This window comes from Streptomyces sp. NPDC052036, from assembly GCF_040680495.1.
In the GTDB taxonomy this organism is placed as follows: domain Bacteria; phylum Actinomycetota; class Actinomycetes; order Streptomycetales; family Streptomycetaceae; genus Streptomyces.
Map to the genome: position 1 here is coordinate 1 of NZ_JBFAWW010000040.1, position 56818 is coordinate 56818.

General features: G+C 70.7%; 50 protein-coding genes, 2 pseudogenes and 1 riboswitch (1 of these 53 cut by a window edge). Of the genes and pseudogenes, 22 read left to right on the forward strand and 30 right to left on the reverse strand.

Translation table 11 applies throughout. The features are described from left to right. Nucleotides 1-192: 192 nt before the first annotated feature. From mnmA to AB0L95_RS34835, 4 genes are all read right to left on the reverse strand, one after another. Complete coding sequence (gene mnmA, locus AB0L95_RS34820; protein ID WP_365168924.1) at nucleotides 193-1317, reverse strand: tRNA 2-thiouridine(34) synthase MnmA; 1125 nt, start codon at nucleotides 1315-1317, stop codon at nucleotides 193-195. Between the two features lie 78 nt (nucleotides 1318-1395). Continuing rightward, a complete protein-coding gene (locus AB0L95_RS34825; RefSeq protein WP_365168927.1) occupies nucleotides 1396-2559 on the reverse strand; it encodes a cysteine desulfurase family protein in 1164 nt (387 codons plus the stop codon). A 111-nt stretch (nucleotides 2560-2670) separates the two neighbouring features. Next, on the reverse strand, nucleotides 2671-3006 hold the full coding sequence (locus tag AB0L95_RS34830; RefSeq protein ID WP_365168929.1) for a DUF4190 domain-containing protein: 336 nt from the start codon (nucleotides 3004-3006) through the stop codon (nucleotides 2671-2673). A gap of 39 nt (nucleotides 3007-3045) precedes the next feature. Next, nucleotides 3046-3213, reverse strand: a complete 168-nt coding sequence (locus AB0L95_RS34835) for a hypothetical protein (RefSeq protein ID WP_365168932.1) — start codon at nucleotides 3211-3213, stop codon at nucleotides 3046-3048. 130 nt (nucleotides 3214-3343) lie between these two features. On the opposite strand from AB0L95_RS34835, the gene AB0L95_RS34840 reads away from it, so the two are divergent. Then, nucleotides 3344-3970, forward strand: a complete 627-nt coding sequence (locus AB0L95_RS34840; RefSeq protein ID WP_365168934.1) for a TetR family transcriptional regulator — start codon at nucleotides 3344-3346, stop codon at nucleotides 3968-3970. A gap of 57 nt (nucleotides 3971-4027) precedes the next feature. Here the strand turns inward: AB0L95_RS34840 and AB0L95_RS34845 are convergent, their stop codons facing one another. Next, nucleotides 4028-4993 carry a YafY family protein gene (locus AB0L95_RS34845; RefSeq protein WP_365168936.1) on the reverse strand — a complete coding sequence of 322 codons (966 nt, stop codon included), beginning with the start codon at nucleotides 4991-4993 and terminating at the stop codon, nucleotides 4028-4030. A 101-nt stretch (nucleotides 4994-5094) separates the two neighbouring features. Between AB0L95_RS34845 and AB0L95_RS34850 the strand changes: the two genes are divergently transcribed. Then, the gene (locus tag AB0L95_RS34850; RefSeq protein ID WP_365168938.1) at nucleotides 5095-5679 is read left to right on the forward strand and encodes a TIGR03086 family metal-binding protein; all 585 of its coding nucleotides are present in this window, start codon (nucleotides 5095-5097) and stop codon (nucleotides 5677-5679) included. Nucleotides 5680-5749: 70 nt separating this feature from the next. Here AB0L95_RS34850 and AB0L95_RS34855 read toward each other — a convergent pair whose 3' ends face one another. Continuing rightward, nucleotides 5750-6610: a thioesterase family protein gene (locus tag AB0L95_RS34855; RefSeq protein ID WP_365168941.1), complete on the reverse strand. Its 861-nt coding sequence runs from the start codon at nucleotides 6608-6610 to the stop codon at nucleotides 5750-5752. Nucleotides 6611-6829: 219 nt separating this feature from the next. Between AB0L95_RS34855 and AB0L95_RS34860 the strand changes: the two genes are divergently transcribed. Then, complete coding sequence (locus AB0L95_RS34860; protein WP_365168943.1) at nucleotides 6830-8056, forward strand: alpha/beta hydrolase-fold protein; 1227 nt, start codon at nucleotides 6830-6832, stop codon at nucleotides 8054-8056. Here the strand turns inward: AB0L95_RS34860 and AB0L95_RS34865 are convergent. The 10 genes from AB0L95_RS34865 to AB0L95_RS34910 form a co-directional block, all read right to left on the reverse strand. After that, a complete protein-coding gene (locus tag AB0L95_RS34865; RefSeq protein WP_365169067.1) occupies nucleotides 7965-8621 on the reverse strand; it encodes a trimeric intracellular cation channel family protein in 657 nt (218 codons plus the stop codon). The two genes, AB0L95_RS34860 and AB0L95_RS34865, sit on opposite strands and share 92 nt — an antisense overlap. Before the next feature lie 68 nt (nucleotides 8622-8689). Further along, nucleotides 8690-10081, reverse strand: coding sequence for a M1 family metallopeptidase (locus AB0L95_RS34870; protein ID WP_365168946.1), 1392 nt, complete (start codon nucleotides 10079-10081; stop codon nucleotides 8690-8692). A 195-nt stretch (nucleotides 10082-10276) separates the two neighbouring features. Further along, on the reverse strand, nucleotides 10277-11800 hold the full coding sequence (locus AB0L95_RS34875; RefSeq protein WP_365168949.1) for a dipeptide ABC transporter ATP-binding protein: 1524 nt from the start codon (nucleotides 11798-11800) through the stop codon (nucleotides 10277-10279). A 23-nt stretch (nucleotides 11801-11823) separates the two neighbouring features. Continuing rightward, nucleotides 11824-12921, reverse strand: a complete 1098-nt coding sequence (locus AB0L95_RS34880; protein WP_365168952.1) for an ABC transporter ATP-binding protein — start codon at nucleotides 12919-12921, stop codon at nucleotides 11824-11826. Next, a complete protein-coding gene (locus AB0L95_RS34885; RefSeq protein WP_365168955.1) occupies nucleotides 12918-13916 on the reverse strand; it encodes an ABC transporter permease in 999 nt (332 codons plus the stop codon). Before AB0L95_RS34885 ends, AB0L95_RS34880 begins: the two co-directional genes overlap by 4 nt. A gap of 110 nt (nucleotides 13917-14026) precedes the next feature. Then, nucleotides 14027-15820, reverse strand: a complete 1794-nt coding sequence (locus AB0L95_RS34890) for an ABC transporter substrate-binding protein (protein WP_365168958.1) — start codon at nucleotides 15818-15820, stop codon at nucleotides 14027-14029. A gap of 68 nt (nucleotides 15821-15888) precedes the next feature. Further along, nucleotides 15889-16896 (reverse strand): ABC transporter permease, encoded by a 1008-nt coding sequence (locus AB0L95_RS34895; protein ID WP_365168961.1) that lies wholly within the window; start codon nucleotides 16894-16896, stop codon nucleotides 15889-15891. Nucleotides 16897-17237: 341 nt separating this feature from the next. Then, the gene (locus AB0L95_RS34900) at nucleotides 17238-18038 is read right to left on the reverse strand and encodes an enhanced serine sensitivity protein SseB C-terminal domain-containing protein (RefSeq protein WP_365168964.1); all 801 of its coding nucleotides are present in this window, start codon (nucleotides 18036-18038) and stop codon (nucleotides 17238-17240) included. 279 nt (nucleotides 18039-18317) lie between these two features. Beyond that, nucleotides 18318-19109 carry an enhanced serine sensitivity protein SseB gene (locus tag AB0L95_RS34905; protein WP_365168967.1) on the reverse strand — a complete coding sequence of 264 codons (792 nt, stop codon included), beginning with the start codon at nucleotides 19107-19109 and terminating at the stop codon, nucleotides 18318-18320. 300 nt (nucleotides 19110-19409) lie between these two features. Then, a complete protein-coding gene (locus tag AB0L95_RS34910) occupies nucleotides 19410-20090 on the reverse strand; it encodes an AAA family ATPase (RefSeq protein ID WP_365169069.1) in 681 nt (226 codons plus the stop codon). 171 nt (nucleotides 20091-20261) lie between these two features. Beyond that, a riboswitch (glycine riboswitch) is annotated at nucleotides 20262-20373 on the forward strand. 185 nt (nucleotides 20374-20558) lie between these two features. Between AB0L95_RS34910 and gcvT the strand changes: the two genes are divergently transcribed. From gcvT to AB0L95_RS34965, 11 genes are all read left to right on the forward strand, one after another. Further along, nucleotides 20559-21680 carry a glycine cleavage system aminomethyltransferase GcvT gene (gene gcvT, locus AB0L95_RS34915; protein WP_365168970.1) on the forward strand — a complete coding sequence of 374 codons (1122 nt, stop codon included), beginning with the start codon at nucleotides 20559-20561 and terminating at the stop codon, nucleotides 21678-21680. Nucleotides 21681-21788: 108 nt separating this feature from the next. Next, the gene (gene gcvH, locus AB0L95_RS34920) at nucleotides 21789-22166 is read left to right on the forward strand and encodes a glycine cleavage system protein GcvH (RefSeq protein WP_365168973.1); all 378 of its coding nucleotides are present in this window, start codon (nucleotides 21789-21791) and stop codon (nucleotides 22164-22166) included. 12 nt (nucleotides 22167-22178) lie between these two features. Further along, on the forward strand, nucleotides 22179-23441 hold the full coding sequence (glyA, locus tag AB0L95_RS34925) for a serine hydroxymethyltransferase (protein ID WP_365168976.1): 1263 nt from the start codon (nucleotides 22179-22181) through the stop codon (nucleotides 23439-23441). An 87-nt stretch (nucleotides 23442-23528) separates the two neighbouring features. After that, on the forward strand, nucleotides 23529-24896 hold the full coding sequence (locus tag AB0L95_RS34930) for an L-serine ammonia-lyase (protein ID WP_365168979.1): 1368 nt from the start codon (nucleotides 23529-23531) through the stop codon (nucleotides 24894-24896). Between the two features lie 380 nt (nucleotides 24897-25276). Continuing rightward, nucleotides 25277-26668 (forward strand): MFS transporter, encoded by a 1392-nt coding sequence (locus AB0L95_RS34935; protein ID WP_365168982.1) that lies wholly within the window; start codon nucleotides 25277-25279, stop codon nucleotides 26666-26668. Nucleotides 26669-27055: 387 nt separating this feature from the next. Continuing rightward, nucleotides 27056-27571, forward strand: a complete 516-nt coding sequence (locus tag AB0L95_RS34940; RefSeq protein ID WP_365168985.1) for a toxin-antitoxin system HicB family antitoxin — start codon at nucleotides 27056-27058, stop codon at nucleotides 27569-27571. 92 nt (nucleotides 27572-27663) lie between these two features. Then, nucleotides 27664-28506, forward strand: a complete 843-nt coding sequence (locus tag AB0L95_RS34945) for a DUF4097 family beta strand repeat-containing protein (protein ID WP_365168988.1) — start codon at nucleotides 27664-27666, stop codon at nucleotides 28504-28506. 87 nt (nucleotides 28507-28593) lie between these two features. After that, nucleotides 28594-29586 (forward strand): ATP-binding cassette domain-containing protein, encoded by a 993-nt coding sequence (locus tag AB0L95_RS34950; protein ID WP_365169071.1) that lies wholly within the window; start codon nucleotides 28594-28596, stop codon nucleotides 29584-29586. Further along, nucleotides 29583-30365 carry an ABC transporter permease gene (locus tag AB0L95_RS34955; RefSeq protein WP_365168991.1) on the forward strand — a complete coding sequence of 261 codons (783 nt, stop codon included), beginning with the start codon at nucleotides 29583-29585 and terminating at the stop codon, nucleotides 30363-30365. Before AB0L95_RS34950 ends, AB0L95_RS34955 begins: the two co-directional genes overlap by 4 nt. Before the next feature lie 361 nt (nucleotides 30366-30726). Continuing rightward, nucleotides 30727-31749, forward strand: a complete 1023-nt coding sequence (locus AB0L95_RS34960) for a phosphatidylinositol-specific phospholipase C domain-containing protein (RefSeq protein ID WP_365169073.1) — start codon at nucleotides 30727-30729, stop codon at nucleotides 31747-31749. Between the two features lie 85 nt (nucleotides 31750-31834). Continuing rightward, complete coding sequence (locus tag AB0L95_RS34965) at nucleotides 31835-32392, forward strand: glycoside hydrolase family 25 protein (protein ID WP_365168994.1); 558 nt, start codon at nucleotides 31835-31837, stop codon at nucleotides 32390-32392. A gap of 132 nt (nucleotides 32393-32524) precedes the next feature. On the opposite strand, the pseudogene AB0L95_RS34970 reads toward AB0L95_RS34965, so the two are convergent. The 9 genes and pseudogenes from AB0L95_RS34970 to AB0L95_RS35010 form a co-directional block, all read right to left on the reverse strand. Beyond that, nucleotides 32525-33208: pseudogene (locus AB0L95_RS34970) on the reverse strand (NAD(P)-binding domain-containing protein); the annotation flags it as partial. A gap of 172 nt (nucleotides 33209-33380) precedes the next feature. Continuing rightward, on the reverse strand, nucleotides 33381-33593 hold the full coding sequence (locus tag AB0L95_RS34975) for an EF-hand domain-containing protein (protein WP_365168996.1): 213 nt from the start codon (nucleotides 33591-33593) through the stop codon (nucleotides 33381-33383). A gap of 60 nt (nucleotides 33594-33653) precedes the next feature. Further along, on the reverse strand, nucleotides 33654-34565 hold the full coding sequence (locus AB0L95_RS34980) for a MerR family transcriptional regulator (protein WP_365168998.1): 912 nt from the start codon (nucleotides 34563-34565) through the stop codon (nucleotides 33654-33656). Between the two features lie 45 nt (nucleotides 34566-34610). Next, entirely contained in the window at nucleotides 34611-35783 is a 1173-nt protein-coding gene (locus tag AB0L95_RS34985) for a beta-propeller fold lactonase family protein (RefSeq protein WP_365169000.1), read from the reverse strand. Then, a complete protein-coding gene (locus tag AB0L95_RS34990; protein ID WP_365169002.1) occupies nucleotides 35783-36622 on the reverse strand; it encodes a polysaccharide deacetylase family protein in 840 nt (279 codons plus the stop codon). Before AB0L95_RS34990 ends, AB0L95_RS34985 begins: the two co-directional genes overlap by 1 nt. A 311-nt stretch (nucleotides 36623-36933) precedes the next feature. After that, on the reverse strand, nucleotides 36934-37506 hold the full coding sequence (locus AB0L95_RS34995; RefSeq protein ID WP_365169004.1) for an ATP-binding protein: 573 nt from the start codon (nucleotides 37504-37506) through the stop codon (nucleotides 36934-36936). Nucleotides 37507-37756: 250 nt separating this feature from the next. Then, entirely contained in the window at nucleotides 37757-38524 is a 768-nt protein-coding gene (locus AB0L95_RS35000) for an enoyl-CoA hydratase-related protein (RefSeq protein ID WP_365169006.1), read from the reverse strand. An 85-nt stretch (nucleotides 38525-38609) separates the two neighbouring features. Further along, nucleotides 38610-39779, reverse strand: coding sequence for an Ig-like domain-containing protein (locus AB0L95_RS35005; protein WP_365169008.1), 1170 nt, complete (start codon nucleotides 39777-39779; stop codon nucleotides 38610-38612). 512 nt (nucleotides 39780-40291) lie between these two features. Beyond that, nucleotides 40292-41500 carry an Ig-like domain-containing protein gene (locus tag AB0L95_RS35010; RefSeq protein WP_365169011.1) on the reverse strand — a complete coding sequence of 403 codons (1209 nt, stop codon included), beginning with the start codon at nucleotides 41498-41500 and terminating at the stop codon, nucleotides 40292-40294. Between the two features lie 271 nt (nucleotides 41501-41771). Between AB0L95_RS35010 and glgX the strand changes: the two genes are divergently transcribed. After that, nucleotides 41772-44042 carry a glycogen debranching protein GlgX gene (gene glgX / locus AB0L95_RS35015; protein WP_365169014.1) on the forward strand — a complete coding sequence of 757 codons (2271 nt, stop codon included), beginning with the start codon at nucleotides 41772-41774 and terminating at the stop codon, nucleotides 44040-44042. An 8-nt stretch (nucleotides 44043-44050) separates the two neighbouring features. Here the strand turns inward: glgX and AB0L95_RS35020 are convergent. The 3 genes and pseudogenes from AB0L95_RS35020 to AB0L95_RS35030 form a co-directional block, all read right to left on the reverse strand. After that, nucleotides 44051-44613: pseudogene (locus AB0L95_RS35020) on the reverse strand (response regulator transcription factor). Further along, the gene (locus AB0L95_RS35025; RefSeq protein ID WP_365169017.1) at nucleotides 44520-45257 is read right to left on the reverse strand and encodes an ABC transporter permease; all 738 of its coding nucleotides are present in this window, start codon (nucleotides 45255-45257) and stop codon (nucleotides 44520-44522) included. Before AB0L95_RS35025 ends, AB0L95_RS35020 begins: the two are co-directional and overlap by 94 nt. Continuing rightward, complete coding sequence (locus AB0L95_RS35030; RefSeq protein ID WP_365169076.1) at nucleotides 45254-46165, reverse strand: ABC transporter ATP-binding protein; 912 nt, start codon at nucleotides 46163-46165, stop codon at nucleotides 45254-45256. Before AB0L95_RS35030 ends, AB0L95_RS35025 begins: the two co-directional genes overlap by 4 nt. A 216-nt stretch (nucleotides 46166-46381) precedes the next feature. On the opposite strand from AB0L95_RS35030, the gene AB0L95_RS35035 reads away from it, so the two are divergent. The 5 genes from AB0L95_RS35035 to AB0L95_RS35055 all read left to right on the forward strand — a co-directional run bounded on the left by AB0L95_RS35035 (nucleotide 46382) and on the right by AB0L95_RS35055 (nucleotide 53128). Next, nucleotides 46382-48202 carry an ABC transporter ATP-binding protein gene (locus tag AB0L95_RS35035; RefSeq protein WP_365169019.1) on the forward strand — a complete coding sequence of 607 codons (1821 nt, stop codon included), beginning with the start codon at nucleotides 46382-46384 and terminating at the stop codon, nucleotides 48200-48202. After that, nucleotides 48199-50067 (forward strand): ABC transporter ATP-binding protein, encoded by a 1869-nt coding sequence (locus AB0L95_RS35040; protein ID WP_365169021.1) that lies wholly within the window; start codon nucleotides 48199-48201, stop codon nucleotides 50065-50067. Before AB0L95_RS35035 ends, AB0L95_RS35040 begins: the two co-directional genes overlap by 4 nt. 251 nt (nucleotides 50068-50318) lie before the next feature. Further along, the gene (locus AB0L95_RS35045; RefSeq protein ID WP_365169024.1) at nucleotides 50319-51068 is read left to right on the forward strand and encodes an alpha/beta fold hydrolase; all 750 of its coding nucleotides are present in this window, start codon (nucleotides 50319-50321) and stop codon (nucleotides 51066-51068) included. After that, nucleotides 51065-51823, forward strand: a complete 759-nt coding sequence (locus AB0L95_RS35050) for a 4'-phosphopantetheinyl transferase superfamily protein (RefSeq protein ID WP_365169026.1) — start codon at nucleotides 51065-51067, stop codon at nucleotides 51821-51823. Before AB0L95_RS35045 ends, AB0L95_RS35050 begins: the two co-directional genes overlap by 4 nt. Before the next feature lie 57 nt (nucleotides 51824-51880). Beyond that, nucleotides 51881-53128 (forward strand): ATP-grasp domain-containing protein, encoded by a 1248-nt coding sequence (locus AB0L95_RS35055; protein ID WP_365169029.1) that lies wholly within the window; start codon nucleotides 51881-51883, stop codon nucleotides 53126-53128. 75 nt (nucleotides 53129-53203) lie between these two features. Here the strand turns inward: AB0L95_RS35055 and AB0L95_RS35060 are convergent, their stop codons facing one another. Beyond that, entirely contained in the window at nucleotides 53204-54160 is a 957-nt protein-coding gene (locus tag AB0L95_RS35060) for an RsmB/NOP family class I SAM-dependent RNA methyltransferase (protein ID WP_365169032.1), read from the reverse strand. A 110-nt stretch (nucleotides 54161-54270) separates the two neighbouring features. Continuing rightward, nucleotides 54271-55596 (reverse strand): ATP-grasp domain-containing protein, encoded by a 1326-nt coding sequence (locus AB0L95_RS35065; RefSeq protein ID WP_365169035.1) that lies wholly within the window; start codon nucleotides 55594-55596, stop codon nucleotides 54271-54273. Nucleotides 55597-55787: 191 nt separating this feature from the next. Here AB0L95_RS35065 and AB0L95_RS35070 point away from each other — a divergent pair, with 191 nt between their 5' ends. Together AB0L95_RS35070 and AB0L95_RS35075 are read left to right on the forward strand one after the other, a co-directional pair. After that, nucleotides 55788-56738 carry an ATP-binding cassette domain-containing protein gene (locus AB0L95_RS35070; RefSeq protein WP_365169038.1) on the forward strand — a complete coding sequence of 317 codons (951 nt, stop codon included), beginning with the start codon at nucleotides 55788-55790 and terminating at the stop codon, nucleotides 56736-56738. Nucleotide 56739: 1 nt separating this feature from the next. Next, nucleotides 56740-56818, forward strand: the 5' end (the start) of a protein-coding gene (locus AB0L95_RS35075) for an ABC transporter permease (RefSeq protein ID WP_365169041.1). 758 nt of this gene lie beyond the right edge of the window; 79 of the gene's 837 nt are visible here — the first part of the coding sequence; the start codon lies at nucleotides 56740-56742; the stop codon falls past the right edge of the window.

Sequence of the window (56818 nt, forward strand, 5' to 3'; positions counted from 1 at the left end):
CCGGGGGGTGGGGGGGGGCGGCCGCGCCCCCGCAGCCGCCCCCCGCCCCTCCGCCTTGCGATGCACCGCACCAGACGCCGCGGCCCCCGCCCTTCGGGCGGACGACGCTACTTTCGAAACACGCCCTAGTGCTGCGACCGGGGCACATCGTGCTCCCGGGGCGTCAGGCCACCGCGACCGCGCTCCCGGACCTCACGCCACCGCGGGTGTCGCGCGGGTCGTCGACGCGATCGTCGCCGAGCCGACCACGCGCGTGCCGTCGTACAGGACGATCGCCTGGCCGGGGGCCACGCCGCGGACCGGCTCGGTGAAGCGCACCCGCAGTTCGCCGTCGACCAGCTCCGCCGTCACCTCCGTCTCGCCGCCGTGGGCGCGGAGCTGGGCCGTGTAGGTGTCGGGGCCGGCCGGGGCGGTGCCGCACCAGCGGGGCTTGACGGCGGTCAGCGCGCCGACGTCCAGGGAGGACGCCGGGCCCACCGTCACGGTGTTGGTGACCGGCGAGATGTCGAGGACGTAGCGCGGCTTGCCGTCGGCCGCCGGGGTGCCGATCCTGAGGCCCTTGCGCTGGCCGATCGTGAAGCCGTACGCGCCCTCGTGCGTGCCGATCGCGGTGCCGGACTCGTCGACGATGTCGCCCTCGGCCTTGCCGAGCCGCTGGGCCAGGAAGCCCTGGGTGTCGCCGTCCGCGATGAAGCAGATGTCGTGCGAGTCGGGCTTCTTGGCGACCGCGAGGCCCCGGCGCTCGGCCTCCGCGCGGATCTCGTCCTTGGTGGTGACCGTGTCGCCGAGCGGGAACATCGCGTGGGCCAGCTGCTTCTCGTCGAGCACACCGAGGACGTACGACTGGTCCTTGGCCATGTCGGAGGCGCGGTGCAGCTCGCGTGTGCCGTCGTCGAGCATGACGACCTTGGCGTAGTGGCCGGTGCAGACGGCGTCGAAACCGAGTGCGAGCGCCTTGTCGAGCAGCGCCGCGAACTTGATCTTCTCGTTGCAGCGTAGACACGGGTTGGGGGTGCGGCCCGCCTCGTACTCGGCGATGAAGTCCTCGACCACGTCCTCGCGGAACCGCTCGGCGAGGTCCCAGACGTAGAACGGGATGCCGATGACGTCCGCGGCACGGCGGGCGTCGCGCGAGTCCTCGATGGTGCAACAGCCGCGCGCGCCGGTGCGGAACGACTGCGGGTTCGCGGACAGCGCGAGATGGACGCCGGTCACGTCGTGGCCCGCTTCGGCGGCGCGGGCGGCGGCGACGGCGGAGTCGACTCCCCCGGACATGGCGGCGAGGACGCGGAGAGGACGCTGCGAGGTGTCAGTCATAGCCCTTCAAGAGTACGGGGCACCCGGCGCGCCCGGCTCGCGAGTATCCGCCGCCGTGCGCCGGGGCCGCAGGACGGCTCAGGTCAGCCCCGCGCTGCGCGCCCGCTCCACCGCGGGGCCGATCGCCTTCGCGACCGCCTCCACGTCCGCCTCCGTGGAGGTGTGGCCGAGGGAGAAGCGCAGCGTGCCGCGGGCGAGGTCCGGGTCGGCGCCGGTGGCGAGCAGCACATGGCTCGGCTGGGCCACCCCCGCGGTGCAGGCCGAGCCCGTGGAGCACTCGATGCCCTGTGCGTCCAGCAGCAGGAGCAGCGAGTCGCCCTCGCAGCCGGGGAAGCTGAAATGGGCGTTGGCCGGGAGCCGGTGCACCGGGTCCCCGCCGAGGAGGGCGTCCGGGACCGCCGTACGGACGGCGGTGATCAGGGAGTCGCGCAGCGCGCCGATCTCCCGGGCGAACCACTCGCGCTGCTCGGCGGCGAGCCGTCCGGCGACCGCGAAGGAGGCGATGGCGGGCACGTCGAGGGTGCCGGAGCGCACATGGCGTTCCTGGCCGCCGCCGTGCAGCACGGGCACGGGGCTGTACTCGCGTCCGAGGACCAGCGCGCCGATGCCGTACGGGCCGCCGACCTTGTGGGCGGACACCGTCATGGCGGCGAGGCCGGACGCCTCGAAGTCGACCGGGACCTGGCCGAAGGCCTGGACCGCGTCGGAGTGCAGCGGGACGCCGAACTCGGCGGCCACGTCGGCCAGTTCACGGACCGGCATGATGGTGCCGATCTCGTTGTTGGCCCACATGACCGTGACGAGGGCGACGTCGTCGGGGTTGCGGACGATGGCCTCGCGCAGGGTCTCGGGGCGCACCCGGCCGTAGGAGTCGACGGGCAGGTACTCGACGGTGGCGCCCTCGTGTTCGCCGAGCCAGTCGACCGCGTCGAGCACCGCGTGGTGTTCGACGGGGCTTGCCAGGACCCGGGTGCGGGCCGGGTCGGCGGCACGGCGGGCCCAGTACAGGCCCTTCACGGCGAGGTTGTCGGCCTCGGTGCCGCCGGAGGTGAAGACGACCTCGCTGGGGCGGGCGCCGAGCGCTTCCGCGAGGGTCTCGCGGGCCTCTTCGACGGTTCGCCTGGCACGGCGGCCGGATGCGTGCAGCGAGGAGGCGTTGCCGGTGACGGCCATCTGGGCGGTCAGTGCCTCTGCCGCCTCGGGGAGCATCGGAGTGGTCGCGGCGTGGTCGAGGTAAGCCATGGTGGGCCAAGTCTATGGCCGGTGGTTTTGCGGGCGGGGCGCGGCCCGTGCCCGCGCGGGATGCGGCCGAACCTTCCGGCCACCGGGCCACGTCGCGCCACGCCTGAATGCCTAGAAGCTCCAGGACACCGTGTGGTCCATCTGCATCAGGGCCACCAGGACCACCAGGTCCGCGATCCCGAGGCCGAGGCCGAGATAGGCACGCCCCCGGCGCTGTGTGCCGCGCCACAGGGCCACGGCGGCCAGGGCGATGGCGATGGGGCCGAGGAAGACATTGAGGACCAGCAGGCCGAGGAGGCCCAGGATGAAGGACGCCACGGCCATGCCCTCGGCGTCGCGGGTGCCGGTGCGGTTCTCCGGGGCCGTGGCGCTCCGGTCGGCCGGGGTCGTGGTGTTGTCGTGGACCGGGGTCGTGGTGCTCTCGTTGCGTGTCGCGGTGAGGTTCATGATGCGGTCATCTCCCGATGATGGGGCGGCGTACGGCGATCAGTGGGCCGACGGGTGCCGCCGGCGGCCGTGCCGCTCGCGGACCGCGAAGATCACGAGCCAGACGGCGATACCGGTCGCGGCCACGAGGGTGACAGGCAGCGGGGCATGGGCCACGGTGCCGAGGACGGTCCCCAGCAGGAGAAGTGCGGCGACGAGGAACAGCATGTGAGATCCCCTCCGAGAGGCCTCTCGTTACGGTTCGGTGAACGATTGTGGTTACAACCGTTCACTGACTTTCTAGTCTAACGCGTCCCACGGCTTTTCAATTCCAGCGAACAGTTGTTAACTGCATGGCATGAGTCACACCCTCGGCATCCGGCAGGCCCAGAAGCAGAAGACCCGGCAGGCCCTCCTGGACGCGGCGCTCGCTCTGCTGGAGGAACAGAGCCTGAGCAGTCTCGGACTGCGCGAGGTCACCCGTGCGGTGGGGGTCGCGCCCACCGCCTTCTACCGGCACTTCCGGTCGACGGCGGACCTCGGCGTGGAACTGGTCGAGGCGGCCCTCGGCAGCCTTCACCCGATGATCGACTCCACGGTCGCCGCGGCCGGTGACAGCGAGGAACGCATCGCGCGCGCCGTCGGCCTGATCGCCCACCATGTCGACGCGTATCCGGCGCACGTACGGTTCATCGCGCGGGAACGGCACGGCGGCGTGCAGCCGGTGCGGGAGGCGATCCGGCGCCAGCTGGCGCGCTTCGCCGAGGAGGTGCAGGTCGCGCTGGCCGGACACCCCGAGTCCGCGGGGTGGAGCGAGGAGGACCTGCTGATGCTCGCCGGCCTGTATGTCGACCAGATGCTAGCGACGGCCAATCAGTTCCTGGAGGCGATGGAGGGTCCCGCCGACGAGCGGGACCGGGTGGCCAAGATGGCGACCCAACGCCTGCGGCTGATCAGCCTCGGCCGCCGGCACTGGAAGTCGTAGCGGCGCGCCCCCGCGGCCGACGGGCTGTCCGCCATGGCGCCGCGGCCGCCGCGGCGCTCACCCGCCCTGCCGGTACAGCTCCGTCACGGAGGCCGCCGCCCGCGCCAGTTCGGCGCGCGCCTGCGGCGGTGCCAGCACCTCGACCCGGTCGGCGAACAGCAGGAGCCCGCGCACCTCGCGCAGGACGCCGTACGACAGCCGGGCGGTCACCCAGGCGCCGTCGCCCTCCTCCTCCGGCGGGGCCGTCAGCACGGAGGCGGCCAGGCGCCGGAACATGTCGAGGTGTTCGCGGCGCACCCGGACCGTCACCTCGATGCCGCCGGGCCGCTCCTCCACCTGCCGCCGCAGCACCTCCCAGGCGTCGGCGAGTTCGACCCCCGGGCGCCGCCGGACGGGATCCGCCAGCAGGGTCGCCGCACGCACCCGGTCCGCGCGGAAGAGCTGCGGGCTGCCGCGCCGGTCGGCGACCAGGTACCAGACGCCCGCCTTCGAGACGAGCCCGTAGGGATCGACGGTGTAGGTGTGCGCCTCGGTGTCCCCGCTGTGCCGGTAGCGCAGCAGCAGCCGGCGGTCGCTGAACACCGCGTCCTGCAGGGTGTCCAGGTCGACGGTGGCCTGCGGACCGCTCTTCCAGCGCGCCGCGTCGACGAGGACACGGCGGCTGGTGGCCTCGGCGGCGGGCCGGTGCGCCGCGGGCAGCGCCGCCATCACCTTGCGCAGCGCGGAGCCGAGGGCCGCGTCCAGACCGAGTGCGGCGTGCGCGCCCTGTGCGGCCAGGACGAACAGGGCCCGGGACTCGTCGGCGGTCAGCCCCGTGACGTCCGTACGGAATCCGGTGAGCAGTTCGATGCCGCCGTGCCGTCCCCGCTCGGCGTACACCGGCACCCCGGACGCGGACAGGGCCTCGACGTCGCGGTAGATGGTGCGCACCGACACCTCCAGCCGCTCGGCCAGTTCGCGGGCCGGGACGCGTCCGCGGGTCTGCAACAGCAGAAGGATCGACAGCAGGCGGTCCGACTTCACCGGCCCAGCATCGCGGCGGCGAAGGACCGTTCGCAAATGTTGACGGGAACTGTCAGGTTTTACGGGGAACCTCGGGGCACCGACCCACCGAGAGGACCGTCATGAACACCGATCCCCGTCCTGTGTACGCCCGTGCCGCCGAGCAGGTCGCCGCGCTGGTCAGGACCGTACGGCCGGAGCAGCTCTCCGGTGCCACGCCGTGCGCCGAGTTCGATGTGCGAACGCTGCTGTCGCACATCGTCGGCGGCACGCGCCGGATCGCCGTGGTCGGCGCGGGCGGCGACGGCCTGGCCGTGCGCCCGTTCGTGGACGGCGTCGCGGACGACGGCTGGCCGGACGCCTACGACGCGGCCGGCGGCGAGGTCCGGCGAGCCTGGGCGGACGACGCCCGGCTGGACGCGATGGTGCGGGTGCCGTGGGGCGAGACGCCGGGGCGCAACGCGCTGTCGGGGTACGTGATGGAGACGGTCACGCACACCTGGGACCTGTGGGAAGCCCTCGGCCGGCCGCTCGAACTCGATCCGGAGGTGGCCGAGTTCGCGCTCGCCGTCGCCCGGGTCGTCCTGCCGGAGCCGGAGCGCGGCGACGACGTCCCCTTCGGCTCGGCCCGTCCGGCTCCCGAGGGGGCCGACGCCTACGGGCGACTGGCGGCCTGGCTCGGCCGCCGGCCGGCAGCGGCCCGCTGACCGCGCGACCAGGCCGGGACACGTCCCGGACCGCGCCCCCGCCAGGGCGCGGTCCGTCGCGCGGGCGGGCTCAGCCCAGCCTGACCCGTGCCAGCTGACGGGACTGTGCGACCAGGCGGTCCTGGCTGTCCCAGACCTCGGCGTCCTCCTCCAGGAAGCCGCCGGCGAGATTGCGCGTGGTGATCGACACCCGCAGCGGGCCCGGCGCCGGACGGCAGCGCACATGCACGGTCAGCTCGACGGTGGGCACCCAGCCGGAGATGCCCATCTCGAAGGCGGTGGGGGGCAGCGCGTCCACCGCGAGGAGCAGCGACAGCGGGTCCGCGTCGCGGCCGTCGGCGAGCCCGAACCACGCACGCATCTCACCCTTCCCGGTGGGCGCGCCGAGGGCCCAGCCCAGGGTGGCCGGGTCCAGCTTGAGCATCAGCCGCTCGGTGATCGCCGAGCTGCCGGAGACGGGCGCCGGGCCGTCCTCGGAGCCGAAGCACCGGTCCATGGGCGGGAAGGCGGGCGGCTGCGCGCTCGTGCGCACATCGTCGGGCAGGGAGTCCAGGTCGCCGTACGAGGCGAGGACGCGGATGCGTTCGATCTCGCGGCCCTCGTCGTCGTACTGGAAGAGGGACGCCTGGCCGGTGGAGAGGGTGCGGCCGGTGCGTACCACGTCCGTGCGGATCACCGCGGGCCCCGGCTGGGAGGCGGTGAGGTAGTGGGCGGAGATCGTGAACGGGTCCGGATGCGGCAGGGTGTCCGCGAGGGCGCGGCCGAGGACGGCGAGCAGATAGCCGCCGTTGACGGCGCTGATGATCGTCCAGCCGGCGGAGAGGTCGATGGCGTAGACGCCGGGTTCCCGGAGGGTGACCGCGGTGTCGCGGTCGAACTCGCTGTCGCCGATCGTGGCCGTCACGGCCTGTGCGGTTGCTGCTTCTGGCATGCCGAAACCGTACAACGCGAAATTACTAAGCGGTAGCTTTGTTGTGTTTCAAATCCGTGACACCTTGGGGAACACCCATACGGATCCAGCCATTCTCAGGTGAGGTTTTGGCAATTTCTCGGTAAGTGTCAGCACTCGTCCGTGACCGAGCGGCTCCCGTTCCCCTCTCAGAAGACGTACAGCCAGACCCGCCCGTTCACAGGAAGAGCCGCCACGCCGATGAGCCTGACCGGGACGCCGTTCCTCCTCACGTCGATCGTCCTCGTGGCGATCGCCCTCATCCTGCCTCTGTTCCTGTGGTCCCGGATCCGCGGCCCCTTGCTGCTGCGCCAGGCCGCCCGGGTGGTGATGCTGCTGTTCACCCAGGTCACCGCGGTCACCCTGGTCTTCGTCCTGGTGAACAACGCGAACAGCCTCTACGACAACTGGTCCGACCTGCTCGGCACCGGCAACCATGTGCGCCAGGCCGCCGACCTCGGCAAGGACGGCACCGGCGGGATCCAGATCAAGGCCCTGCCCAAGATCCACCAGACGTTCACCCCGGCCGAGGGGCCGGGCATGCGCGCGGCCGGCGGTGTGAGCGTCACCCAGCTCAAGGGCCAAGTGTCGGGCGTCGAGGCCGAGGTCTACGTCTGGCTGCCGCCGCAGTACAACGACCCCGCGTACAAGAACAAGAAGTTCCCCGTCGTGGAGCTGCTCTCCGGCTACCCGGGCTCGGCGAAGGCCTGGTTCGGCTCCCTCAAGGCGCACGAGCAGCTGCTGCCGCTGATGCGCACCGGGCAGGTGGCGCCCTTCATCCTGGTGGCACCGCGCACCAACCTCATCGCCAAGGTCGACACGGGCTGCGCGAACATCCCCGGCGTCGTGAACGCCGACACCTGGCTCAGCATCGACGTGCCGAAGATGGTGACGGACAACTTCCGCGCCCAGTCCGCGCCGAACGGCTGGGCGGCGGCCGGCTACTCGGCGGGCGCGCACTGCGCCGCGAAGCTCGCGACCGCGCACCCCGACCGTTACCGGGCCGCGATCAGCCTGTCCGGCTACAACGACCCGATCGGCGAGCGCAAGTCACTGGCCGCGCGCACCACCGCGCTGCGCCACGCGAACAACCCCTACTTCCTGCTGAAGGGCCAGCGCACCCCGCCGCACATCTCCCTCTATCTGTCCGGCCAGCTCGGTGACGGCTATCAGGCGGCCGCCGCCCTGGAGCAGATCGCCAAGCCCCCGACCGTGGTCCGCGCGGTGCTGATCCCGCGCAGCGCGGGCGGGCACAGCATGGCCCTGTGGCGGCCGCAGATCCCGTACGTCTTCACCTGGCTCACCCAGCAGATGAGCGGGAAGGACGGCGGCGCGACTACTCCTCGGCAACCGTTGACCGACGGTTCCAAGCGCGCGGCGCTCGCCAGTGGAACCGCATCGCCAAAAGGCGTAGTACGAAAGCGGTGACGACCGCGAGCCCCGTCGTCAGCGGGGTCAGCGTGCCGTAGCGGATGCAGAGCACCACCATGGTGGAGCCGACGATCGCCGGGACCGCGTAGAGGTCGCGGTCCCAGCGCAGCAGTGAGGGCACCTCGTTGGCGAGGACGTCGCGCAGGACGCCGCCGCCCACCGCCGTCGCGAGACCGAGGGCCGCGCTCGCGGTGAGGCCCAGCCCGTAGTCGTAGGCCTTGGTCGTCCCCGAGACACAGAACAGTCCGAGGCCCGCCGCGTCGAAGACGTTGACGGCCGACTGGATCCGCTCCACCTGTGGGTGGAGGAAGAAGACCAGGAGGGCGGCGAGCAGGGGGGTCAGGAAGTACCCCAGGTCCGTGAACGCGGCCGGCGGTGTGGCACCGATGATCACATCGCGGAACAGCCCTCCGCCCAGCGCCGTGACCTCGGCGAGCACGGCGATGCCGAACACGTCGAAGTTCTTGCGGACGGCCAGGAGCGCACCGGAGATCGCGAAGACGAAGATGCCGACGAGATCCAGGGTGTGCTGGACGGAGGGGCTGAACAATTGCTGGAGCACCTTTACATTCTCACCCACCCGGGTGAATGCGCCTTGCAAAGCAAGGCAAGGGCTCCGGAACGCCGAGGTTACAAGACCGGACGCTCCGTGCTGTAGATCCACTTCTGGAACAGGTCGTCCAGCTGCTGCCCGGAGACCTTCTCCGCGAGCCGGATGAAGTCGGCGGTGTTCGCGTTGCCGTAGCGGTGGAGCTTCGTCCAGGCGGGCAGGAGCCTGAAGAACGCGGTGTCACCGATGCGCTCGCGCAGGGCCTGGAGGGCCATCGCTCCGCGCTGGTAGACCGCGGAGGCGAACATCGTGTCGCGCTGGGGGTCGGCCACCTCGATCTTCCAGAACGGGTTGTCGGCCGGGCGGCTGTTGTACGCCGCGAGGAACTGGTCGTGCGCGGTGCTGGTTCCCTTGTGCTCCGCCCACAGCCACTGGGCGTAGGTCGCGAAGCCCTCGTTGAGCCAGATGTCCTTCCAGCGCTCGACGGAGACCGAGTCGCCGAACCACTGGTGGGCCAGCTCGTGCACGATCGTCGACTCGGAGCGCACGGCCGAGTACGCGGGCTTGGACTGGACCTCCAGCGAGAAGCCGGCCTCGGGCATGTCGTCGACGATGGCGCCGGTCTCCTCGAAGGGGTACGGGCCGAAGATCTTGGACCAGTAGTCGGTCGCCGCGGCGGTGACGGCGTACACATCGACGGTGTTGCTGTTCGCGAGCGCGGGGTCGATGGCGACGTAGATCGGGATGCCCGACGGCGTCTTCCCGGTGCGCACATCGAACTTGCCGATGGTCGCCGTGGCCAGGTACGTGGCCATCGGCCGCGACTCCCGCCAGTGGGTGATCGTCTTGTCGCCCTTGTCGTACGTCGACACCAGCCGCCCGTTGGACACGGCGGTCAGGCCCTTGGGCGCCTTGATGCGGATGTCGTAGGTGGCCTTGTCGGAGGGGTGGTCGCTGGAGGGGAACCAGGTGGAGGCGGCGTTGGGCTCGCACGCGACGAAGACGCCGTCGGCCGTCTTCATCCAGCCGTACTGGGAGCCGAAGACGATGGGGCCGCTGAGCGGCTCCGGGACCCCGCCGTAGGTGACGGTGACCGTGAAGTCCCTGCCCCGGCGAAGGACGCCGCGCGGGGTGATCCGGATCTCGTCGCCGTCACGCGTGAACGCGGCCCGTCTGCCGTTCACCTCGATCCGCGTGACCTGGAGCTTCTGCAGGTCCAGATCGAAGGACGTGAGGCTCTGGGTGGCCCGCGCCGTGATCGTCGTACGGCCGTCCAGACGGCCGCCGGCCGGGTCGTACGCCACGTCGAGGGCGTAGTGGCGGGCGTCGAAACCGCCGTTGCCCAGCTGCGGGAAGTAGGAGTCGCCGATGCCGGGGGCTCCGGCCGAGGGCGCCGGGGAGGCCGCGATGACGAGGAAGGAGGCCGCCGAGGCGGCGAGGGCTCCCAAGCGTGCCGAACGGGAGAGTGCCATGAGTCGTCCCTTCGAGCGTGCTGTCGATCAGACGGACACGCCAGACTCTGCGCTCTCCCCTCCAGGCATGTACATGACTTTACCAATCCGTCATGCGCCATACGTCGCGTTGCCCCTGACGAAACGGGTAGGCCCCGGTGACCGAGTGACGGTCACCGGGGCCTGCCCGTGGATGCGACAGCGGCTGTCCGCCGGCTACTTCCCGCCGTCGGCCTTCTTCGACTGCTTCGGAGACTCCGACGACTCCGGGGTCTCGTCGGAGGCGGCTTCCGCGGGCTCCTCGGTGGCAGCCTCGGCCGGCTCGTCGGAAGCGGCTTCCGCCGACTCCTCGGAGGCAGCCTCGGCGGGCTCCTCGGCGGCAGCCTCAACCGGCTCCTCGGCGGCCGCGGGCTCGGTCTCCTCGGACTCGGCGGCTTCGGCCTCCGCCGACTCCTCGGAAGCGGCCGCGGTCGCGGTCTTCTCGGAAGCGGTCTCCTCGGAAGCGGCCTCCGCCGTCTCGGCCTCAGCGGCCTCCTCCGCAACGACCTCCGTCGCCTCCGCCTGCACCTCCGCGGCCACCGCCGCCGACGTCTCCGCCGACTCCTCCAGCACCGCGTCCGGCACCAGCTCCGCCGCCTCCTTGGCGTCGGACAGCAGCACGGTGTCCTGCGGGGCCTGGTCCTCGAAGTTCTCCGGGTGGTGGCAGGCCACACGCTGGCCGGGCTTCAGCTCCAGGAGCTGCGGCTCGGTGGTGCGGCAGATCTCCGTCGCCTTCCAGCACCGCGTGTGGAAGCGGCAACCGCTCGGCGGGGAGATCGGCGAGGGCACGTCACCCTTGAGCAGGATGCGCTCGCTCTTGACGTTCCTCCGCTTCGGGTCCGGGATCGGCACCGCCGACATCAGCGCCTTGGTGTACGGGTGCATCGGCGCCTTGTACAGCAGGTCCCGGTCGGCCAGCTCGACGATCTTGCCGAGGTACATCACCGCGATCCGGTCCGACACGTGCCGGACGACCGAGAGGTCGTGCGCGATGATCACGTACGTCAGGCCCAGCTCCTGCTGGAGGTCGTCCATGAGGTTGACGACCTGCGCCTGGACGGACACGTCCAGCGCGGACACCGGCTCGTCGGCGACCACCAGCTTCGGCTTCAGGGCCAGCGCCCGGGCGATGCCGATGCGCTGGCGCTGACCGCCGGAGAACTCGTGCGGGTAGCGGTTGTAGTGCTCGGGGTTGAGGCCGACCACCGACAGCAGCCGCTGCACTTCCTTCTTGATGCCGCCCTCGGGCTCGACGCCCTGCAGCCGGAAGGGAGCGCCGACGATCGTGCCGATGGTGTGACGCGGGTTCAGCGACGAGTACGGGTCCTGGAAGATCATCTGCACATCGCGGCGCAGCGGACGCATGCCGCTCACCCCGAGGTGCGTGATGTCCGTGCCCTCGAACTCCACCTTGCCCGCGGTCGGTTCGAGCAGCCGGGTGATCAGCCGGCCCATCGTCGACTTGCCGCAGCCCGACTCGCCCACGACGCCCAGGGTCTCACCGGCCCGCACCTCGAAATCGAGGCCGTCGACCGCGCGCACCGCCCCGACCTGCCGCTGGAGCAGTCCCTTCCTGATGGGGAAGTGCTTCTGCAGCCCGGTCACCTTCAGCAGGACCTCGCCGGGAGCGGCGTCCTGGTTGAGAGTGGCCGTGCCGGAGGCCTTGTCCTCGGCGCCGTCGCTCTGGGCAGGGATGCTCACTGCCTTGTCCTCTGCGTTCTCGCTCACAGCTTCGGCGCAATCTCTTCGATCCAGATCCGCTCCCGCTGCTCCTGCGACATGTGGCAGGCGGCCCAGTGCTTGCTGCCGACCTCGGTCAGCTCGGGGCGGACCGTGCGGGTGACGTTGTCCTTCGGGATGTCCGCGTACGGGCAACGCGGGTTGAAGGCGCAGCCGGACGGGATGTTGATCAGCGAGGGCGGGGAGCCCTTGACCGGGATCAGGCGCTCCTGCTGCTCGCGGTCCAGACGCGGCATCGAGCCGAGCAGGCCCCAGGTGTAGGGGTGGCGGGGCTCGTAGAACACCTTCTCGGCCGGCCCGCGCTCGACGCAGCGGCCGCCGTACATCACCAGGATGTCGTCGGCCAGTTCGGCGACGACACCGAGGTCGTGGGTGATGATGATGACCGCGGAGCCGAACTCCTTCTGCAGATCCCGGATGAGGTCGAGGATCTGCGCCTGGACGGTCACGTCCAGGGCGGTCGTCGGCTCGTCCGCGATGAGCAGTTCGGGGTTGTTGACCAGCGACATCGCGATCATCGCGCGCTGGCGCATACCGCCCGAGAACTCGTGCGGGTAGTTGTCCACCCGCTTGTCCGGCTGGGGGATCCCCACGCGGTCGAGCATCTCGATCGCCCGCTTGCGGGCGGTCTTCTTGTCGACGTCGTGGTGGATGCGGTACGCCTCCACGATCTGCTGGCCGATCGTGTAGTACGGGTGCAGCGCGGACAGCGGGTCCTGGAAGATCATCGACATCTGACGGCCGCGCAGCTTGCGTACGTGGTCCGGGTCGGCGGACAGCAGCTCGGTGCCGTCCAGCCAGATCTCGCCGGAGATCCGCGCCTTGCGCTTGCCGTACTGGCCGGCGGTGTGCAGGCCCATGATGCCGAGCGAGGTCACCGACTTGCCCGAGCCCGACTCGCCCACGATGCCGAGGGTCTTGCCCTTCTCCAGCTGGAAGCTGAGCCCGTCGACGGACTTGACCAGGCCGTCGTCGGTCGGGAAGTGCACCTTCAGATCGCGTACTTCGAGGAACGCGCTGGGAGCCGACGAGCCGTCGGTGGGCTCGCCCACCGCCGATCCGGTCTTGCTGAGTTCGGTCATGCGAGCCTCACTCGGGGGTCGATCACGGCGTACAGGAAGTCCACCACGAGGTTGGCGACGATCACCGCGAGCGAGGTGATCAAGGTGACGCCCAGGATGAAGGGCAGGTCCTGGTTCTTGATGGCGTCCAGCACCTTCTGGCCGAGGCCGGGCAGGCTGAACGTGGTCTCGGTCAGGACCGCGCCGCCGATGAGGGCGCCGAGGTCCATGCCCAGCATGGTGAGGATGGGCGTCATGGTGGAACGCATGGCGTGCTTGCCGATGACGACCCGCTCCGTGAGGCCCTTGGCGCGCGCCGTGCGGATGTAGTCCTCGCCCAGGATCTCCAGCATGGTGGCGCGGGTGATCCGGGCGTACATCGCCGCGTAGAGGAACGCCAGGGTGATCCACGGCAGGATCATGCCGCCGAACCAGCCCGTGAAGTTGTCCCCGATGGGCACGTACTCGGCCTTGATCCAGTTCAGTCCGTAGCTGAAGATCGCCAGGCTGAGCAGACCGGTGAAGTAGATGGGGAGCGAGACACCCGCGAGGGCGACGACCATCGCACCGCGGTCCCACACGCTGCCGCGCTTGAGGGCGGAGAGCACACCCGCGGCGACACCGAAGACCAGCCACAGGACGGCGGCGCCGAGCGCCAGCTCCAGGGTGACCGGGAAGCGGTCGGTCAGCACCGGCCAGACGGCCTGCTCGCTGCGGAAGGAGTAGCCGAAGCACGGCGCGGCACAGTGGGTGACATCCCCGCCGCCCGAGTAGGTCCGGCCCACGAAGATGCCCTTGAAGAACTCCCAGACCTGGGAGTAGATCGGGTCGCTCAGACCCAGCTTCTCCCGCACCGCCTCGACGGCTGCCGGGTCCGCCTGCTTGCCCACGAAGCTCGTGGCCACGTCGACGCCCGCCCACTTGGGGACGAGGAAGAAGATGCTGAAGACCACCACGATGATGACCACGAGCATCACTGCGGCGGCGATCAGCCGCCTGATGAGGTAAGCGAGCACAGCTTACGGCCCGCCGCGGACCGCGGGCCACCGGAGGTCCTCCGATGGCCCGCTGTCACGCCGCGCCGGCCTTCACCTGCCTTTCGTGCCGTTCGGCGGGTGTGCCGGGTTTACTTCGCGGACTTCAGGCCCAGGTTGACGAAGTCGTACTGACCGCTGTACGCGTTGGTCGTGTAGACGTTCGCCAGCCGGCTGGAGCGCCAGTTGATGAACTTCTCGAAGGTGAAGGGCAGGTAGTAGCCGCCCTCCATGACCTTGTGGTTGATCTGCGTGGCGATCTCCGTCTGCTTCGACGTGTCCGTCGCCTTGGTGTACTGGTCGAACAGCCCGTCGATCGTCTTGTCCTTGATCAGGGCGTAGTTGTTGTTACCGCTCTGCGTGATGTACGAGCTGTCCCACAGCGGCAGACCGTAGCCCTGGACGGACGGGAAGTCCGGGCCCCAGCCCATGATGATGATGCCGTAGCCCTTCTTCTTCACGTTGTCGGGGCTACCGATGATGCCGGTGGTCTGCGAGCCGTCGTACTGGTCGATCTGGGCGGTGATGCCGATCTTCTTCAGCGACGCCTGGAGCGACTGGGCGGTGGCCACCTCGACCGGCTTGTTGTTACGGACGGCGATGGTGGTGGAGAAGCCGCTCGGCTTGCCGCAGGCCTTCAGCTCTTCCTTGGCCTTGGCGATGTTGCCGTTCTTGTTCGCGCCGGCGATCTGGAACGGGTCGTACTTCTGGCCCTCGGCGCCCGGCACGGACGGCGGCAGCATGTTGGTGCCGATGTCACCACCGGCGATCGGGCCACCGCGCGCGGTCTGCAGCGACACGTGGTCCGCGCCGTAGATCACGGCGTTGCGGCAGTGGATGTTGTCCATCGGCTTCACGCTCTGCGGGAAGACCGCGTAACGGACGTAGCCGGAGACCGGGTTGTCCAGGTTGCCCTTGTGCTGCTTCAGCGCCACGGTGCGGCCCTGCGGCGACATACCGGTCTGGTTGAGGTCCAGGTCGTAGTCGCCGGAGATCAGGCGCTGGTCCATGTCGTTGGCGTTGGTGAAGAACTTGATGCTGATCTTGTCCGGGTACGCCTTGCGAACCGGGTCCGAGGACTGCTTCCAGTTCGTGTTGCGGACCAGGATGAGGTCCTTGCCGGGCTCGTACGCCTGGAACTTGTACGGGCCGGAGGAGAACGGGTGCAGCGCGTACTTGGACTTGGTGTCCATGTCCTGGCGGACCGGGGACGCCGAGGGCAGCGCGATCATCTGCAGGAAGTCCGAGTTGGGCGCCGGCAGGTGGAAGACGATCGTCTTCGCGTCGGGCGTGTCGATCGCCTTCAGGCCCAGGTGGTCCTTGGAGGTGTCCTTGTAGGGGCCCTTGTACGTGTTCTTGGGGTCGAGCACGTTCTTCAGGTAGATCGGGCCGCCGGACAGGACGTCCTGCGCCCACTGGCGCTCGATGCCGTACTTGACGTCCTGGGCGGTCAGCGGCTTGCCGTCCTCCCAGGTGAGGCCGTCGCGCAGGGTGAAGGTGTAGGTCTTGCCGCCGTCCGAGACCTTGCCCATGTCGGTGGCGAGGTCCGGCTGCACCTGGGCGCCCGCCTGGCCCGGCTCGGTCTTGTAGGTGACCAGCTGACGGCTGTAGTAGCGCATGAAGTTCCACGCCATGCCGTAGTAGCCGCGCGTGGTGTCCCACGAGTCGGCGTCCTGCGCGCTGGCGAACTTCAGCTCGCCGCCCTTCTTGGCCAGCGAGGCCTGGGCGACCTTGTTGTTCGCCGCGTCGAAGCCGGCCGCACCGTTCTTCGAACCGCCGCCGTTGTCATCACCGCCGCCGCACGCCGCCGTGGTCAGCAGCGCGGCGACCACCGCGGCAGCGGCCATGGCCTGCTTGCGCCGCCCTGAGGTGCGTTGGGTAGTCACGATCTCGGATCCTCCGGATAGATGAGAGACCCCGTGTAATGCCACGGGTGGCTGGGGGGTACGGCAGTTCAGCGGGAGCCCTTGGGGTCCAGCGCGTCACGCACGCCGTCACCGAAGAGGTTGAAGGCGAGCACGGTGATGAAGATCGCTACACCGGGGACCACCATGTACATGGGGTCCGAGTCGTAGTAGTCGATCGCGTTCGAGAGCATCTGGCCCCAGGACGCCGTGGGCGGCTTGACGCCCACGCCGAGGAAGCTGAGTGCCGCTTCGGTGAGGATGTTGGTCGGGATCATCATCGTCGTGTACACGATGATCGGCGCCACGAGGTTGGGCAGCAGTTCCTTGAACAGGATGTAGAACCGGCCGGCACCGAGGGAGCGGGCCGCCTCGACGTACTCGCGCTCACGCATCGAGAGCGTCTGGCCGCGCACCACGCGTCCCACGTAGGGCCAGCCGAAGAACCCGATGACCAGGATCATCACGAAGATGCGCACGCCCGTGCCGGTCAGGCCGAGCATCTGGTTCGGCATGACCGAGACCAGCGCGATGATGAACAGCAGCTGCGGGAAGGCGAGCAGACCGTCCATGACCCGGCTGATGACCGAGTCGACCCAGCCGCCGAAGAAGCCGGCGAGGATGCCGAGAACCGTGCCGAGAACGATCGCGACCAGCGCGGAGAGGAAACCCACGAGGAGCGAGATCTGTCCGCCGTAGACGATGCGGGCGAAGATGTCGCGTCCGTTGACCGGCTCCACACCCAGGAGGTGGTCACCGCTGATGCCGCCCAGGGACCCCGTGGGCGTGCCGAACAGCGGGTCGATCAGGTTCTCGTGGTATGCGTCGGGGTCCTGCCCGATCAGGCTCGTGATCACGGGGGCGAGGACCGCCATCAGGATCAGCACCAGCACGACGATGCCACCCGCGAGGGCGAGCTTGTCCCGCTTGAGGCGCTCCCAGGCGATACGGCCCAGGGAACGTCCCTGTACAGCCTTCGCGTCAGCACTGGCTACGGCCGCTTCATCGGCAGCACTCGGTGCCGCTTCCGCGGTCGGCTCGTGCAATGGTGCCGTCATCTGGCAGGGACCCCTCTCAACCGGCGGTGACCGGCCCGCACTTGCCGCTGTGGCGGCATGATCAGTCCGTCGTACACAGGGGTGGAACCCCTTGAAGCGGGAGTCTTCAACGCTTAGGCGATCAGTTGCCAGACTTGACGGTGAAAGGATGCGCAAACGTGACACGCATAAAGGGATTCCGTTATCCGGACGATGGGTAACGGGGTGCGGACACCCGCCAACTGGGGCAGACCGCACAAGATTTGGATCTACCTCCCGCATCTACGCGCGAAGAGGTGCTCATGCCACGGTAATTGACCAGCATCCGAGACACCCCGGGAGCCACCCGGTGCACTCCGCGATCAGTACGCCCCGCGCACCGGCGGATAGCCGTATCCCCCGGCCGCCGGCGCCTGGGCCGGAGCGGCGTGGGCCTCTCGGTCGTAGAACGGACGGGCGTGGGCGCGGAGCCACATCGCGACCGGGTCGTACTCGTCGGACATCGCGACGGTCGACACGGGCAGCCCCTCCGGAACCGCCACGACGGACTGCTGCATCATCGCGCGCACCGAGTCGACGGCGGGCGGCGAGGTGTCGTAGACGTCCAGGCCGATGGCCAGGTAGGGGGCGCCGAGGGCGGGCTGCACCCAGGCGCGGCGCAGCGAGCGCACCGCGGGCGTGCGGTGCGCGTTCTGCGTGAGGACGGCGTAGAACTGCGGGATCTCGATGACCGGTTCGGCGAGCCGGAGCGGACCGGCGGGCTGGCGCTCCAGACCGGTCGCGATGCGGCGCAGATCCAGCCAGGGGATGCCGACACCGCCGCCCGGCGCATGCGGGTTCAGCCACAGGCCGTAGTGGTCCGGGTAGAGGGTGCGGGCCGCGTCGAGGGCGTCGACCACCTCGTACGAGCGGTTCCAGCCGCTGGCCGAGAGTTCCTGGGCGGAGGTGACGCAGGGCGCGTAGCCGAAGCCGTTCACCTCCATGTTTCCGTACTGGGCGTCGGGCGAGCCGGCCTGGCCGTGCCAGAGCAGCATCCAGACCTGGCCGGAGGACGGGGTCGCGAGAACGCGCAGCAGCGCCTCGTAGGCGTCGTAACGCCCGGGCGTCACCTGGCGCAGCATCTGCTCGACCTGTCCGGCCGCGGCCGTGCCCGACGCGCTCACCCTCTACCGCCCCTTCACGACAAACCTGACAACCCCGACGGAGGCCTTCGGTGCGTGGTGCACGGATTTCAGCCGTGTCACCCCGACCGAGCCATTCTCCCCTGTCCGCGGGACACCGCACTCCCCCACGGCCGCACCGCGGGCCGGGCCCCCGCCCCGAGCCGGAAACCGACCTGTTCCGTCCCGGCCATGAAACCAGGTTAGGGCGCCATACTGACAGCAGCTTGACGCGCGCCACCCCACTTCGTCCCGGCAGCGCGCGCCGCGTCCCCGGGCGACTCAGTAACCGTGCTGGTAGAAGGGCCGCACCTGCTCCCGCAGCCATTCCCCGACCGGATCCTGCGCCACATCCAGAAACACCATGTTCACGGGCATTCCCACCGGCACCCTGCCGAGCGCCCGGCCGAGCGCGTCCAGCGGAAGCGTACGTATGTCGGCCTCCTGGCCCGCGAGTTCGACGCCGATGAACATCACCGGGTCGCCGGTCTCGATCACGGCCAGGCAGCGGCGGGCGGTGAGCACGACCCCGGTCGCCCCGAACTCGGCCGACGCGGCGGCGAGGAAGTCCACCGGGTCGTCCTGCCAGTCGGGCTCGAAGAGCCGGACCCGTCCGCCGCTCACGGGGCCGTCCAGCTCGGTGCGCCCGCCACGGCACAGCTCGGCCACCGCGTCCGGCGGCAGCGGCACGCCCACCACTCCGCCCGGGTTGACCGCGATGCCGACCTGCGGGGGCAGCCCGCGAGCGAACTCGACGGCAGGCGCGATCGTGTACGACATGTGGTTGCCGACGACCTGGCGGAACTGCTCCTCCGAACTGAACACCGGTACATACGCCTGCCCCTCGATCTCCAGCGTGGGCAGGTCGAGCGGGCCGCTCTGCGGGCCCCCGCCGTCGGGCAGCGGAACCCAGAGGAAGCTGCGGCCGAGGACCTCCACGATCCGGCCGCCCGCCGAGGGGTTGCCGAGCGAGGCGGAGAGCACCTCTTCCAGTTCGTTGCCCGGCCACCCGCCGTGCGGATGGTGGTGTGCCTGTGTGGGGAAGTCAGCGGGAAGGTCCGCCGGGAAGTCCATCTGCTACCGCCTGCGAAAGAGCTGAGAAACCACTGCTGAGGACCGAAAGGCTAACGGGTACGGGGGCACGCCGGTCGGGCGGCGAAGTGCGGGGGTGGGGGGTGGGGGCGGTCCGGGGAGGGATTGGGGGGCGGTACCGGGCGATCCGGGAACTCCGGGGCTCTCCGGGCGGTCCGGGGTGCTTACGGTGGTCCGCGACGGCATCTGTGCCGGATCGCGATGCCTGGCTCGGTCCCTCGCGGCCGCCTCAGCCCGCGGAGCCCGCGACGCGCGCCTCAGCCCGCGGCCCGCGCCCCCGCGTCAGCCCGCGAAATCGATCCGGTGCAGGACGTCCGCCGCCTCCCGGTCCAGGAGGACCACCGAGCCGCAGCCGTCCGGGACGGCGCCCCGTTCGACGGAGCCCAGCAGGCGGCGGGTGGCCCGGCGGTGCCTGAGGAACGCGTACCGCGAGACGCCCCGGCCGCGCTCGCGCTGACCGTCCAGGGCCGTGTCCGCGGTGACGTCGAGTACGAGCAGATGGAGGGCGCCGCCGCGGCGGCGGGCCGCGCGGGCCAGCCAGGTGCGCACCCAGGTCTGCGTACCGCAGTCGTGGACCACGACCCCGGTGCCGGCACGCAGGGCGCGGCGCAGGCCGGCGTAGTGGGCGAGGCGGACAAGGGGACGGTAGACCGCGTACGGCAGCAGGCGGGAGAGGCGCTCGTCCCAGCGGTCGCGGACGTCCTGGGAGTCGATCCGCACGCCCCGCACCGCCCGGCGCATGAGGGTGGACTTGCCGCTGCCGGGCAGTCCGGTGATCACGACGACGTCGCCCGCGTCGAAGTGGAGCCCCCGGGGGCCGCGGCCCGCCCGGTCTCGTAGATCGCGGACCCGGGCGCCCTCGGTCGCCGGTGTCCTGCGGGCCTGACCGGCCGGGGCTCCCGGCCGGGCGGGCACCGCGATGCCCGAGATCGTCGCGTAGGCCGTCGTCCTGTCCACCGTGATCGTCCTCCCCTGGGGGTCAGGAAGTCCCGTCCCCGTCGAGTGTAAAGAGAAGGTAATGCGCGGTGTCTTGTGATTCCGTCGTCGTGGCGCCACAAGCGGGTCACAGATGCGGCTCTGCCGTGATCGGACAAGGCGTGCAATGATGTGCCCGCCAACTGCATACCGGCCGCTTGAATCCGCGCGGGAGAGTCCCGGGTCCGTACGTCCGTCGTACGTCCCCCCGGGCGCCGAAGGAGCAAGTCCCTCCCTTGAATCTCTCAGGCCCCGATACCGCGCGGGCGAGGCACATCTGGAAAGCGGGCCGCTTCAGGTGGCTCCACCCAAGGTGCAAGCCGTGACGACCCGCCCCGCGGGGTCATGGCGAACCTCTCAGGTTCCGATGACAGATGGGGAGGAAACGACCTCGCCCTCCCCCTGCGCCCGGCTCCGCTCGCGCGCGGGGACCCCATCGCCCTGGGAGCACAACCGATGAGCAGCAGCAGCCCCCTGCGCCGTACCGCGCTCGATGCCCTGCATCGTTCGCTGGGCGCGACGATGACCGACTTCGCCGGCTGGGACATGCCCCTGCGGTACGGCTCCGAGCGCGACGAGCACCTCGCGGTCCGGACGAAGGCGGGCCTCTTCGACCTCTCGCACATGGGCGAGATCACGGTGACCGGCCCGGACGCGGTCCGGCTGCTCGACCACGCCCTGGTCGGCAACATCGGCTCGGTCGGCGTCGGCCGCGCCCGCTACACCATGATCTGCCAGGCGGACGGCGGCATCCTCGACGACCTGATCGTGTACCGGCTCGGCGAGCGGGAGTACATGGTCGTCGCCAACGCCTCCAACGCCCAGGTGGTGCTGGACGCGCTCGTGGAGCGGTCCGCCGGCTTCGACGCCGAGGTGCGCGACGACCGCGACGCCTACGCGCTGATCGCCGTCCAGGGCCCCGAGTCCCCCGGCATCCTGAAGTCCCTCACCGACGCCGACCTGGACGGCCTGAAGTACTACGCGGGCCTGCCCGGCACGGTGGCCGGCGTCCCGGCGCTGATCGCCCGGACCGGCTACACCGGCGAGGACGGCTTCGAACTGTTCGTCGCCCCCGAGCACGCCGAGAAGCTGTGGCAGGCGCTGACCGATGCGGGTGCGCCGGTCGGCCTGGCCCCCTGCGGTCTGTCCTGCCGGGACACGCTGCGCCTGGAGGCGGGCATGCCGCTGTACGGGCACGAGCTGACCACCTCCCTCACCCCCTTCGACGCCGGTCTCGGCCGGGTCGTGAAGTTCGAGAAGGAGGGCGACTTCGTGGGGCGCGCGGCGCTCCACGAGGCTGCCGAGCGCGCGGCGCAGAACCCGCCGCGCGTCCTGGTCGGCCTGGTCGCCGAGGGTCGGCGTGTGCCGCGGGCCGGGTACGCCGTCGTCTCCGGCGGCGAGGTGATCGGCGAGGTCACCTCCGGCGCGCCCTCCCCCACGCTGGGCCGGCCGATCGCGATGGCGTACGTCGACGCCGCGCACTCCGCGCCCGGCACGGCCGGGGTCGCGGTGGACATCCGGGGCAGCCACGAGCCGTACGAGGTCGTGGCGCTGCCGTTCTACAAGCGCCAGAAGTAGACACTGGGCCCGGGCCGGACCTGGCACCACCTCCGTCCGCCCTGCTCACGAACGTCTTCAGCAGTCCCCCTTCATCACCACTCCCGCGCGTACAGGAGAATTCAGGCCATGAGCAACCCCCAGCAGCTGCGTTACAGCAAGGAGCACGAGTGGCTGTCGGCCGCCGAGGACGGCGTCTCGACGGTCGGCATCACGGAGCACGCGGCCAACGCGCTCGGCGATGTCGTGTTCGTCCAGCTTCCGGAGGTCGGTGACACGGTGAGCGCGGGCGAGACCTGCGGCGAGCTGGAGTCGACCAAGTCGGTCAGCGACCTCTACTCCCCGGTCTCCGGCGAGGTCACGGAGATCAACGAGGACGTGGTGAACGACCCGTCGCTGGTGAACTCCGCCCCCTTCGAGGGCGGCTGGCTGTTCCGGGTGCGCGTGTCGGAGGAGCCCGCCGACCTGCTCACCGCGGACGAGTACACCGAGTTCTCCGGCAGCTGAGGAACCGCATCCATGTCGCTTCTGAACACCTCCCTGCACGAGCTCGACCCGGATGTCGCCGCGGCCGTCGACGCCGAGCTGCACCGCCAGCAGTCCACCCTCGAGATGATCGCCTCGGAGAACTTCGCCCCGGTCGCGGTCATGGAGGCCCAGGGCTCGGTCCTCACCAACAAGTACGCCGAGGGCTACCCGGGCCGCCGCTACTACGGCGGCTGTGAGCACGTCGACGTGGTCGAGCAGATCGCCATCGACCGCGTCAAGGCACTCTTCGGCGCCGAGCACGCCAATGTGCAGCCGCACTCGGGCGCGCAGGCCAACGCGGCCGCGATGTTCGCGCTGCTCCAGCCCGGCGACACGATCATGGGTCTGAACCTGGCGCACGGCGGGCACCTGACCCATGGCATGAAGATCAACTTCTCCGGCAAGCTCTACAACGTGGTCGCGTACCACGTGGGCGACGACGGCACCGTCGACATGGGCGAGGTCGAGCGCCTCGCCAAGGAGAACCGCCCGAAGCTGATCGTCGCGGGCTGGTCGGCCTACCCGCGGCAGCTGGACTTCGCCGCCTTCCGCCGGATCGCGGACGAGGTCGGCGCGTACCTCATGGTCGACATGGCGCACTTCGCCGGTCTGGTCGCGGCGGGTCTGCACCCGAACCCGGTCCCGCACGCCCACGTGGTCACCACCACCACCCACAAGACGCTGGGCGGTCCCCGCGGTGGCGTGATCCTCTCGACGGCCGAACTGGCCAAAAAGATCAACTCCGCGGTCTTCCCCGGCCAGCAGGGCGGTCCCCTGGAGCATGTGATCGCCGCCAAGGCGGTCGCCTTCAAGGTCGCGGCGAGCGAGGACTTCAAGGAGCGGCAGCAGCGGACGCTGGAAGGCGCCCGCATCCTGGCCGAGCGCCTGGTCGAGGACGACGTGCGGGCCGTGGGCGTGGACGTCCTGTCCGGCGGTACCGACGTCCACCTCGTCCTGGTCGACCTGCGGAACTCCGAGCTGGACGGCCAGCAGGCCGAGGACCGTCTGCACGAGGTCGGCATCACGGTCAACCGCAACGCGATCCCGAACGACCCGCGCCCCCCGATGGTCACCTCGGGCCTCAGGATCGGTACGCCCGCCCTGGCGACCCGCGGCTTCACCGCCGAGGACTTCGCCGAGGTCGCGGACGTCATCGCCGAGGCGCTCAAGCCGTCCTACGACGCCGAGACGCTCAAGGCCCGGGTGACGGCCCTGGCCGACAGGCACCCGCTGTACCCGGGTCTCACCCAGTAAGTCCCCTTCCGGTCGGGCACCGCGCACACTGGAGAGAAGCGCGGTGCCCGGCCGGCCCCTGCACCACCCCCGTATTGAGGAGTCCCCGTGGCCATCTCGGTCTTCGACCTGTTCTCGATCGGCATCGGCCCGTCCAGCTCCCACACGGTCGGCCCGATGCGCGCGGCGCGCATGTTCGCCCTGCGCCTGCGCAACGAGGGCCTGCTGGACTCGGTCGCGTCCGTGCGCACCGAGCTGTACGGCTCCCTGGGCGCCACCGGCCACGGCCACGGCACGCCCAAGGCGGTGCTGCTCGGCCTCGAGGGCGCGTCGCCGCGCACGGTGGACGTGGAGGGCGCCGACCAGCGGGTGGAGGACATCAAGGAGTCCGGCCGCCTCCGGCTGCTCGACGAGCTCGAGATCGCGTTCTCCTTCGACGACGACCTGGTGCTGCACCGCCGCAAGGCGCTCCCCTACCACGCGAACGGCATGACCCTGTGGGCGTACGACGCCTCGGGCACCGAGCTGCTCACCAAGACCTACTACTCGGTGGGCGGCGGCTTCGTCGTCGACGAGGACGCGGTCGGCGCGGACCGCATCAAACTCGACGACACGGTGCTGAAATACCCCTTCCGCACCGGTGACGAGTTGCTGCGCCTGACCAAGGAGACGGGTCTGTCGATCTCTTCGCTGATGCTGGAGAACGAGCGGGCCTGGCGCACGGAGGAGGAGATCCGCGCGGGCCTGCTGGAGATATGGCAGGTCATGCAGGGCTGTGTGACCCGCGGCCTGTCCCGTGAGGGCATCCTGCCGGGCGGCCTGAAGGTGCGCCGCCGTGCGGCCGTGACCGCGCGCCAGCTCCGCGCCGAGGGCGACCCGCTGGCCCACGCGATGGAGTGGATCACCCTCTACGCGATGGCGGTGAACGAGGAGAACGCCGCCGGCGGCCGGGTGGTCACGGCCCCGACGAACGGCGCCGCGGGCATCATCCCGGCGGTGCTGCACTACTACATCAACTTCGTGCCCGGCGCGGACGAGGACGGAGTGGTCCGCTTCCTGCTCGCCGCGGGCGCGATCGGCATGCTCTTCAAGGAGAACGCCTCCATCTCCGGCGCGGAGGTCGGCTGCCAGGGCGAGGTCGGCTCGGCCTGCTCGATGGCGGCGGGCGCGCTGGCGGAGGTCCTGGGCGGCACCCCCGAGCAGGTGGAGAACGCGGCCGAGATCGGCATGGAGCACAACCTCGGCCTGACCTGCGACCCGGTCGGCGGTCTGGTCCAGATCCCGTGCATCGAGCGCAACGGCATGGCGGCGGTCAAGGCGGTCACGGCGGCCCGCATGGCGATGCGCGGCGACGGCTCCCACAAGGTCTCCCTGGACAAGGTCATCAAGACGATGAAGGAGACCGGCGCGGACATGAGCGTCAAGTACAAGGAGACGGCGCGGGGCGGGCTCGCGGTGAACATCATCGAGTGCTGAGGAAACGGGCCCTGACCTGCGCGTTCGTGCCGGTCGTATGACCGATGCCCGCATCGCGGTCCACGCGAAACGGCGCAGGGGCACACTGACGCTGAGCGAAGCCACGATGTCTCCCCGGGATCCTCTGATCCCCGTGGCCACACAGCCCAGTCCCGGGCGCGTGTTACGGTCAGGCCACCGGAAGTAAAATCGTGGGTCCACCGCTGGCTCACGGGCACACGCGGCGTCTGACGACCCGCCACTTCTTCACATCGAAGGAGTGCGCAGTGAGTACCCGTCGTCACCGTGAAGTCGTCCAGAACCTCGAGGCACCGACCGAACCTTCTCGCTCGCCCCGATCCCTCCGAGAGGCGTGGATCGCCCTCGTCGGACTTTCGGCCGTGTTTTTGTTCGAGATGCTCGACAACTCGATCCTCAACGTCGCATTGCCCACCATCGGGCGCGAGCTGTCCGCCTCGGCGACTGCGTTGCAGTGGGTCACCAGCGCGTACGCCGTCGTGTTCGGCGGACTCATGCTCACCCTCGCCGCGCTGGCCGACCGGGTCGGCCGGCGCAAGATCATGCTGGTCGGTCTTGCGCTGCTCGGCGGGACGAGTCTGACCACCGCGTTCGTCACTACGGCGGAGCAACTCATCGTCGTCCGGGCGGTGATGGGCATCGCGGCCGCCATGACGACGCCAGGCTCACTCGCCCTGGCGTTCCTCCTGTTCGATGACGACGGGCTCCGCGTCCGTGCGACTACGCTCATATCGACGGTGGGTCTGGTCGGGCTCGCGATCGGGCCCACGGTGGGCGGCTTCGTACTCGCCTTTGCCCCGTGGCAGGCCCTGCTGCTGGTGAACGTGCCGATCGCCGCGCTCGCGTTCCTCGGCATTCGTAGCGGCATCCCCGCCGACCGGGCGGACGACCTGCACCGTGCCCCGGTCGACGCTGTGGGTGCGCTGCTCGGCACGGCGACGATCGTGCTCGCGCTGGTCGCACCGACGCTGTTCGTCGAGGTGGGCACCGAGTCGTATCTCCCGTGGCCGACCACGGCGGCAGCCATCGTGATGGGGGTCCTCTTCGTGGTCCGCGAGCGTTCGACCCGCTACCCGATCCTCGACATCAAGCTCGTCGCTCGCCCCCTTGTGTCGAGCGGCCTGGCGTTCAAGGGGGCGGCCGGACTCGCGACGGCCGGCCTCGGCTACCTGGTGACGCTGCAACTTCAGCTCGACTGGGGCTGGACACCGGCCCAAGCAGCCGTTGGGATGCTGCCGCAGGTCATCGTTCTCATCGTCGGCGGTGCTGCCATCGGTCCGCTGGTCAAGCGCATCGGTTTCGACAAGGCCGCCTGGCTCAGCGCCGGAGCGGTCGTGTGCGCACTGGCCGTCTACGGGCTGCTGAGCCGCTTCGGATACCTGTGGGTCGCCATCGCGCTCGCGCTCGGAGCCGCCGGCATGCGCGCGGTCGGCGTCGTCGCCGGGACCAACGTGATGCGTGGCCTCCCGCGGAATCGCACAACTATGGGCGCGGCGCTGGTCGACACCGCCGGCGAAGTCACCACCGCAATCGGCATCGCTGTCAGCGGCACCATCCTCGCAACGCTCTTCACCGGCGACATCGCCACCTCGAACTGGAGCGCCCGTCAGACCGCGGAGTTCCGCGAGGCGGTCACATGCGCCGGCCTCGTGCTGACGGTCGTAGCGGCGGCGCTCGTCGGATGGGGCATCGTCCGTGCCCGCATCGCCGACAACGCAGCAACATCGTCCGCCGCCGATGCGGATACCGAGTAGCCATCGGTGACGCTCTCCTGTGCGGCGTTAAGAACCCCGGCGGGAAGGCGACCGCCGGGGTTCTCCGTTGATCGCGGCGGGATCGGTGCCGGTGCCCTGGCCCGGCTGGGTGGGGCGGCCCTTTCCCTCGCGACATCACCTGGCATCACGTGACGTCACATGGCGCCGGATGGCGCTAGGTGGCACCGCTTGGCACCACACGGCGCCAAGCGGTGCCACCCGGTGCCATTCTGCGCTCCGATAGCAGCATCAGCGCGCATGGCGCCACAATGACCCAGGTCGACACACCCACGTTTCCGCAGCTCAGGGAGCCGCTCCCCGTGCCTCCTCCACACAGCACACCACTGGGGCTTGCACATGGCACCACAGTGGTGCCACTATGACGCCATGGACCTCACCCCGTATGTCGACACCCTCCGCCGCGAACTCGCGGTGGCCGCCGAAGCCGGCGGGGACGATGCCCGCGAGCTCGCCGAGCGGCTCACCGCTCCCCTGGAGTCGGCGACCCGTCTGACCCTGCTCAATGTGCTCTCCGCCGCGATGGACGAGATCACCCGCGAGCTCGCCCCCGGCTCGGTCGACGTACGGCTTCGCGGGCTGGACCCCGACTTCGTGGTGACGCTGCCGCCTGCCGACAGCGGCTCCATGGAAGCGGCCGCCGCGCCCGTCGAGGTCAAGGCGCAGGCGCCCGCCGAGGTCGACGAGGGCGGCACCGCCCGCGTCAATCTGCGGCTGCCGGCCCACCTCAAGGCGCGCGCCGAGGAGGCCGCGAACCGCGAGGGCCTGTCGGTCAACGCCTGGCTGGTGCGGGCCGTGTCGGCCGCGGTCGACGGCGGCACGCGACCGCGGCCGACGGAGCGGACCCGCACTGTCGGACAGAGCTTCACGGGCTGGGTGCGCTAGCCGCGCCCGCGCCCGCCGCCAAAGAGAGCACTGCACCCACACCACGTCCCACCTGCGGGGACGGCCCAAGGACTCATGAGGACGGTACAGCCATGCCTTCTTTCGACACTCCCGAACCGATTTCGGTCACCGCCTACGTGTACGCAGGTTCCATCCGGTTTGCCGCGGGCGACCGCCTCGACACCGTCGTCGAGGTGCGGCCCCGCGACCCGAAGAAGGACCTGGACGTACGGACGGCCGACCAGACCGAGGTCGCCTACGCGAGCGGCGTCCTGGCCATCACCACGCCCAAGGCCAATCTGCTCGGGCGCGGCGGCACCGTCGACGTGACGGTGGAACTGCCCACGGGCTCGCGCATCGACACGACCGGTGCCGCGCCCAATGTGCTCAGCGAGGGCCGGCTCGGCGAGGTCCGCGTGAAGATCTCGGCGGGCGACGCCCGCCTCGACACCACCGGTCCGCTGAAGCTGACCGTGTCGCACGGCTCGATCATCGTGGACCGGGTCGAGGGCATGGCCGAGATCACCAGCAGCAGCGGCAACATGCGCATCGGCACCGTCGACGGCCCCGCCGTCCTGAAGAACTCGCACGGCACCACGACCGTCGGCGCCGTGACCGGCGAGCTGCGGGTGAGCGGAGCCAACGGCGGCATCGACATCGCGCGCGCCGAGGGGTCGGTCACCGGCACCACGACCAACGGCTCCCTTCGCGTCGCCGAAGTCGCCCGTGGAGAGGTCCAGTTGGAGACCTCCAACGGCTCCATCGAGATCGGTGTCCGCGAGGGCACCGCCGCCTGGCTCGACGTCAGCTCCAACCGCGGGCAGGTACGCAACATGCTCGCCGCGTCCGAGGCCCCGGAGCAGACCGAGGACACGGTCAAGGTCCGCGCACGGACCAACTGGGGCAACATCGACGTTCTCCGCGCCAAAGCCTGAGCGCCCTCGCCCCCGCACCAGCCTCAGCTCTTCCGGTCCCCCAGTCACTTCAGCCTTCGAACGGGAGGTTCCATGCCCTCTTCTGTCATGCCCACGCCCAGGCAGGGTGGCGGTTCTCAGTCGCCCGCCGCCGTCTCCACCATCGGTCTGCGCAAGTCGTACGGCGACAAGACCGTGCTCGACGGCATCGATCTGCGCATCCCGGCCGGGTCCGTGTTCGCACTGCTCGGACCCAACGGTGCCGGCAAGACCACCACCGTGCAGATCCTGTCCACGCTCATCGCCGCCGACGGCGGGCAGGCCCAGGTCGCGGGCCACGACGTCGCCACATCCCCGGCCGGGGTGCGCGCCGCGATCGGCGTCACCGGGCAGTTCTCCGCGCTCGACGACCTGCTCACCGCCGAGGAGAACCTGCTTCTCATGGCCGACCTGCTGCGGTTGGGCAAGCGCGAAGGCAGGGCCCGTACAAGGGAGTTGCTGGAGCGGTTCGACATCGCGGACGTGGCGAAGAACCGGGCCGCGACCTTCTCCGGCGGCATGCGGCGTCGGCTCGACATCGCCATGACGCTCGTCGGCGACCCCCAGGTGATCTTCCTGGACGAACCGACGACCGGGCTCGATCCACGCAGCCGCCGCACCACGTACGACATGGTGCGTTCGCTGGTCGCGGGCGGCACCACCGTCTTCCTCACCACCCAGTACCTGGAGGAGGCCGACCAGTTGGCCGACCGGATCGCCGTGCTCGACGGCGGCCGGATCGTCGCCGAGGGCACCGCCGACGAGCTCAAGGCACGGATCCCCGGCAGCCACGTACGGCTGCGCTTCACCGAGTCCGCCGAGTACGAGCGCGCGGTCGCCGCCTTCCCCGGCGCGGCCCGCGACGACGAGAACCTCGCCCTGCGCGTGGCGGGTGACAGCGGCCTCGACGCGCTGCGCGCACTGATCGACCGGCTCGACGCCGCCGGCATACGGGCCGCCGACTTCTCCGTGCACACCCCGGACCTCGACGACGTGTTCCTCACCCTGACCGGCGAGAGCACCACCGCCTCCCCGCTCCATGTCAAGGAGACCCTGCGATGAGCACCCTCACCTACGCCGTGCACGACTCGATGACGATGCTGCGGCGCAACATCAAGCACGCGATCCGCTATCCGTCCGTGGGGCTCGGCAGCGCCATGATGCCGATCCTGATGCTGCTGCTGTTCGTGTACGCCTTCGGTGACTCGATCGGCGCCGGCATGGGCGGCGGCCGGGGCACGTACGTGAACTACCTGACCCCCGGTGTCATCATCATGGGGGTGGCCGCCGGCTCGATGTCGACCTCGATCGCGGTCTGCTCCGACATGACCGAGGGCATCATCAACCGCTTCCGCACCATGAACATCACACGCTCGTCGTTCATGACGGGGCATGTCATCGGCAGCGTCATCCAGACGATGGTGTGCATGGTCCCGGTCGTGGGCGTCGCGCTCGCCGTCGGCTTCCGGTCCGGGGCGACCCCGCTGGAGTGGCTGGCCGCGGCCGGCCTCCTCACAGCCATCGCCTTCGCGGTGACCTGGCTGTCGGTGGCGCTCGGTCTGATCTCCAAGACGGTCGAGTCCGCGAGCAACAAGCCGCTGCTGATCCAGTTCCTGCCGTTCCTCGGCTCGGCGTTCGTACCGGCCGACTCGATGTCGCCGGGCCTGCGCTGGTTCGCCGAGAACCAGCCGTTCACGCCGATGACCGAGACCCTGCGCGGGCTGCTCTCCGGCTCCGCGATCGGCAACAACGCCTGGATCTCGCTCGCCTGGTGCGCCGGCATCACCCTGGTCGGCTACCTCTGGTCGCGCTCACTGTTCAACAGCACCACCAAGCGCTGAGAGCCGTCTCTCAACCTCGGTCCGATCTCGCACAGACGCCACGGCGGAGGGCTCGACACACAGAGCCCTCCGCCCGCAGCGTTCCGGCAGCCTTCCCCAGGCGCCCCGCCAGCCGTTGGCTCGCCCTCCAAGGGCACCGGGACGGACAGAAGGGCCGCCCGGTCGGACTCGCGGAGGAACGTGTGCTTCACGACGGCGGAAGTGTCCCGTCCGGCTACAGCCGAGCGACCCGGGTGGTCGAGTTCTCGGCGGGCGGCCCGGCCCGGGGTCGATGTTTCTCCTGGGGCTACCGTGCAGCAATCCTGGGCTTCTACGCTGCTCGCCAACTGCACTACGGAGAAAGGGAGTTGGCGTGCGAGTGATGAGACGGGTGGCGGCGTTGCTGGGTGCCGCCATGATGGTGATCGGCGTCGGGGGGAACGCTCGTGCGGCGGGGTCCACGTTCGCCGATGCGACCGCGATCGGGACGCACAACGCCTACGACAAGGCCAAGTACACCTACTTCGCACAGGCGTTGGACTCGGGTGCCTCGCTGCTCGAGCTGGACGTGTACGTGGACAGCCTGACCCACCGGTGGCGGGTGAGTCACAGCAACCCGCTCGGCAACGACAACAACTGCGAGGCCGCGAAGACGCCGGGCGAGCTGTACAGCAAGAGCCGCGACCAGGACCTCGGCAGCTGCCTGGACAACATCGCGGCCTGGAACCAGCTCCACCCCGACCACCCGCCGATCGTGTTCAAGGTCGAGATGAAGGTCGGCTTCAACAGCAAGGCGGGGCTCGGCCCGAACGAGTTCGACACCCTGGTGTCGCAGAAGCTCGGCAGCAGCGTGTACAAGCCGGCCGACCTGCTGGGCGGGACGTACCCCTCCCTGGACGCGGCGGCCAAGGCGAACGCCTGGCCCTCCCGCGACTCCCTCAAGGGCAAGTTCCTCTTCGAGCTGATTCCCGGCACCGTTGAGCAGGCCAACCCGTTCGACCACTACTGGACGGACGAGGAGTACGGCGACCACCTGCGCGACCTGTACGCGGCGGGGAAGATCACCGACGCCCAGGCATTCCCGGCCGTGCTCGGCGCCGAGAACGGCGATCCGCGCACCAGCCGCTACGACGCCTCGATCCGCCCGTGGTTCGTGTTCTTCGACGGGGACGCGGCGACGTACGTCAACAACGGCTACGACACGGCCTGGTACGACACCAACCACTACTTCCTGATCATGACGGACGCGGCGGGCGTCTCGCCGGCGATCTCGTCCACGAACCCGACGGACGCGGAAGTGGCGGCACGGCTCGCACTGTTGGCCTCGCACGACGCGAGCGTGATCACCTCGGACTGGGCGGCCAAGCCGGCCTCGGTTCTGGGTTCGGTGGCCGACCGCGGCTGATATTCCCGCTCAGGGGGCATACCACCTGTACCAGGGTGAACCAGGCAGCGATCCCTGCCCCCCACGAGCACTTCAGGGAGCCTTCATGCTGCAAGGCATCGATGTCAGCGCGTACCAGTCATCCGCCTACGACACGGACGGCCTCTCCTTCGTCTTCATCAAGGCGACGGAGGGGCGTTCGTATGTGAACCCCAAGCTCACCGCCCAGACCAAGACGGCCCGCGACGCCGGTTGCGTGGTCGGCTTCTATCACTTCCTGTGGCCCGGGGACCTCGCGGCCCAGGCCGAGTACTTCGTCTCCAAGGCCCCGGAGCGGGCGGGCGACGTGCTGGCCGTGGACTGGGAGACGACCGGCGACGGGACACACGCGAGCAACGCCGAGAAGGACAGCTTCATCCGCCAGGTGAAGAGCCTCCGGCCCCACAACCGCGTCGTCCTCTACACCAACCGCAACTTCTGGCTCACCATCGACACCACGTCCTACGCCGGGGACGGCCTGTGGATCGCCGACTACGTCACGGCGGGCAAGCCCCGCATCCAGGCGGCGTGGCGCTTCCACCAGTACACCTCCGACCCCGTGGACCGTGACGTCGCAAACTTCACGAGCAAGGCCGCGCTCCAGCAGTGGGCGACGGGCACCTGAGCCGCACCCGGTCGGAGACCGGAACGCGGAGGCCGGGGGACGGTCGCGCACCGAGTTCTTCGGGCGCGGCCGGCTCCCGCGAGGCGGCTGCGGCAGAGAACCCCCTCCTCCGCGACTCTCCGCTCCGGAGTACTAGCCCCGGAATTCCGGCGTGCGCTCCGCAGACGCCTCCGCCAGGGCCTTGGTGACCGCGTCCGTGCCGGCGCGCAGGCCGTACACGGGGGTGGCGGGCTGCTGGCGCCAGGAGTCGTCGATGCCGCCCGCGTCGACCGTGTCGAAGCCCAGCTCGTCGATCAGGGCCCGCACCGTGCGCTTCGCCGTCTCGTCGTCGCCCGCAACCGGGAGCGCCATCCGGTCGCGATCGCCTGCCGGGCGGTGGCGGTCCAGGATGTCCTGGGCATAGGTGCCGTTGAACGCCTTGATCACGGGGTGGCCGATCTGCCGTTCGGTCCAGCGGCTCTCGGTGATGCCCTCGTCCTCGATGCCCGCGATCCTGCCGTCCCGCTCCTTGGGGTAGTAGTTGCCGGTGTCGATCACGGCGACGCCCTCGGCCGCGCCGTCCAGCAGCCCGGACGGCAGGTCCGGTACGGCCTTGAGGGGAACCGTGACCACGACGATCTCGGCGCCGCGGGCCGCCTCCTCGACCGGGACGGGCTTCGCGCCCGTCTCCTCGGCCAGTGCGGTGAGCGTGTGGGGTCCTCGGGAGTTGGCGACGGAGACGTCGTGTCCGAGGACGGTGAGCCGCCGGGTGAGGTTGCCGCCGATGTTGCCCGCGCCGATGATGCCGATCTTCATGACTCGCCTCGCCCTTCCGGGGGTCGGTGTCCTTTCACAGCGTCCAGGGCAGCACCAACCGCCGGGCGGCGCGGGCTATTCCTCGACCGGGCCGTGAGGTCGTGTCGGCCTGCGTGACGGCGAAGGGCGCCCGTCCCCGGGAGGACGGGCGCCCCGGCGTGCGAGCGGTCGTGTCACCGCCTGCTCAGGTGCGTCACTTGTTCAGGTGCGCCCAGAACTCGTCGAACGACAGAACCTTGTCGCCGTTCAGGTCGCGGGTCTTGATGATGGCCTCCGCCACCGTGTCGGTGACGTTCCAGTCGCCGCCCTGGGCCAGCGCCGACTTGAACTCGGCGGCGGTGATGAAACCGTCACCGTCCGCATCGATCCGCTCGAACTGCTTACGTGCTTCCTCGATGTCCGCCACCGATCCGCCCCTTCTTGGTGCCTTTGCCGTCGTACGGCCGTCCTACTGACGGAGGTCAGATTAACGGTCCGTCCGCGTCCTCAGTGCGGCGACCACCCAGGCGAAGTCCTCCCCGTGCGGTGGGGCGGGCGAGCCGTTCACCACGGACAGCAATGCGCGGTAGCGGCCGACCCGCTCGTCGAAGGCCGTCTCCATGCGTTCCAGCACGGCGACCGGGTCGGCGTCGCCGAGCAGTTCGCGCAGCACCGCGTCGGCCTCGGGGGCCTCGGGGGCGACCCCGCGCCGCCGTGCCGCGCCCACCACGTCGACGAGCCGCCTGACGAACCACAGGGACGCTCCGGCGGGCACATCGGGCCCCCGGTCGGCCGCGTTGAACTCGGCCGCCTTCCGCATCAGGTCCCGGAACTCCGGGTCCCGCACCATCTCGGCCAGCTCCACCCAGGCGTCGACCTGCTCGGGCGTGGGGTCCTCCGGGAGCTCCGTGGCCGAGCGGCGCATCCGCTCCCGGATCTCCGGATCGACGGTGTCGAGGCCGTGGAGCATCTCCTCCACGAACTCCTCCATGATCCGTTTCCGCTCGGCCACCGACAGCCGTGCCAGTCTGTTCATCAGGGTCATCTCCTCCGCACTCGAACCGTGCCGGGCCACCGTCGACAGCACCGCCCGGGTCACCTTCAGGGCGCTGATCTGCGCGTCCAGGGCAGCCACATGCGCGGCCGCGACCTCGGCGACGGTTCTCTCGCCGGCCAGCACGCCACGCACGTCGTCCAGGCCGAGGCCCAGTTCGCGCAGGGTGCGGATGAGTTCCAGACGGGCCACGGACCGCGCGTCGTAGAGCCGGTAGCCGCCCGAGGAGCGGGCGACCGGGGGCAGGACGCCCTCGTCCGACCAGTAACGGATGGTGCGGACGGTCAGTCCGGTGGCCCGGGCCAGCTCGCCGATGGTGAAGAGGCCGGTGCCGCTGTCGGTCATGCCTCCGAGTCTGGGCCTTCCAGTGGGTGGAGACTCAAGCCCGGGTCAGCGGTAGACGCCTGTGTGCCCCAGCGAGTAGCGGCCCGGCTGCGGATAGACCGCGAGGCCGTGCGGACCGCTGCCCACCTTGATCCGGGCGAGCTGCTTGCCGGTCCGGGTGTCGATGGCGTACACCACGGAGTTGTACCGGCCGGACAGCCACAGCACGGCGCCGTCGGTGGAGACGCCGCCCATGTCGGGGCTGCCGCCGCCCGGCAGGCGCCACTTGGCGGTCAGCTCGTCCTTTGCGAAGTCGAAGACGGAGATGGTGCCCTCGCCCCGGTTGGAGATGTACATCTCGTGCGAGTCGCGGCTGACGTAGAGGCCGTGCGCCCCCTTGCCGGTGGCGAGGAAGGACGGCTTGGCGAAGGTGTCGCCGTTCAGGACCCACAGTCCGTCGGCGACCATGTCGGCGATGTAGAAGGTCTTGCCGTCCGGCGAGAGCTTGACGTCCTGCGGCATGGCTCCGTGGACCGGCAGTTTCTGCTCGCCGGTCACCTCCATCTTCGCGGTGTCGACCTTGAGCAGTTCCCCGCTGAACTCGCAGGAGACAATGAAGTAGCGGCCGTCGATCGAGAAGTCGGCGTGGTTGACGCCGTAGCAGCTCACCGGCAGCGTCTTGACCGCCTTCATGGTGTGCGCGTCGCGGAACACCAGCTCGCGGTCCCTGGAGGCCATCACGACCGCGTACCGGCCGTCCGGCGTGAAGTACAGGTTGTACGGGTCGTGCACGTCGACGGGCTTGCCCGCCTCGCCGGTCTTCGGGTCGATGGGGGTGAGGGAGTTGCCCAGGTCGTTGTTGACCCACAGGGTCTTCAGGTCCCAGGAGGGCACCACGTGCTGGGGCTGGCGGCCGACCGGGATCGTGTCCAGGACCTTGTACGTCTTCGGATCGATGACGGTCACGGTGTCGGAGTTGGTGTTGGGGACGTAGACCCGGGACGGGAAGTCCTTGACCACCTCGGAGAGCCGGCCCGGCCGGTCGGCCGAGTAGATGTCGCTCGGGTCGAGCACGGGCGGCATGCCCGGCAGGACCCGTACGGCGTTCTGCTGCTGGGCTCGGTCGACGGGGGCCTTGGAGGGCAGGGCCCGGTCCTTGTGGGATCCGCTGCTGCAGCCGGCGAGCGCGACGAGGGCGGCGCCGGCGATCAGTACGCGCGTGACGGTCGAGAGGGGCATCAGCTCAGCAGCTCCGTGGTGGTCACCGCGGCGAGGCCACGGTGGTCGAGTTCGTGGAGGATGGCGGGGAGGGCGGCGACCGTGTCGGCGTACCCGAAGTGCAGGCTCACCACCGACCCGTTGCGGATCTCGTCGGTGACCTTCTGGGTGACGGCCGGGGCGCCCGGCGAGGTGTAGTCGCGCGAGTCGACGTCGTACGACAGGACGTGCGGGTAGCCGATGTCACGGGCCAGCTGTTCGACGAGGGGGCTCGCGCGGGGCGCGCGCGAGGGGCGGAACCAGGTGCCGATGGATCCGGTGAGCCGCCGCAGCCGGTCCGCGCATCCCTGGATCTCGGCGCGTGCCTCCGCCTCGGTCATGGTGTTGATGGCGAGATGGCGCTGGGTGTGGTTGCCGAGGTCGTGACCGCCTCGGAGGATCCGGCGGACGATGTCGGGGTGCTCGTCCAGCCAGGTACCGACCGCGAGCACGGTGACCTTGGCGTCCGCCTGCTCGGCCCTGTCGAGGATCGCCGTGGCGATGCCGGGGTCGCCCTGCCCGTGGAAGGTGAGGGCCACCCGGGGCCGATCGCGCGGGCCGTGCTCGATCTCGGCGGGCTGCCCGGGGAAGGAGCGCGGCGTGGGTGCCCAGCTGCCGGCGCCGGGGGAACCGCTGTCGGCGGAGGGGGAGGGAAGTGACGAATGGACGACGGTGGGGCCTGGGGAACAGGCGGTGGCGAACGCGCCGGCGGCGAACGCCGCGCCCGCGCGCAGCGCCGAGCGGCGGTCGGGCACCGAGCGCGCGGTGCCCGCCGCGGGGTCGGGTGGCGGGGAGGGGACGGGCGTGGTCACTCTCCCCATTTAAGGGGCAGATGATGCCCAAAGCGGCGATTGGCACACCTAGCGGCCGGGCGGGTCGCACCGGCGCATGATCGGACGAACCGTCCACAGCCCCGCACAGCTACGGTTCCATGACCGAACCCCGTTGCGCATCCGTGGTTCCGGTCTGCCATAGTCGACCTTGCGGCAGCCACCCATTGACCCGGGCCTCGGTTCGTCGCGGGTGTCGCGGCCAACACCCCAACTCCGTGCCGTACCACCCGAGGGAGCCCCGGCCGTCTCGCGACCGGGGCTTCCGTACGGGCGCGCGCCCGCGGTCCGGCCGGGCGCGGTCAGCGGTCGGCGGCCCGCATCTCGAACCAGGTCACCTTGCCGCGCGGCAGCAGGTCGACGCCCCAGCGGTCGGCGAGCTTGTCGACGAGGAAGAGTCCGCGGCCGCTGAGGTCCAGCTCCTGTACGGGCATCAGACAGGGCAGCCCTCGGGAGGGGTCGCGGATCTCGATGCGGATCCTGCCGCGACGCCGGTGCATTCGTAACCCGAAGACGCGCGCGCCGGTGTGCCGTACGGCGTTGCCGACGAGTTCGGAGACGAGCAGGACCGTGTCCTCGGCCATCCTCGGGGAGAGCCCCCAGTGGCGCAGGACCACCACCTGGGCGAGGCGGCGCGCGATGGCCGCGGATTCGGGGAGGGACGGAAGCGGAACTTCCATCTCGGCGGGGTTGCCGTACAGCTCCAGTGCCTTCAGCGCCCGTTCGTCCTCGACCCCAGGCGACCAGCGTGCCGCGGTCGCACTCGCGTGCCGCCGCGGCTGTTCGATACCCTCCAGCCCCGCCATGACCCCATCATGGCCGCCCAGGGGCTTGCCGGGGGGCGATACGGCGGAACAAGACCCCAGGCACCACATATCCCACACGATTCGATTGGCATATGCCAAGCGCAACTTGGGGCCGCGCATACCCCAACTGACCTGCGATCAGAGGTCAGTTGGTGGCATGGTTCAGTTGTCGGCGACGGAGCAGCCTTAAGGTGGTTTTAAGGCTGCCGTAATCCGCTCCTTCGGGGGACGCCGGATAAGACGCGGCGTCAACTGCAAGTTGATCAGCGTGATTTCCTGAACAATTCTCAGATCCGCCCGCCGCCGTACACCGATCGTGTCAGACGAACTTCGCCTTGCCGGGCCCCTCTTCCACGAAGCTGCGCATGCCGCGCTCCCGGTCCTCGGTCGCGAACAGGCTCGCGAACCAGCTCCGTTCCACCGCGAGCCCGGTCTCGATGTCCGACTCCAGGCCCGCGTCGATGGACTCCTTCGCGGCGCGCAGCGCGATCGCGGGCCCCTTCGCGAGCCTGGCGGCCCAGGCGTACGCCTCGGTGTACACGTCCCCGGCCGGCACCACCCGGTCCACGAGGCCCAGCGACAGCGCCTCGTCGGCCTTCACCATCCGCCCGGTGAAGATGAGGTCCTTGGCCTTCGACGGGCCGATCAGACGCGCCAGCCGCTGGGTGCCGCCCGCTCCCGGGATCAGGCCGAGCAGGATCTCCGGCTGTCCCAGCTTCGCGTCCTCGGCGGCGATACGGTAGTCCGCGCAGAGCGCCAGCTCGCAGCCGCCGCCCAGGGCGTAGCCGGTGACGGCGGCGACGACCGGCTTGGGGATGCGGGCCACGGCGGTGAAGCAGTCCTGCAGGGCACGTGAGCGCAGCACCATCGCGGTGTGGTCCAGGCCCTGCATCTCCTTGATGTCCGCGCCCGCCGCGAACACCTTCTCCCCGCCGTAGACGACCACGGCGCGCACGTCCTCGCGGCGCGTGGCCTCCTCGGCGAGTTCCCTGATCCGGTCCTGGACGGCGACGTCCAGCGCGTTCATCGGCGGGCGGTCCAGGCGGAGGGTGCCGACGCCCTCGGCGACTTCGAGATGCACAGTCATGCCAGGTAGGTTAACGGGCACTAACGCGGCCGGGCCCGGTGTACCCGCTCATCGCGGTACACCGGGCCCGGCCGCTCGGGTGCTTCTACTTGATCCACTTGTCCCAGGGCATGTTCCAGCCGTTGAGCCCGTTGTCGGGCGCGACCGTTGCGTCGTGGGAGTGCTGCACGACGACGACGTCGCCGATCATCGAGTTGTCGTAGAACCACGCGGCCGGTGCGGACTTGTCGTATCCGCCGCGCACATCGCGCAGGCCGACGCAGCCGTGGCTGGCGTTGTAGTTGCCGAAGGCGTCGCCGCCCCAGTAGTTGCCGTGGATGAACGTGCCGGAGTCGGTCAGCCGCTGGGCGTGCGGCACGTCCTTGATGTCGTACTCGCCGCCGTAGCCGACGGTCTCGCCGTTCATCCGGGTCACGGCGAGGCGCTCGCTGATGACCATCTGGCCGTTCCAGGTGTCGTAGCCCGGCTTGCCGGTGGTGGCCGGGAGGGTCTTGACGACCTTGCCGTCGCGCCTGACGACCATCTTGTGGGTCTTGGCGTCGACGGTGGAGACCTGGCTGCGGCCGATGGTGAAGCTCACGGTCTTCGCCTGCTTGCCGTAGACACCGGGGCGGCCCTCGACGCCGTCGAGGTCGAGCTTCACGGTGACCTTGGTGCCGGGCTTCCAGTACTCCTCGGGCCGGAAGTCGAGGCGGTCGTTGCCGAACCAGTGGCCGCGGACCTCGACGGCCGGCTCGGTCTTGACGGTGATGGCCTTCTCGACGGCCGCCGGGTGGGTGATGCCCCGGGTGAAGTGGACCGAGAACGGCATGCCGACGCCGACGGTGGTGCCGTCGTCGGGCTGGTAGGTACCGACGAAGGTGTGCTTCGGGGTGAGCGTGGTGAACGAGGCCTCCTCGGCGGAGGCGAGCCCCGCGGAGTCCTTGGCGACCGCGTGGACCTTGTACGTCGTGGCCGCGGCCAGATGGGTCGAGGGCGTCCAGGTGGTGCCCCCGCCGGATATCGCCCCGGCGACCTCGTGGCCCTTGCCGTCCTCGACCTTGACCTCGGTCAGCTTGCCCTTGGCGGCCGTCACCTTGAGGGCGCCGCCGGTGTCCACGGCCTTGGAGCCGTTCTTGGGGGCGATGGTGACGACGGCCTGCGACTGCTTGTTCGGGGCGTCGCCCACGTCCTTGCCCTTGCCGCCCCCGGCCCCCGAACCGGAGTTCCCTCCCCCGCCGCACGCGGTGGCGGTCACCAGGAGGGCACCGAGCATCAGTGCCGTGAGCCCCTTGCGTCCGCGCCGCGAACTGCCGCTCCCCCGCTGCCGTCTCCCGCGCGCTTCAACCGACGCCCCCGATATCGGTCGCCCGTTCACGTTCGTTCTCCCCTCGCACGGCCTGATCAGGCCCGCACACCCCGACATGTCTGCGCCTCAGGGACGCCCGAGCCGGTGGCATGACACCAACCGTGCTGAGCGCCCTTCCGGCCCGCGCGCTCGGTCTCCCGCCCCTGGCACGTCCCAGCCGCTCCGGCTTGCGACCCGCTCGCGCATTGCGCAAATTAATCACACGCCCCGGCCGGATGACTCCCCGCTATTGTCACTGTTCAGTCCCAACTTGGGGCGCGCGAAGGAGCATCCCGGCCCACCGGGCGCGCACCCCTCGCGCACCCCCTCCCGACCGACGATCCGCACACCCGGCCGCACCCCTGCCGGCCAACGGTCCGCATCCCTCGCCGCGCTCCCTGCCGGCCAACGGTCCGCATCCCTCGCCGCGCCCCTCCCGACTACCGGTCCGCGCCGCCCGCCGTCCACTCCGGCCAGCTCATGTTCCAGCCGCCGAGCCCGTTGTCGGGAGCGACCTGCCGGTCCTCGCTGTGCACGACCTCGATCACGTCGCCGACGAGACTGCGGTCGAAGAACCAGCCCGCGGGGGTGTGGGAGCCGCCGCCCTTGACATCCCTGAGGCCCACACAGCCATGGCTGACGTTGACATGCCCGGGGGCGCCCGGCGCCCAGTAGTTGCCGTGCACGAAGGTGCCGGAGTCGGTCAGGCGCAGGGCGTGCGGGACATCGGGGATGTCGTACTCGCCGCCGAAGCCGACCGTGCGGCCGTCCATGCGGGTGACCTCCAGCATCTCCATCACCACCATCTTCCCGTTGTACGTGGTGGTCTTCGGGGCACCCGCGGTGATCGGCACGGTGGCGACCAGCCTGCCGTCGCGCCTGACCCGCATGGTGTGCGCGGCGGCGTCGACGAGGGAGACCTGACTGCGGCCGACGGTGAACGAGAACGTCTTGTACTGGAGTCCGTAGACGCCGGGCGCGCCCTCCACGTCCCGCAGCCGCAGCGCGACGGTGACCCGGGTGCCGGGCCGCCAGTACCGCCGGGGCCTGAAGTCGACGCGGTCCCGGCCGAACCAGTGCGGGCGGATCTCCACCGGCGGGCTCGCGGTCACCCGGATCGCGCGCTCGACGGCGGCCCGGCGCTCGATCTCCCGGTTGAACTGGAGGGACACGATCATCCCGGTGCCGACCGTGGAGCGGTCGTCGGGGGTGACGTAGCCGATGAACCGGCGGGCAGGGACGAACGTCGTGAAGGTGGCGTGCCGGGCGAAGCGGCGGCCGTTGCCGTCATGGGCCACCGCGTCCACGGTGTAGCGGGAGGCGAGGGCGAGTCGGTCGTCATCGGGCTGCCAGAGCCTGCCGTCGGCGGAGAGATGCCCGGGCACCGGGGAGTCCTGCGCGTCCCGCGAGGCGACGACGGTCACCGACTCCAGACGGCCGTCGGAGACCTGCACCCGCAGCCGCCGGCCGGGGGCCACGGCCCTGCTGCCGTCGTCGGGGGAGACGCGGATGACGTCCCGGGGCGCGGGCGGCTTGCCGAGCGCCTCGTCGAATCCGGAGGAGCTGCAGCCGGTCACGAGGCCCGCCCAGGTCAGTGCGGCGGCCAGGGCGGCTCCAGCGCGCCGCCGTTGCGTCTGTACGTGGATCACGCCGGGCCCAACGACCCAGGCCCTCCTGGGGAAACGTGAGTGCGAGCCACGCTCTGGGCAGAACAGTGGGGAGGACGACGCGACGGGAAGCCGCGCCCGTGAGCCGCAGGGGCGCGCCCGTGCCGGGAGATCGGTGTGCGCGGGCCCCGAGGCCCCGCACGGCCGCTCCCCCTGCACCGGCCCAGGCGCCCCGGAGGCGGGCAGGCCAGAAAGGGCGGATGCCGCACGCCCTTTTCCCGTGTCGCCCCGACGAGCCGCGGGAGGCTGAACGGTGTCGAGCGCAGCCGAGCAGGAGGCAGTGGAGAGGGAGCGGGCGGACGGGGGACGGTCCGCGCGCCCGGCCGCCGTGCTCAACGGCAGGCGCCGCCCGGTGCCTGCCGTACCCCTGTGGCCGGGCGCGCCCACCCCGCTCGGGGCGCGCTTTCGCGCGGGCCCGGACGGGGCCGTGGGCACCAACTTCGCGCTGTGGGCGGGCGGTGCCGAGGCGGTCGAGCTGTGCCTGTTCGACGGGCGGGGCGCCGAGAGCCGCGAGACCCGGGTCGCGCTCACCGAGCTGACGCACGAGATCTGGCACGGGTTCGTCCCGGGCGTGATGCCCGGACAGCGCTACGGCTACCGGGTGCACGGCCGCTGGGACCCCTGGACGGGCGCGCGCTGGAACCCGGCGAAGCTTCTCCTCGACCCGTACGCGCGAGCCGTGGACGGCGACTTCGGTCTGCCGCCGGAGGTGTACGGGCATGTGCGGGACTGGCCCGACCAGCGGGTCGCGGACACCGTGCGCGACGAGCGGGACTCGGCGCCGTACGTCCCCAAGGGCGTCGTCGTGCACGATGGCGGACCCGACGACGAATGGACGTACGACCACCGTCCGAAGACCCCGTGGGCGGACTCGGTGATCTACGAGCTGCATGTCCGCGGCTTCACCCGGCTGCACCCCGGCATCCCCCCGGAACTGCGCGGCACCTACGCGGGCCTGGCGCACCCGGCGGCGGTCGACCATCTGGTGCGGCTCGGGGTGACGGCCGTGGAGCTGCTGCCCGTACACCAGTTCGCGCACGAGGACCATCTGCTGCGGCGGGGCCTGAGGAACTACTGGGGCTACAACTCGATCGGCTACTTCGCCCCCCACGCGGCCTACGCCTCCACGGGCACGACCGGCCAGCAGGTCGGGGAGTTCAAGCGGATGGTGCGGGCGCTGCACGCGGCCGGGATCGAGGTGATCCTCGACGTGGTCTACAACCACACGGCGGAGGCGGGCGAGCTGGGCCCGACCCTGTCGCTGAAGGGCATCGACAACCGCGGCTACTACCGGCTGCGGTCCGACGGGCGCGGATACGCGGACTACACGGGCTGCGGCAACACCCTGCACGTGGTGCAGCCGCAGGTGCTGCGGCTGATCACCGACTCCCTGCGGTACTGGGTCACGGAGATGGGGGTGGACGGCTTCCGCTTCGATCTGGCGGCGGCACTGGCACGGTCGATGCACGACGTCGACATGCTCTCCCCGTTTCTGGCCGTGATCGCCCAGGACCCGGTGCTGCGCCGGGTGAAGCTGATCGCGGAGCCCTGGGACGTGGGCTCGGGCGGCTACCAGGTCGGCGCGTTCCCCCCGCTGTGGACGGAGTGGAACGACCGCTATCGCCATGCGGTACGGGACTTCTGGCGGGGTGCGCTGCCGGACGTGCGGGACCTGGGGTACCGCCTGTCGGGTTCCAGCGACCTGTACGCGTGGGGCGGCCGCCGCCCGTACGCGTCGGTCAACTTCGTGACGGCGCACGACGGTTTCACGCTCCGCGACCTGGTGTCCTACGAGCGCAAGCACAACGAGGCCAACGGCGAGGGCAATCGCGACGGCTCCGACGACAACCGCTCCTGGAACTGCGGCGCGGAGGGGGACACGGACGACGAGGGGGTGCGGGCGCTGCGCCGGCGGCAGCTGCGGAACCTGCTGACCACCCTGCTGCTGTCGACGGGGGTGCCGATGCTGGTGGCGGGCGACGAGATGGGCCGCACCCAGCGTGGCAACAACAACGCCTACTGCCAGGACAACGAGACCGGCTGGGTGGACTGGGGCCTGCTTCAGGACCCGGGCTGGCGGGAGCTGTTCGAGCTGACCGCCCGGCTGATCGCGCTGCGCCACCGCCACCCGGTGCTGCGCCGCCGGGCGTTCTTCTCCGGGCGGGCCCAATCGGCGGACGGCCTGCGGGACCTGGCGTGGTTCACTGCGCGCGGACAGGAGATGACGGAGGGCGACTGGTACGCGCCCGCGGCGACCCTCGGCATGTATCTGTCGGGCCGCGACATACCGGGCCGGGACGCGCGGGGGGCACCGGTGGTGGACGACAGCTTCCTCGCGGTGCTGCACACCGGGGAGGAGCCGGTGGACTTCGTGCTGCCGGAAGGGCCCTGGGCGCGGCGCTACGAACTGGTGGTGGACACCTCCCGGGAGGAGCAGTCGCGTCCGCCGGGGACGCTGCACCGGGCGGGTGCGACGGTGACGGTGCCCGCACGGACGGTGCTGCTGCTGCGGGTGGCGGACTGAAGGAGGCGCTAGCCGAGGATCCCCCGGTCGTAGGCCACCGCCACCGCCGCCGCGCGGTCGTTGACGCCCAATTTCGCGTAGAGGTGGGTGAGGTGGGTCTTGACCGTGGCCTCGCTGATGAACAGGACGCGGGCGATCTCGCGGTTGGAGGTGCCCTTGGCGACCAGGGCCAGCACTTCGCGTTCGCGGGCGGACAGCGGCTCGTTGCCGGGGGTGCGGACCGCCGAGACCAGACGGGAGGCCACCGCCGGGGACAGCACCGTCCGGCCGTCGGCCGCGGCCCGTACGGCGGTGAAGAGTTCGTCGCGCGGCGCGTCCTTCAGCAGATAGCCCGTCGCGCCCGCCTCGATCGCGGGCAGGGTGTCGGAGTCCGTGTCGTACGTCGTCAGAACGAGGATCTCGCGCGGGCGGCCCTGCGGGTCAGTTCGGTGATGGCCTGCACGCCGTTGCCGCCCGGCATGCGCAGGTCCATCAGGATCACGTCCGGGTCGAGCCGGGCGGCCAGGGCCACCGCCTCCACGCCGTTCGACGCCTCGCCCAGGACGCGGAACCCGGGGGCGTTCTCGAACATGCCGCGCCGAACGGGGTCAGCTCGACGATGCGGCCCATCGTGTGCGGCATGGACTGCACCGGCAGCCACACCCCCGCGCAGAACATCATCGGGAAGTACACGGCGGACCCGACCGCACCCGCGATCTTCGTCGTACGGGAGACGGCCGACACCACCGAACCCAGGGCGAGGGCGGCGAGGATCGCGAGCAGCAGGGCGAGAAGGTAGCCGGCGGGCTGCCGCGGCAGACGGACGTCGAAGGCGAGCCGGCCGACCGCGAGCGCGAGCAGCATGGAGAGGAGGGAGGCCAGGCCGTGCACCAGCATCTGCGCGGACAGCAGCGCGGAGGGCCGTACCGGGGTGGTGGACATCCGGCGCAGGATGCCGCGCTCGCGGTACCCGGTGAGGACCTGCGGCATGATCTGCACCCCGGCCGTGATCATGGCGACCAGGATCACGATGGGGACATAGGTGTCGACGAGCCGCAGCCCGCCGAGCGACGTCTGGCTCCTGCGGAAGCTCGGGATCGAACCGAGGATCACCAGCAGCAGGGTGGGGAACAGCAGGATCCAGAAGATGCTGCCGGGTTCACGGCGGAAGAGCCGCAGCTCCGTGCGCAGGACGGCCGCCCGGGGGCGGGGGGTGGTGAGGGTCGCGGTGCTCATGCCGATGCCTCCGTCAGGTCCAGGAACGCGTCGTCCAGCGTGGCGTCGGTGACGCGGAGTTGATGGGCGGTGATGTGGTGCCGGGCGAGCAGGGAGATGACCGCGTTCACGGTCTCGTCGGTGCCGGCGAGGGTGATCCGGCCGTCCTTGTTCGCGACGGACGCGAGCCCGGGCAGCGCCTGCACCTCGTGCTCGTCCAGGGGCTCGGACGGGGTGAAGCCGATGACCGTGGAGCCGGCGGTGCGGCGGATCAGCCCCGCGGGGGTGTCCAGGGCGGCGACCCGCCCCTTGTCGATGACCGCGATGCGGTCGCAGAGCCGCTGTGCCTCCTCCATGAAGTGCGTGACGAGCAGGACGGTGACGCCGCCTGCCCGTATGTCCTCGATGAGCTGCCAGGTGTCGCGTCGCGCCCGGGGGTCGAGTCCGGTGGTCAGCTCGTCGAGGACGACCACGCGGGGGTTGCCGATGAGCGCGAGGGCGATGAACAGGCGCTGTTTCTGGCCGCCGCTCAGCTTGCCGAAACGGCTGGTGAGCTTCTCGGCCAGGCCGAGCTTCTCGGCCAGGGGGCGCCAGTCGGCGGGGCGGGGGTAGAAGGAGGCGTACAGCTGGAGCGCCTCCCGCACGGTGAGCTTGGCCTGCAGTTCGCTCTGCTGGAGCTGGGCGCCGAGGACGCGGGAGACCTGCTCGTGGTCCGCGACGGGGTCGAGCCCGGTGACCCGGACCCGGCCCGCGTCGGGGGCCCGCAGGCCCTCGACGCATTCGACGGTCGTGGTCTTCCCGGCGCCGTTGGGACCGAGGATGCCGAAGATCTCGCCCTCCTCGACGGAGAAGGAGACACCGTCGACGGCGGCCCGGCCGCCGTAGGACTTGCGCAGTCCGCTGACTTCGATGACGGGGTGCGAGGGCATGGGTGTCATGGATCGAGGGTCGCGGGCGGGCGGCCCCCGGCGCATCGGCCGTCGCGCTCGAAGCGGCATCGGCCGATCGGTTGACGGCGGGGTACGACCCCGGGCCGCCAAGGGCCGTACGGCCCCTCGAACACGCAGGTCGTAGGACTGCGGGCGGATCCGGGCCGGGCCAAAACTCGGTGGGCACTGTCAGTGCCGGTCCGTAGGCTCACATCGATGCCCACTCAACCTGTGACACCCAAGGACCGTTCGGCTGTCCGCACACTGCTGCGCCTGTGGCCCTATGTTCGGCCGGTGCGGGCGCGGCTGCTGACCGCCGCGTTCGTCGCGATCGTCGCGTCGTGCGTCGGTCTGGTGATCCCGCTCGTCCTGAAGTGGCTGGTGGACGGGCCGGTGGGGGACCGGGATCCGGCCGGTGTGTGGCTCGGTGCGCTGTATCTGCTGCTGCTCGGGATCACCGAGGCGGTGCTGTTCGGGATACGGCGGTGGCTGGTGGCCCGGCCGCTGTCCCGTGTCGAGGCCGACATGCGGGCGGATCTGTACCGGCATCTGCAGCGCCTTCCGGTCGCCTTCCACGACCGCTGGGCCTCGGGGCAGCTGCTGTCGCGGGGCACCACGGATCTGATGCTGCTGCGTCAGTTCCTCGCCTTCCCCCTGACGTTCCTGCTGGTCAACGGGGTGACCATCCTCGCAGGCGTGATCATCATGCTGTCCCAGGACGCGGTGCTCGGGCTGGTCATCCTGGGGCCCGGCATCCCGGTGATGGTCATGTGCGCGCTCTTCGAGCGGAAGTACGCGGAGGTGGCGCGGCGGGCGCAGGACCAGGTGGGCGATCTGACGACCGTGGTCGAGGAGAGCGTGCTCGGCATCCGGATCGTCAAGGGGTTCGGCCGCCACCGCAGCCAGGCGCGGGCGTTCCGGGAGCTGTCGCGCACCCTGCGCGGGACGGAGCTGGAGAAGGCGCGGCTGCTCGCGGGGATCTGGGCGGTCATCGTCACCCTGCCGGAGGTGGCCATCGGGGCGGCGCTGGTGCTCGGGACGGTACGGGTGGCCGACGGCGCTCTCTCCGCGGGCACGCTGGTGGCGTTCCTGTCGACGGCGCTGGCGCTGCGCTGGCCGGTGGACTCGATCGGCTTCCTGCTGGCGATGAGCCAGGAGGCGGCCACGGCCACGGAGCGGTACTTCGAGGTGATGGACGAATGCCCCGAGAACGACGGGGCCGACGCGGTCGCGAAGACCCGCGCCGCCCCGGCGGTCCGGCCGTCCGCTGCCACGGACGGACTCCGCTTCGACGGCGTCCGCTTCCGCTACCCCGACGCGCCCCCCGGCTCCCCCGCCGTCCTCGACGGCATCGACCTCCACATCCGCCCCGGCGAGACCATGGCCCTCGTGGGCGCCACCGGCAGCGGCAAGACCACCCTGACCGCGCTCATCCCCCGGCTGCACGAGGTGACGTCGGGCCGGATCACGCTGGACGGCGAGGACATCACGGCCCTGTCCCGCGCGGAGCTGCGGACCCGGGTGGCCGTCGCCTTCGAGGAGCCGACCCTCTTCTCCGCCACCGTCGCCGACAACGTTCTCATGGGTGCCCCGGACACCGCCGGGGACCGGGAACTGGAGCGCGCCCTCGGCGTCGCGCAGGCCGACTTCGCCCACGCCCTTCCCCAGGGCACCCGGACCCAGGTGGGAGAGCAGGGGCTCAGCCTGTCCGGCGGCCAGCGGCAGCGGCTCGCGCTGGCCCGCGCGGTCGTCGGCACCCCCCGCTTCCTGGTCCTCGACGACCCGCTCTCCGCCCTGGACGTGCACACAGAGGCCGCGGTCGAGGCGGCCCTGCGCCGGGTGCTGGACGGCACGACCGCGCTGGTCGTCGCGCACCGCCCGTCCACGGTGCTGCTCGCCGACCGCGTCGCGCTGCTCTCCGGCGGCCGTGTCGCCGCCGTGGGCACCCACCAGGAACTGCTGCGCACGAACGCCGAGTACGCCCATCTGATGTCCGGACGCCCCGAGCACGGCGAGGACCGCGAGGAGGCCCGATGACGGCGCAGACGACCACCGCGCCGAACGACGAGGACGAGCAGCAGGGGCCCTCCGCCCCGCCGTCCGCCTCCTCCGACGACCCGTTCGACCGTGACACCCTGCCCGCACCTCCGGGCGCCACGGCCGCGCTGCTGCGCTCCCTGCTCGCCCCGCTGCGGGCCCGGGCCGTGGTGACCTGTGTGCTGCTTCTGCTCCAGCAGGCGGCCGTGCAGGTGGGCCCGCTGCTGGTGGCGTACGCCATCGACCGGGCCGTGCCCGCGCTCCGGGACGGCGATCACGGTCCGCTGATCGTGGTGGCGGTCGGCTATCTGCTGTCCGCCCTGGCCGGCGGCGGGCTCCAGTACGCGTTCATCGTCGCCTCGGCCCGCGTCAACCAGGACGTGCTGCTCGATCTGCGCGGCCGGATCTTCCGGCATGCGCAGGCGCTGAGCGTCGACTTCCACGAGCGCTACACCTCCGGCCGGCTGATCTCCCGGTCCACGACGGACGTGGAGTCGCTGCGGGAACTGCTCAGCGAGGGCCTGCAGGAACTGGTCACGGTCATCCTGTCGTTCGTCTACATCTCCGCGATGCTGCTCTGGCTGGACCTCGGCCTGGGCGCGATGGCGGTGGTGTCCCTGGTGCCGCTGTACTGGCTGGTGCGGCTCTACCGGCGCCGGGCGGGCCGGATCTTTCGCCGCCGGTCGACCGCGATCGCCGCGGTCATCGTCAAGTTCGCGGAGACGATGAACGGCATCCGGCCGGTGCGCGCGTTCCGCCGCGAGGCCGCCAACGACGCCGGCTTCCGCGTTCTGAACGCGCGGCACGCGAAGACCAACGGCGACGCGCTCCTGGAGATGGCCCGCTATGTCACCGGCTCCCGGCTGGTGGCCAACACGGCGGTGGCCGGAATCGTGCTGTGGGGCGCGTACCGGGTGGCGGACGGCTCACTGGCGCTGGGTGTGCTCGCGGCCGCGGTCCTCTACCTGCGGCGTCTGTACGACCCCATCGACCGTCTCGGGATGTTCCTCAACGCCTACCAGTCGGCGGCGGCCTCGCTGGAGAAGATCGCGGGGCTGCTGGCTCAGACGCCGTCGGTGCCCGAGCCGTCCGTGCCCGTGCCGCTGCCGGCGCTCACGGGCGGACAGCCCGGCCGCCGGGTCGTGTTCGAGGACGCACGGTTCGCGTACCGCACGGGCGGGGAGGTGCTGCCGCGCTTCTCGCTGACGCTGCCCGCGGGTCAGACGGTCGCGGTGGTCGGCGCGACGGGCGCCGGCAAGTCGACGCTCGCCAAGCTGCTCGCCCGCTTCTACGACCCCTCCGACGGCCGGGTCCTGCTGGACGGCGTGGACCTGCGGGACCTCGCCCTGCCCGAACTGCGCCGCGGGGTGGTGATGGTGACCCAGGAGGCGTTCCTGTTCTCCGGCACGGTCGCCGAGAACATCGCGATCGGCCGTCCGGAGGCGACCCGCGAGGAGATCGAGCGGGCGGCGAAGGCGATCGGCGCGCACGACTTCATCAGCGCGCTGCCCGAGGGCTACGACACGGACGTACGCAAGCGCGGCGGCCGTATCTCGGCCGGTCAGCGTCAGCTCGTCGCGTTCGCCCGCGCCCTGCTCGCGGACCCGGCGGTCCTGATCCTCGACGAGGCGACCAGCTCGCTGGACATCCCCGGCGAACGGGCCGTGCAGCGCGCCATGGAGACGGTGCTGCGGGGCCGTACGGCCGTCGTGATCGCGCACCGGCTGTCGACGGTGGAGATCGCGGACCGGGTCCTGGTCATGGAGGGCGGACACATCGTCGAGGACGGCCGCCCCGCCGAACTGATCGCGGGAACGGGCCGGTTCGCGGATCTGCACCGGGCCTGGCGGGACAGCTTGGCGTGAGCGGGGCGGGCCGGGGCCCGCCCCGGTCATCGGGTGACGACGGTGATCCGGTACGGCCGCTGTGCCGGTGCGGGGGCGTGCCCGGCCGCCGCGCGATGAGGGGGCAGGGTGACGTAACTCACCGCGCACGACACGTGATTGACGTGGTTTCGTGGCGTGCGCAGCGGTCTCGGCGGTGATGGATCATCACGACACGCGGCCCGTTTCGGCATCCGGCCCCACAGGGCACGGCGAGCACGGAAGGACCACCCTTGAGCGGCATCGCGACCGGCCCCACCACCGAGGTCCGGCTGTTCGGATTCCACCACGCCGGGGGGTCGAGCGCTCTGTTCCACCCCTGGCGTCGGCTGCTCCCGGCCGGCTGGGAGCTGCGGGCGCTCGATGCGCCCGGACACGGCACCCTGATGAGACATCAGCCGATCGACGACCTCGACGCGCTCCTCGCGCACTTCCTCGACGTGGTCCGGCCCGAACCGGAGGTCCCCTACGCCTTCTTCGGGCACAGCATGGGGGGCATCGTCGCCTACGAACTGACCCGCAGGCTGATCGCGGAGGGACGCGTTCCGCCGGTATGGCTCGGCGTCTCCGCCTGCCGGGCGCCCGGCACGCCGCTCTCCGTCCACCGGCACACGCTCGACGACGAGGGGCTGCGCCGGAGCATCGCCGAACTGGGCGGCACCCCCGCGCAACTGCTGGACAACCCGGCCCTGTGGGAGATCTTCGGCCGGCTCATCCGGTCCGATCTGCGGCTGGTGGAGACCTGGCACTCCGAGCCGGGCCGGCCGCTGCGCGTGCCCCTGTCGGTCTTCGGCGGCCGTGACGATGTCTCCCCGCCGCCGGAGCAGCTGGCCGCGTGGACCGGGCGGTCCTCCGCGTTTCTCGGTATGCGGATGTTCGACGGGGGCCACTTCTACTTCGGCGCCGACCCGGGGCCCCTGCTCACGCAGGTCGTACGGGATGTGCGCACCGCCGTGGACGCCGCCGCGCAGAGGGTCGGATGAGCCCCGCCGTGGCCTGCCGGGTGTGGTGGGCCGCTGCCGACGACCACCGGCCGGAGCTGGACGCCCTGCTCGGGCCCGCCGAGGCCGTGCGCCGCGACCGGTACGCCCGGGCGGCGGACCGCCGTCGCTTCACCGTGTCCGCCGCCCTGCTGCGGCTCGCCGCCGCACGGGAGTTGGGGTGTGCGCCGCAGGAGGTGCCGGTGGTGCGGGACTGCCCGGGCTGTGCCGTACCGCATGGACGGCCCCGTGTCGGTGGGCCGGTGCATGTGTCGGTGTCGTACGCGGGGCAGGCCGTCGCCGTCGCGGTGAGCACGGGCGCGGCGGTCGGTCTCGACGCGGCCGAGGCCCCGGCCGGCGGCCCGCCCCCGGCGAGCCTGGCCGCCCTCGAACGGGCGCTGCGGCCGGAGGAGCGGGCGGAGCTGGGCGAGGCGCCCGAGCGGATGCGGCCCGGCATGCTGGTGCGGTGGTGGACGTACAAGGAGGCCGTTCTCAAGGCCACCGGGGACGGTCTGCGCGTCCCGCCCACGGACATCGGGGTGAGCGAGCGGTCCGGGTCCGCCCGGCTGACGGCCTATCCGGGCCGTCCCGAACTCCTGGGCGGCGGGGCGGTGTTGCGGTCGGCCGGGGCGTCCCTCACCCGACTCTTTCCGGCGGCCATGGCGTCCGTCGCGTTCTTGGTGGATCGTGGAACCCGTGTCGATCACGTACGAGGGGAAGACGGCCGGGAGCTGCTCGGCACCGTCGCAGCGCGCTGAGGCACTTCCCGGGCGCGCCGGCACGACCGCACCGGCATCATCGAGGGGAGACACGCTGTGACGGGACAGGCAAGGCCGCGGCTGACGGTCGTGGGCAGCGGAGGGCAGCCCTATCGGGAGTACTCCTTCCGAGCGCTCGTCGAGGACTACGAGCTGACGGCGGTCCTGCCGACGCCCCCCACCTGGCAGTCCGGGTATCTGGCGGACCATCGGGTGGTCGACTGCACGGACCCGGGCGCGATCGCCGCCGCGGTGTCCGAACTCGCCGGGCCGGACGGGCGGACGGGGGTGTTCACCTGGGACGAGCTGGTCCTCGAAGCCACCGCCGCGGCCGCCGGAAAGCTCGGGCTGCCGCATATGTCGGCCACCGCGGTGGCCCGGTGCCGGGACAAGTATCTGACGAGGTCGCTGATGGCCGAGGCGGGGCTGCCCTCGCCCCGCCACCGGCTGGTGCGGTCCGCGGACGAGGCGGCGCGCGCGGCGGCGGAGTTCGGCTGGCCGGTCGTGGTGAAGCCGCGTTCCCTGGCGGGCAGCATCGGGGTGGTCAGGGCCGAGGACGAGGCCGCGGTCCGTACGGCGTTCGAGCTGGCCTCCGGGGCGGCGTACGCCACGCTGCCGGCCGGTGAGGGCATCCTCGTCGAGGAGTATCTGGACGGCCCCGAGATCAGTGTGGACAGCGTTGTCTTCGAGGATGAGGTCCGCTGTGTGCATGTGGCCCGCAAGCGGCTCGGGTTCCCGCCCTACTTCGAGGAGGTGGGCCATCTGGTGACGGCCGTCACCTCCGAGGCGCTGGAGCCGGAGGTGGTGGAGCTGGTGCGCGCCGCGCACCAGGTACTCGGGGTCGACTTCGGTGTCACGCACGCCGAGGTCCGGCTCACCCCGGCCGGGCCCCGGCTGGTCGAGCTGAACGGACGGCTCGGCGGGGACCTGATCCCCTTGATCAGCCGGATGGCCACCGGGATCGACCTGGTGAAGGCCGCCGCCGAGATCGCCCTGGGCCGGGCGCCCCGGCTCTCCGAGGCCCCGGGCGGCGGGCAGGGCCGCACGGCGGAGGTCCGCTTCGTCTATCCCGCGCAGGACTGCGAGGTGCGCGGCGTCGACCTCCAGGAGGCGGCCGCCGTGCCCGGCATCGTCCACGCCACGGTGCTGGCGCCGCCCGGAACACGGCTGCTGCTGCCGCCGAAGAACCCGATTCCGCGGCTCGCGGCACTGATCGCGGTGGCCGACGACGAAAAGGCCGCGGGGCACGCGCTGGACGTCGCCGAGCAGAAGGTCGTGGCGGACACCGTCCCGCTGCCCGGCTGAGCACGGGCCCGGAGCCGGTCCGGGAGCGAGCGGCACGACCCGCGGTCGGGTCGGGTGCCGGCTTCCGGCCGGCTCCTAGCTCTCGGCCGGTGCCTTGGCGAGGCGGGCGACGAAGAAGCCCTCGAAGGTGTCGGTGGGCGCCACCCGGACGGCGTCCTTCACGCGCTCGTCGAACTTCATGCCGCGCCAGGAGGTCACCCCGGGCAGGAACGACGGCTCGGAGAAGTCCAGGGGCTCCACGGTGAGGTCCTTGTGCCGTTCCAGGTTCTTGCTGACCGGGAACTCGTTCTCCTCGGGGCTCAGGGTGCAGGTGGAGTACACCATGACGCCGCCGGGTCGCAGCAGCTTGTAGGCCGCGGTGATCATCTTGGTCTGGAGGAACTTGTACTTCTCGATGCGCTCCTCGGACCAGAACTTCAGGGAGCTGGGGCGGCGCAGATCGATCCGTCCCTCGCCGGAGCACTGGACGTCCAGCAGGATGCGGTCGAAGGACTCGGGGGGCAGCGACTTGTCGATGTACTGCGCGGGGTGCGTGGTCAGCTCCGCGTAGCGCACGTTGTACAGCTCGGCCAGCTCGCCCATCTTGCGGGCGCGGGGGGCGGCGCCGTCGTTCAGCCACAGCCGGCAGTCGTTGCCTACGCGCGCGGCGACGTGGAAGGCCTTTCCGCCGGGGGCGGCGGCCACGTCGAGGAAGTCCTCGCCGGGGCGCGGCGCCAGCGCGACGGGCGGGATGAGGCTGGAGGCGTTCTGCAGATAGACCCGACCCTGGTGGGCCAGCTCCAGCATGTCCTCGAAGCCGTCGTTCTCCGGCCACAGGAAGGTGTGCTCGCACCAGTCGACCGGGAAGGCCTTGGGCGCCTTCTCGTGGACGGCCCGCAGCGTGTCCTGGTAGGTCTCCTCGTCGAGCAGCCGGTTGACCCGGATGGAGGTCGGGCGGGCACCCCGGAAGATCTCCTTGACCTCGGTCGGTCGGATCCGGAGGACCTCGGCCATACGCTGCTCGAACTGGCGGATGGTCCGCGCACTGGACACGGCCGGGCTCCTTTCTGGCCGACCCCGCGGTCGGAAGGTCTCTGGGCCACCAGTCTCTCACTCGACGGTGGCCCACAGATCCGCCCGGCGGAGCGGCCGGAACCTCCGGCCTATTCGAACAGGAGTTTGACGCGCTTCCGGGTCTCCTCGTGCAGATACGGGATCCGGTCGACGTCCGTGCAGTGGTAGAAGGCGTCGTAGGTGTACATCCAGCCCTCACGGGTGGCCTTCGACTCGCCCCGGGCCGGCACCCGGTGGCCCGGCTCCAGATACTGCTGCTCGAAGTCGAACTCCGGCTGGGCGTGCACCCAGTCCAGCCCGGTGAACTCCTTGAAGATCCCGGACTCCTCGGCGTTAACGAACACCCCGAGGAGGAAGCCCTCCTTGGCGCGCGGATACGTCCGCGGCAGCGGCTCGCCCATCTGGAGCTTGCGGCCCATGTCCCGGACGTCGACGTCGAGCCACGCCATGAGCGTCTTGGCCACGCTGCCGCCGCCGATCCGCGGGTTCACCTCGATGATCGACACGCGCTCGCCGTCCCACTTCAGCTCGATGTGGACGAAGGTGTCGTCCACGCCGAGCTTGCGCAGCGCGTCCTGGAGGATCACGCGGATGCGCTCCTCCTCCTCGGCCGAGACGAAGGGGGTCGGGCAGACGTTCGCCGTCTCCAGCCGGAACCCGCCTTCCTCGGCCCAGAGCAGCTTCTCCTGGATGAGCAGCGACACCAGCTGGCCGCTCTGCATGAACGCCTCGAAGGACAGCTCCCGGCCCTCGCCGATGAACGACTCCAGCAGCACCTCGCCGCGCGGGTCCCACATCCGGGTCCCGTCGTTGAACGGGCCGTGCGGATGGCCCGCCCGCAGGCCCTCGAAGGTCTCCGCCAGCTCGTCGTAGGCGCGCTCCGGGTCCTGGACGATCTCCACGAAGGCGCTCGCCGTGCCCCAGATCGGCTTGATCACAAAGGGCACACCCAGCCGCTCGACCACTGCGGCGACGTTCTCCCGGGACAGGTCCGCGGCCTTGAACACCTCGGTGCGCAGCGGCAGCATGCCGCCCAGCACCTCCCGCAGCCGGGGCTTGATACGGCAGTTCAGCTGTCCCTCGAAGCCGGGGAAGTCCATGCCGAGGCGGCGCGCGGCACCCAACTGCACCGGCCAGATCTTGTCGTTGAGGATCGAGAACCGGTCGAGCCTGCCACGGTAGGGACTCAGCGCCTCCACCACGGCGTCCTCGGAGAAGACATCGGAACAGACGATCACTTCGTCCGCGCACTCCTCGTAGACCGAGACGAACTCGGCGGCGCAGAGGAAGAGAACGGGAACGCCGTGCTCGCGAAGACTTCGGGCGCGGTTTCGCAACTCCGGCCAGAGTTCCATTCCAGGAATGGACACCTCGACGAAATATCCCGTATCCACGGACGAGTTGTGCTGGTCCATTGCATTCACGATGGTCACGCTAACACCGGCCCGCAGGGGCGGCAAGGTTCGATGAAGCCTTCCGTCAAGGGAGGTGACGGTATGTCAAGCGAGGTCCACGGATCTCGGGCACCGGGCGTGGAGTTCTTGCGGGTGATCCCCCGGACCTCATAGGATCCGAGCGGCCGATGGAATGGCGGGGGAGGTGGCCGGTGAGCACGACCGAGACAGGCTTCGACGATACCGCTGTCGTTTCGGCCAGAGGCCTGAAAAAGCAGTTCGGCTCGTTCGAAGCGGTGTCCGGCATCGATTTCGAGGTGGCCCGCGGCGAGGCATTCGGCCTGCTGGGGCCGAACGGCGCGGGCAAGTCCTCGACGATGCGGATGATCGCCTGCACCTCTCCCCGCACCGGCGGCACCCTGAGCGTGCTCGGCATGGACCCGCAGACGCACGGCCCGGCCATCCGGGCCCGTATCGGCACCGTCCCGCAGACCGACAACCTGGACATGGAGCTGACCGTACGGCAGAACCTCCAGACCTACGGGCGGTACTTCGGCCTGTCGCGGGCGCATGTGCGCAGCAAGGCGGTCGAGCTGATGGAGTTCGCCCGGCTCTCCGACCGCGCGGACGACGAGGTCGAGCCGCTGTCCGGCGGCATGAAGAGACGGCTGGCCATCGCCCGCGGTCTGGTCAACGACCCCGAGGTGCTGCTCCTGGACGAGCCGACCACCGGGCTCGACCCGCAGGCCCGGCATCTGCTGTGGGAACGGCTGTTCCGGCTCAAGCAGAGCGGTGTCACCCTCATCCTGACCACGCACTACATGGACGAGGCCGAGCAGTTGTGCGACCGGCTGATGGTGATGGACGGCGGCCGGATCGTCGCCGAGGGGTCCCCCGCCGGGCTCATCGAGCAGTACTCCACCCGTGAGGTGCTGGAGCTGCGCTTCCACCCCGGCACCCAGACCCGGTACGTGTCCGCGGTGGAGGACCTTGCCGAGCGCGTCGAGGTACTGCCGGACCGGCTGCTGCTCTACACCAAGAACGCCGACGCGACGGCGACCCGCGTCTTCGAGCGGGACGTCCGTCCGCTGTCCAGCCTGGTGCGGCGCTCCACCCTGGAGGACGTCTTCCTGCGGCTGACCGGCCGGACGCTGGTGGACTGAGATGGCCACCGACACCTCCCAGCAGACCCTCGCCCCGCCCGCCCGGGCCACGGGCACCGTGGTCGGCCCCTGGCGGGCCG

What these genes read in the sequence shown, in the direction of transcription:
- mnmA (WP_365168924.1), bottom strand. Translation starts at nt 1,317, where the DNA reads ATGACTGACACCTCGCAGCGTCCTCTCCGCGTCCTCGCCGCCATGTCC.
- AB0L95_RS34825 (WP_365168927.1), bottom strand. Translation starts at nt 2,559, where the DNA reads ATGGCTTACCTCGACCACGCCGCGACCACTCCGATGCTCCCCGAGGCG.
- AB0L95_RS34830 (WP_365168929.1), bottom strand. Translation starts at nt 3,006, where the DNA reads ATGAACCTCACCGCGACACGCAACGAGAGCACCACGACCCCGGTCCAC.
- AB0L95_RS34835 (WP_365168932.1), bottom strand. Translation starts at nt 3,213, where the DNA reads ATGCTGTTCCTCGTCGCCGCACTTCTCCTGCTGGGGACCGTCCTCGGC.
- AB0L95_RS34840 (WP_365168934.1), top strand. Translation starts at nt 3,344, where the DNA reads ATGAGTCACACCCTCGGCATCCGGCAGGCCCAGAAGCAGAAGACCCGG.
- AB0L95_RS34850 (WP_365168938.1), top strand. Translation starts at nt 5,095, where the DNA reads ATGAACACCGATCCCCGTCCTGTGTACGCCCGTGCCGCCGAGCAGGTC.
- AB0L95_RS34855 (WP_365168941.1), bottom strand. Translation starts at nt 6,610, where the DNA reads ATGCCAGAAGCAGCAACCGCACAGGCCGTGACGGCCACGATCGGCGAC.
- AB0L95_RS34860 (WP_365168943.1), top strand. Translation starts at nt 6,830, where the DNA reads ATGAGCCTGACCGGGACGCCGTTCCTCCTCACGTCGATCGTCCTCGTG.
- AB0L95_RS34870 (WP_365168946.1), bottom strand. Translation starts at nt 10,081, where the DNA reads ATGGCACTCTCCCGTTCGGCACGCTTGGGAGCCCTCGCCGCCTCGGCG.
- AB0L95_RS34880 (WP_365168952.1), bottom strand. Translation starts at nt 12,921, where the DNA reads ATGACCGAACTCAGCAAGACCGGATCGGCGGTGGGCGAGCCCACCGAC.
- AB0L95_RS34895 (WP_365168961.1), bottom strand. Translation starts at nt 16,896, where the DNA reads ATGACGGCACCATTGCACGAGCCGACCGCGGAAGCGGCACCGAGTGCT.
- AB0L95_RS34905 (WP_365168967.1), bottom strand. Translation starts at nt 19,109, where the DNA reads ATGGACTTCCCGGCGGACCTTCCCGCTGACTTCCCCACACAGGCACAC.
- gcvT (WP_365168970.1), top strand. Translation starts at nt 20,559, where the DNA reads ATGAGCAGCAGCAGCCCCCTGCGCCGTACCGCGCTCGATGCCCTGCAT.
- gcvH (WP_365168973.1), top strand. Translation starts at nt 21,789, where the DNA reads ATGAGCAACCCCCAGCAGCTGCGTTACAGCAAGGAGCACGAGTGGCTG.
- glyA (WP_365168976.1), top strand. Translation starts at nt 22,179, where the DNA reads ATGTCGCTTCTGAACACCTCCCTGCACGAGCTCGACCCGGATGTCGCC.
- AB0L95_RS34940 (WP_365168985.1), top strand. Translation starts at nt 27,056, where the DNA reads ATGGACCTCACCCCGTATGTCGACACCCTCCGCCGCGAACTCGCGGTG.
- AB0L95_RS34945 (WP_365168988.1), top strand. Translation starts at nt 27,664, where the DNA reads ATGCCTTCTTTCGACACTCCCGAACCGATTTCGGTCACCGCCTACGTG.
- AB0L95_RS34950 (WP_365169071.1), top strand. Translation starts at nt 28,594, where the DNA reads ATGCCCACGCCCAGGCAGGGTGGCGGTTCTCAGTCGCCCGCCGCCGTC.
- AB0L95_RS34955 (WP_365168991.1), top strand. Translation starts at nt 29,583, where the DNA reads ATGAGCACCCTCACCTACGCCGTGCACGACTCGATGACGATGCTGCGG.
- AB0L95_RS34960 (WP_365169073.1), top strand. Translation starts at nt 30,727, where the DNA reads ATGAGACGGGTGGCGGCGTTGCTGGGTGCCGCCATGATGGTGATCGGC.
- AB0L95_RS34965 (WP_365168994.1), top strand. Translation starts at nt 31,835, where the DNA reads ATGCTGCAAGGCATCGATGTCAGCGCGTACCAGTCATCCGCCTACGAC.
- AB0L95_RS34980 (WP_365168998.1), bottom strand. Translation starts at nt 34,565, where the DNA reads ATGACCGACAGCGGCACCGGCCTCTTCACCATCGGCGAGCTGGCCCGG.
- AB0L95_RS34985 (WP_365169000.1), bottom strand. Translation starts at nt 35,783, where the DNA reads ATGCCCCTCTCGACCGTCACGCGCGTACTGATCGCCGGCGCCGCCCTC.
- AB0L95_RS34990 (WP_365169002.1), bottom strand. Translation starts at nt 36,622, where the DNA reads ATGGGGAGAGTGACCACGCCCGTCCCCTCCCCGCCACCCGACCCCGCG.
- AB0L95_RS34995 (WP_365169004.1), bottom strand. Translation starts at nt 37,506, where the DNA reads ATGTGGTGCCTGGGGTCTTGTTCCGCCGTATCGCCCCCCGGCAAGCCC.
- AB0L95_RS35000 (WP_365169006.1), bottom strand. Translation starts at nt 38,524, where the DNA reads ATGACTGTGCATCTCGAAGTCGCCGAGGGCGTCGGCACCCTCCGCCTG.
- AB0L95_RS35005 (WP_365169008.1), bottom strand. Translation starts at nt 39,779, where the DNA reads ATGCTCGGTGCCCTCCTGGTGACCGCCACCGCGTGCGGCGGGGGAGGG.
- AB0L95_RS35025 (WP_365169017.1), bottom strand. Translation starts at nt 45,257, where the DNA reads ATGAGCACCGCGACCCTCACCACCCCCCGCCCCCGGGCGGCCGTCCTG.
- AB0L95_RS35030 (WP_365169076.1), bottom strand. Translation starts at nt 46,165, where the DNA reads ATGCCCTCGCACCCCGTCATCGAAGTCAGCGGACTGCGCAAGTCCTAC.
- AB0L95_RS35035 (WP_365169019.1), top strand. Translation starts at nt 46,382, where the DNA reads ATGCCCACTCAACCTGTGACACCCAAGGACCGTTCGGCTGTCCGCACA.
- AB0L95_RS35040 (WP_365169021.1), top strand. Translation starts at nt 48,199, where the DNA reads ATGACGGCGCAGACGACCACCGCGCCGAACGACGAGGACGAGCAGCAG.
- AB0L95_RS35050 (WP_365169026.1), top strand. Translation starts at nt 51,065, where the DNA reads ATGAGCCCCGCCGTGGCCTGCCGGGTGTGGTGGGCCGCTGCCGACGAC.
- AB0L95_RS35065 (WP_365169035.1), bottom strand. Translation starts at nt 55,596, where the DNA reads ATGGACCAGCACAACTCGTCCGTGGATACGGGATATTTCGTCGAGGTG.